This is a genomic window from Streptomyces sp. NPDC053474 (assembly GCF_044544845.1).
Classification (GTDB): Bacteria; Actinomycetota; Actinomycetes; order Streptomycetales; family Streptomycetaceae; genus Streptomyces.
This window is the reverse complement of the sequence record NZ_JBITXV010000009.1, coordinates 340570-396445: the sequence shown is the minus strand read 5'-3', so window position 1 is coordinate 396445 and position 55876 is coordinate 340570. Positions and strand designations below refer to the sequence as shown.

Annotated in this window: 53 protein-coding genes and 4 pseudogenes (1 of these 57 cut by a window edge); 38 read left to right on the top strand and 19 right to left on the bottom strand. The window is 71.4% G+C overall.

Annotated features, from left to right (window positions below):
* Positions 1-763 precede the first annotated feature (763 nt).
* Entirely contained in the window at positions 764-958 is a 195-nt protein-coding gene (locus tag ACIG3E_RS23460; protein ID WP_399619616.1) for a hypothetical protein, read from the bottom strand.
* Between the two features lie 113 nt (positions 959-1071).
* Positions 1072-1236, bottom strand: a complete 165-nt coding sequence (locus ACIG3E_RS23455) for a hypothetical protein (protein WP_399619613.1) — start codon at positions 1234-1236, stop codon at positions 1072-1074.
* A gap of 917 nt (positions 1237-2153) precedes the next feature.
* Here ACIG3E_RS23455 and ACIG3E_RS23450 point away from each other — a divergent pair.
* The 25 genes and pseudogenes from ACIG3E_RS23450 to ACIG3E_RS23330 all read left to right on the top strand — a co-directional run bounded on the left by ACIG3E_RS23450 (position 2154) and on the right by ACIG3E_RS23330 (position 29158).
* Positions 2154-2294, top strand: a complete 141-nt coding sequence (locus ACIG3E_RS23450) for a hypothetical protein (protein ID WP_399619611.1) — start codon at positions 2154-2156, stop codon at positions 2292-2294.
* 672 nt (positions 2295-2966) lie between these two features.
* A complete protein-coding gene (locus ACIG3E_RS23445; RefSeq protein ID WP_399619608.1) occupies positions 2967-4034 on the top strand; it encodes a conjugal transfer protein in 1068 nt (355 codons plus the stop codon).
* Between the two features lie 13 nt (positions 4035-4047).
* Complete coding sequence (locus tag ACIG3E_RS23440) at positions 4048-4392, top strand: hypothetical protein (RefSeq protein WP_399619605.1); 345 nt, start codon at positions 4048-4050, stop codon at positions 4390-4392.
* The gene (locus tag ACIG3E_RS23435; RefSeq protein WP_399619602.1) at positions 4389-4949 is read left to right on the top strand and encodes a hypothetical protein; all 561 of its coding nucleotides are present in this window, start codon (positions 4389-4391) and stop codon (positions 4947-4949) included. The genes ACIG3E_RS23440 and ACIG3E_RS23435 overlap by 4 nt, the downstream gene beginning before the upstream one ends.
* 3 nt (positions 4950-4952) lie before the next feature.
* Positions 4953-7556, top strand: coding sequence for an ATP-binding protein (locus tag ACIG3E_RS23430; protein ID WP_399619599.1), 2604 nt, complete (start codon positions 4953-4955; stop codon positions 7554-7556).
* A complete protein-coding gene (locus tag ACIG3E_RS23425) occupies positions 7556-10120 on the top strand; it encodes a hypothetical protein (protein ID WP_399619596.1) in 2565 nt (854 codons plus the stop codon). Before ACIG3E_RS23430 ends, ACIG3E_RS23425 begins: the two co-directional genes overlap by 1 nt.
* Positions 10117-11256 (top strand): M23 family metallopeptidase, encoded by a 1140-nt coding sequence (locus ACIG3E_RS23420; RefSeq protein ID WP_399619593.1) that lies wholly within the window; start codon positions 10117-10119, stop codon positions 11254-11256. Before ACIG3E_RS23425 ends, ACIG3E_RS23420 begins: the two co-directional genes overlap by 4 nt.
* 231 nt (positions 11257-11487) lie before the next feature.
* On the top strand, positions 11488-12357 hold the full coding sequence (locus ACIG3E_RS23415; protein WP_399619590.1) for an IS5 family transposase: 870 nt from the start codon (positions 11488-11490) through the stop codon (positions 12355-12357).
* A gap of 91 nt (positions 12358-12448) precedes the next feature.
* A pseudogene (locus ACIG3E_RS23410) lies at positions 12449-13172 on the top strand (DNA-methyltransferase).
* 110 nt (positions 13173-13282) lie between these two features.
* Positions 13283-13630 (top strand): hypothetical protein, encoded by a 348-nt coding sequence (locus ACIG3E_RS23405; protein WP_399619588.1) that lies wholly within the window; start codon positions 13283-13285, stop codon positions 13628-13630.
* Entirely contained in the window at positions 13630-14163 is a 534-nt protein-coding gene (locus ACIG3E_RS23400; protein WP_399619585.1) for a hypothetical protein, read from the top strand. The genes ACIG3E_RS23405 and ACIG3E_RS23400 overlap by 1 nt, the downstream gene beginning before the upstream one ends.
* Complete coding sequence (locus ACIG3E_RS23395) at positions 14163-16439, top strand: hypothetical protein (RefSeq protein ID WP_399619583.1); 2277 nt, start codon at positions 14163-14165, stop codon at positions 16437-16439. The genes ACIG3E_RS23400 and ACIG3E_RS23395 overlap by 1 nt, the downstream gene beginning before the upstream one ends.
* A complete protein-coding gene (locus tag ACIG3E_RS23390; protein ID WP_399619580.1) occupies positions 16439-17407 on the top strand; it encodes a replication-relaxation family protein in 969 nt (322 codons plus the stop codon). Before ACIG3E_RS23395 ends, ACIG3E_RS23390 begins: the two co-directional genes overlap by 1 nt.
* 272 nt (positions 17408-17679) lie before the next feature.
* Entirely contained in the window at positions 17680-18252 is a 573-nt protein-coding gene (locus tag ACIG3E_RS23385; protein ID WP_399619578.1) for a hypothetical protein, read from the top strand.
* Positions 18246-19157, top strand: a complete 912-nt coding sequence (locus ACIG3E_RS23380; RefSeq protein ID WP_399619575.1) for an ATP/GTP-binding protein — start codon at positions 18246-18248, stop codon at positions 19155-19157. Before ACIG3E_RS23385 ends, ACIG3E_RS23380 begins: the two co-directional genes overlap by 7 nt.
* Before the next feature lie 78 nt (positions 19158-19235).
* Positions 19236-19883, top strand: coding sequence for an SAF domain-containing protein (locus ACIG3E_RS23375; protein WP_399619573.1), 648 nt, complete (start codon positions 19236-19238; stop codon positions 19881-19883).
* Complete coding sequence (locus tag ACIG3E_RS23370; RefSeq protein WP_399619571.1) at positions 19883-20773, top strand: hypothetical protein; 891 nt, start codon at positions 19883-19885, stop codon at positions 20771-20773. Before ACIG3E_RS23375 ends, ACIG3E_RS23370 begins: the two co-directional genes overlap by 1 nt.
* Positions 20766-22349, top strand: coding sequence for a CpaF family protein (locus tag ACIG3E_RS23365; RefSeq protein ID WP_399619569.1), 1584 nt, complete (start codon positions 20766-20768; stop codon positions 22347-22349). The genes ACIG3E_RS23370 and ACIG3E_RS23365 overlap by 8 nt, the downstream gene beginning before the upstream one ends.
* On the top strand, positions 22346-23266 hold the full coding sequence (locus ACIG3E_RS23360; protein WP_399619567.1) for a type II secretion system F family protein: 921 nt from the start codon (positions 22346-22348) through the stop codon (positions 23264-23266). The genes ACIG3E_RS23365 and ACIG3E_RS23360 overlap by 4 nt, the downstream gene beginning before the upstream one ends.
* Complete coding sequence (locus tag ACIG3E_RS23355) at positions 23263-24159, top strand: type II secretion system F family protein (RefSeq protein ID WP_399619565.1); 897 nt, start codon at positions 23263-23265, stop codon at positions 24157-24159. The genes ACIG3E_RS23360 and ACIG3E_RS23355 overlap by 4 nt, the downstream gene beginning before the upstream one ends.
* 41 nt (positions 24160-24200) lie before the next feature.
* Positions 24201-24389, top strand: a complete 189-nt coding sequence (locus ACIG3E_RS23350; protein ID WP_399619562.1) for a hypothetical protein — start codon at positions 24201-24203, stop codon at positions 24387-24389.
* Positions 24390-24436: 47 nt separating this feature from the next.
* The gene (locus ACIG3E_RS23345; RefSeq protein WP_399619560.1) at positions 24437-24838 is read left to right on the top strand and encodes a TadE/TadG family type IV pilus assembly protein; all 402 of its coding nucleotides are present in this window, start codon (positions 24437-24439) and stop codon (positions 24836-24838) included.
* On the top strand, positions 24835-25281 hold the full coding sequence (locus ACIG3E_RS23340; protein ID WP_399619557.1) for a TadE/TadG family type IV pilus assembly protein: 447 nt from the start codon (positions 24835-24837) through the stop codon (positions 25279-25281). Before ACIG3E_RS23345 ends, ACIG3E_RS23340 begins: the two co-directional genes overlap by 4 nt.
* Positions 25281-25727: a TadE/TadG family type IV pilus assembly protein gene (locus ACIG3E_RS23335; protein ID WP_399619554.1), complete on the top strand. Its 447-nt coding sequence runs from the start codon at positions 25281-25283 to the stop codon at positions 25725-25727. The genes ACIG3E_RS23340 and ACIG3E_RS23335 overlap by 1 nt, the downstream gene beginning before the upstream one ends.
* 2 nt (positions 25728-25729) lie before the next feature.
* Entirely contained in the window at positions 25730-29158 is a 3429-nt protein-coding gene (locus ACIG3E_RS23330) for a hypothetical protein (protein WP_399619551.1), read from the top strand.
* A 614-nt stretch (positions 29159-29772) separates the two neighbouring features.
* Here ACIG3E_RS23330 and ACIG3E_RS23325 read toward each other — a convergent pair.
* Positions 29773-29910 carry a hypothetical protein gene (locus tag ACIG3E_RS23325; RefSeq protein ID WP_399619549.1) on the bottom strand — a complete coding sequence of 46 codons (138 nt, stop codon included), beginning with the start codon at positions 29908-29910 and terminating at the stop codon, positions 29773-29775.
* Between the two features lie 85 nt (positions 29911-29995).
* Here ACIG3E_RS23325 and ACIG3E_RS23320 point away from each other — a divergent pair.
* A pseudogene (locus tag ACIG3E_RS23320) lies at positions 29996-30267 on the top strand (transposase); the annotation flags it as partial.
* 23 nt (positions 30268-30290) lie between these two features.
* Here the strand turns inward: ACIG3E_RS23320 and ACIG3E_RS23315 are convergent.
* The 3 genes from ACIG3E_RS23315 to ACIG3E_RS23305 form a co-directional block, all read right to left on the bottom strand.
* Positions 30291-32183: an ATP-binding cassette domain-containing protein gene (locus ACIG3E_RS23315; protein WP_399619547.1), complete on the bottom strand. Its 1893-nt coding sequence runs from the start codon at positions 32181-32183 to the stop codon at positions 30291-30293.
* A gap of 67 nt (positions 32184-32250) precedes the next feature.
* Positions 32251-33831: an asparagine synthase-related protein gene (locus tag ACIG3E_RS23310; protein ID WP_399619545.1), complete on the bottom strand. Its 1581-nt coding sequence runs from the start codon at positions 33829-33831 to the stop codon at positions 32251-32253.
* Positions 33832-33930: 99 nt separating this feature from the next.
* Complete coding sequence (locus ACIG3E_RS23305) at positions 33931-34059, bottom strand: hypothetical protein (protein ID WP_399619543.1); 129 nt, start codon at positions 34057-34059, stop codon at positions 33931-33933.
* Positions 34060-34200: 141 nt separating this feature from the next.
* On the opposite strand from ACIG3E_RS23305, the gene ACIG3E_RS23300 reads away from it, so the two are divergent.
* Positions 34201-35586, top strand: coding sequence for a hypothetical protein (locus ACIG3E_RS23300; RefSeq protein WP_399619541.1), 1386 nt, complete (start codon positions 34201-34203; stop codon positions 35584-35586).
* A gap of 363 nt (positions 35587-35949) precedes the next feature.
* Here ACIG3E_RS23300 and ACIG3E_RS23295 read toward each other — a convergent pair whose 3' ends face one another.
* From ACIG3E_RS23295 to ACIG3E_RS23275, 5 genes are all read right to left on the bottom strand, one after another.
* Positions 35950-36828, bottom strand: coding sequence for an endonuclease/exonuclease/phosphatase family protein (locus ACIG3E_RS23295; RefSeq protein ID WP_399619539.1), 879 nt, complete (start codon positions 36826-36828; stop codon positions 35950-35952).
* Positions 36829-36985: 157 nt separating this feature from the next.
* Positions 36986-37597 (bottom strand): hypothetical protein, encoded by a 612-nt coding sequence (locus tag ACIG3E_RS23290; protein WP_399619536.1) that lies wholly within the window; start codon positions 37595-37597, stop codon positions 36986-36988.
* Positions 37598-37640: 43 nt separating this feature from the next.
* A complete protein-coding gene (locus ACIG3E_RS23285; protein ID WP_399619533.1) occupies positions 37641-38054 on the bottom strand; it encodes a hypothetical protein in 414 nt (137 codons plus the stop codon).
* On the bottom strand, positions 38051-38341 hold the full coding sequence (locus ACIG3E_RS23280) for a hypothetical protein (RefSeq protein ID WP_399619530.1): 291 nt from the start codon (positions 38339-38341) through the stop codon (positions 38051-38053). The genes ACIG3E_RS23285 and ACIG3E_RS23280 overlap by 4 nt, the downstream gene beginning before the upstream one ends.
* Positions 38342-38520: 179 nt before the next feature.
* The gene (locus ACIG3E_RS23275) at positions 38521-38940 is read right to left on the bottom strand and encodes an ATP-binding protein (RefSeq protein WP_399619527.1); all 420 of its coding nucleotides are present in this window, start codon (positions 38938-38940) and stop codon (positions 38521-38523) included.
* Between the two features lie 289 nt (positions 38941-39229).
* Between ACIG3E_RS23275 and ACIG3E_RS23270 the strand changes: the two genes are divergently transcribed.
* Positions 39230-40129 (top strand): helix-turn-helix domain-containing protein, encoded by a 900-nt coding sequence (locus ACIG3E_RS23270; protein ID WP_399619524.1) that lies wholly within the window; start codon positions 39230-39232, stop codon positions 40127-40129.
* Complete coding sequence (locus ACIG3E_RS23265) at positions 40129-40338, top strand: DUF397 domain-containing protein (protein ID WP_399619522.1); 210 nt, start codon at positions 40129-40131, stop codon at positions 40336-40338. The genes ACIG3E_RS23270 and ACIG3E_RS23265 overlap by 1 nt, the downstream gene beginning before the upstream one ends.
* A 77-nt stretch (positions 40339-40415) precedes the next feature.
* On the opposite strand, the gene ACIG3E_RS23260 is transcribed toward ACIG3E_RS23265, so the two are convergent.
* From ACIG3E_RS23260 to ACIG3E_RS23250, 3 genes are all read right to left on the bottom strand, one after another.
* Positions 40416-40646: a hypothetical protein gene (locus ACIG3E_RS23260; RefSeq protein ID WP_399619520.1), complete on the bottom strand. Its 231-nt coding sequence runs from the start codon at positions 40644-40646 to the stop codon at positions 40416-40418.
* Between the two features lie 655 nt (positions 40647-41301).
* Positions 41302-42486 carry a M20 family metallopeptidase gene (locus ACIG3E_RS23255; protein ID WP_399619518.1) on the bottom strand — a complete coding sequence of 395 codons (1185 nt, stop codon included), beginning with the start codon at positions 42484-42486 and terminating at the stop codon, positions 41302-41304.
* Positions 42487-42504: 18 nt separating this feature from the next.
* Positions 42505-43275 carry a helix-turn-helix domain-containing protein gene (locus ACIG3E_RS23250; RefSeq protein WP_399619516.1) on the bottom strand — a complete coding sequence of 257 codons (771 nt, stop codon included), beginning with the start codon at positions 43273-43275 and terminating at the stop codon, positions 42505-42507.
* Between the two features lie 173 nt (positions 43276-43448).
* On the opposite strand from ACIG3E_RS23250, the gene ACIG3E_RS23245 reads away from it, so the two are divergent.
* Complete coding sequence (locus ACIG3E_RS23245) at positions 43449-44291, top strand: DUF4158 domain-containing protein (RefSeq protein ID WP_399619513.1); 843 nt, start codon at positions 43449-43451, stop codon at positions 44289-44291.
* On the opposite strand, the gene nadC is transcribed toward ACIG3E_RS23245, so the two are convergent.
* Positions 44215-45168, bottom strand: a complete 954-nt coding sequence (nadC, locus tag ACIG3E_RS23240; protein ID WP_399619866.1) for a carboxylating nicotinate-nucleotide diphosphorylase — start codon at positions 45166-45168, stop codon at positions 44215-44217. The genes ACIG3E_RS23245 and nadC overlap by 77 nt on opposite strands.
* A 210-nt stretch (positions 45169-45378) precedes the next feature.
* Positions 45379-45585, bottom strand: a pseudogene (locus tag ACIG3E_RS23235) (carboxymuconolactone decarboxylase family protein); the annotation flags it as partial.
* A 283-nt stretch (positions 45586-45868) separates the two neighbouring features.
* Here ACIG3E_RS23235 and ACIG3E_RS23230 point away from each other — a divergent pair.
* Positions 45869-46165, top strand: a complete 297-nt coding sequence (locus ACIG3E_RS23230) for a winged helix-turn-helix transcriptional regulator (RefSeq protein WP_399619511.1) — start codon at positions 45869-45871, stop codon at positions 46163-46165.
* 776 nt (positions 46166-46941) lie between these two features.
* Here ACIG3E_RS23230 and ACIG3E_RS23225 read toward each other — a convergent pair.
* Positions 46942-47232, bottom strand: a complete 291-nt coding sequence (locus ACIG3E_RS23225) for a DUF6087 family protein (protein ID WP_399619509.1) — start codon at positions 47230-47232, stop codon at positions 46942-46944.
* Positions 47233-47499: 267 nt separating this feature from the next.
* Here ACIG3E_RS23225 and ACIG3E_RS23220 point away from each other — a divergent pair, with 267 nt between their 5' ends.
* Genes ACIG3E_RS23220 through tgmC form a run of 3 tightly spaced genes read left to right on the top strand, consistent with a single transcriptional unit; the run spans position 47500 to position 49935 of the window.
* Positions 47500-47739, top strand: a complete 240-nt coding sequence (locus ACIG3E_RS23220) for a putative ATP-grasp-modified RiPP (RefSeq protein ID WP_399619863.1) — start codon at positions 47500-47502, stop codon at positions 47737-47739.
* A gap of 4 nt (positions 47740-47743) precedes the next feature.
* Complete coding sequence (gene tgmB, locus ACIG3E_RS23215; RefSeq protein ID WP_399619506.1) at positions 47744-48730, top strand: ATP-grasp ribosomal peptide maturase; 987 nt, start codon at positions 47744-47746, stop codon at positions 48728-48730.
* Positions 48727-49935: an ATP-grasp peptide maturase system methyltransferase gene (gene tgmC, locus ACIG3E_RS23210; RefSeq protein WP_399619503.1), complete on the top strand. Its 1209-nt coding sequence runs from the start codon at positions 48727-48729 to the stop codon at positions 49933-49935. The genes tgmB and tgmC overlap by 4 nt, the downstream gene beginning before the upstream one ends.
* 57 nt (positions 49936-49992) lie before the next feature.
* Here the strand turns inward: tgmC and ACIG3E_RS23205 are convergent.
* Positions 49993-50193, bottom strand: a pseudogene (locus ACIG3E_RS23205) (MFS transporter); the annotation flags it as partial.
* 333 nt (positions 50194-50526) lie between these two features.
* Positions 50527-51246, bottom strand: a complete 720-nt coding sequence (locus ACIG3E_RS23200) for a hypothetical protein (protein WP_399619501.1) — start codon at positions 51244-51246, stop codon at positions 50527-50529.
* A gap of 267 nt (positions 51247-51513) precedes the next feature.
* On the opposite strand from ACIG3E_RS23200, the gene ACIG3E_RS23195 reads away from it, so the two are divergent.
* The 4 genes from ACIG3E_RS23195 to ACIG3E_RS23180 all read left to right on the top strand — a co-directional run.
* Positions 51514-52671, top strand: a complete 1158-nt coding sequence (locus ACIG3E_RS23195) for a serine/threonine-protein kinase (protein WP_399619499.1) — start codon at positions 51514-51516, stop codon at positions 52669-52671.
* The gene (locus ACIG3E_RS23190) at positions 52626-53075 is read left to right on the top strand and encodes a PQQ-binding-like beta-propeller repeat protein (protein WP_399619498.1); all 450 of its coding nucleotides are present in this window, start codon (positions 52626-52628) and stop codon (positions 53073-53075) included. Before ACIG3E_RS23195 ends, ACIG3E_RS23190 begins: the two co-directional genes overlap by 46 nt.
* A 552-nt stretch (positions 53076-53627) precedes the next feature.
* Positions 53628-55619 (top strand): hypothetical protein, encoded by a 1992-nt coding sequence (locus tag ACIG3E_RS23185; RefSeq protein WP_399619496.1) that lies wholly within the window; start codon positions 53628-53630, stop codon positions 55617-55619.
* Positions 55616-55876: the 5' portion of a hypothetical protein gene (locus ACIG3E_RS23180; RefSeq protein ID WP_399619493.1), read on the top strand. Its footprint extends 1887 nt past the window's final position; 261 of the gene's 2148 nt are visible here — the first part of the coding sequence; it begins with the start codon at positions 55616-55618; its stop codon lies beyond the right edge, outside the window. Before ACIG3E_RS23185 ends, ACIG3E_RS23180 begins: the two co-directional genes overlap by 4 nt.

Below are 55876 nucleotides of genomic sequence, written 5' to 3'. Positions count from 1 at the left end.
GTTGGCCGACGCTTCCGGCCCGGGGACGGCCGACGGCTGCGTCGTGCGATGCAGCGAGCCTGGACCCGCCGCCTGGAGCCGCCGGTGCCGCCAGCACCAGGCGCCGCCTCCGTGGACGAGCTGATGGACCAGCTGCGCAGCCGGTCCGTCCCAGCCGACCCGGTGGAAGCAGAAGCCCGGCAGGTGATCCACATGGCAAGCGTGTGGGCCGCGCAGCAGGGGACAGCCGCACCCCAGACAGAAACACCGCAGCAGGCCGACACTCCCCCCGTTCAGGCGGAACAGGAGCCGGACGTCACCAGGAAAGTGGCCAAGCGGTGGCAGCGCGGACGGGACTTCTTTGGGATCTTCGTGCTCTGCCTGACCATCCCCTTGTGTCTAGTGACGGCCGTGGAGCTGGCCCCCGAGCCTGTGCTGGTCACCGCCGTTGCCTCCGGCGCCGGAAGTGCCCTAGCGGGCACGTACGGGCTGCATCTCCACTGGCGCAGGCAGCAGAGGCGGGCGGGGCGGCTACGGGTTTCCAGCCGTCTGGAGAGCATCCGTCGCCGCCGACGCGACAGCCCTACACAGCCACCGGTCAACACGGCTAACGGACCGACAAGCGCGGCGGAGAGGTGAACGGCGCGCGGGCCGTCCGCCACTACCCGGGGCCACCGTGCCCGGGCCTGAGCGGAAAAGGGCCCGGCGCGTCCGGTCCCTTCCCCTCCGGCCTGCCCCGCCGCCTGACGTGCGCGCCGCATGGCCCGCGTTCTGCCCGGAGGCATCAGCAGGCCGCGGCGAGTTCTTCGATCCGGTCGGCGAGGAGCTGGTCGGGGTGGTGCAGGACGGCTCCGTCGACTTCGTCGGCCTTCAGGCGGTCGACCGCTTCGCGCAGGGCTTTGCCCGCGGGCCGGGCTGATCCAATCAGACAAAACAGATGTATCGCCGAGGTGTTGCGCGAGTCCGCGCGCGCGGGCACGCGTACGGGTAGGTCCCCGGGGGCGCGCGAGCCGCCCTTGCCCTTCGCACACCTCCCGGGGCCCGGGGAGGGCCCGCGCCCTGAGAGGAGGGGGGCCAGGTATCAGGAGGCCCTCAGACCGGCTCGATCGGCCGCGCGCCGGCGAGGTCGTCGAGCCGCTCGTACAGAGCGCGGACCAAGCGGGCCTTGTGCTGGACGCCGTGCAGGCTCGCCGAGCCCTGGCCGTCCGTCGGCCTCGCCCAGGACGACCTCGGCGAGCAGGCGCCGGGTGTCGTCATCGGGCAGCCAGTCCGCGTGCGCGCGCACGTCGGCGGCGACGGCATGTCCGGCCCCCGAGAGCAGCAGGCCCGCCTGCTGGCAGTCGCCAGCCGGGCCGCACCGGTTTCGCGTGTCCGACCAGCAGGGGTGCGGGGAGGGTGCGTCACGGCCCCGCTCAAGGTCATCCCGACGAGAGAGGGCCCCGAACCCCTGAACCGGGCCCGGCTCGGGAAGACGCAGGTCGCCAACCGTGCGCGGCTTGCCCGACATGCTGTATCGCGCGAGGCTGCGCCCCACGCTCCTGCGCCAGCGGTCCTGTCAGGTTGCCCGGCACCCACGTGGTCTGGGGAAAGCGGAGGTGACTCGCCCCAAGTCCCCTGTGGTTCCACAAAGTCGCAGGTCACCGAAATCTCAACGGGCGTGGATTCGGTGGCACGGTATGGAGCCGCGGGACGACTTGCGCCGTTAGGGACCGTCGGCCGCATCCTCACATCCCGCACACGCCCCTCCCGTGTGCCCTGCCAGAAGCGAGGTCACCCATGGATCCCCAACTCGACGCCCGCACGGTCCTGCTGCTGCGCCTCCGGGTGAGGGTGCCGCCTGGGCAGGGGGACCGGCCGGGACGGCCTCTTGCGGCCCTTGGGATGGCGTGGTGCACGGTATGGCCGACGCGCCCGTAGTCGGCGGAGCGGAGCGGATGCAAGCGGCCGCGAGAATCCACCCCGGTCGCTTCCGGGGGCGGCTGACGGCGCATCAAGGCCGCTGTTGCGGAAATTCGCGAGATCTCGCACCGCGTGCGGACAGCACGGCACTCTTCCTTCTGCCCGGGAGGCGCCCCCGGGCCAAGGGCTGTTGACGGGCTAACCCCCGCCCGGCCCACGGTTTCCCCTCGCCTCGCGTGGCTCCGTCACGCCCAACCCAAGGATTTGTCACGCCCATGTCTGATTCCCTGCTCGCCTTGCTGCACGCCGCCGCCCCGGAGTTCCTCGGCAGCCTCGCGGCCGCTGCGGTCGTGGCCGGTGCCGCCCGGGCCGTGCGCAGCCTGCGCGCCCGCCGGACGCAACACCCGGACGAATGAGGCTGCTGCTCGAGTCCGGGGCAGACGCCGCAGGAGTGCCAGCGCAGCAGGTCCCCACCGGGGGCGGGCCGGTAGGTGGCGCGCATATGCCAGCCAGGCACCAGGTGCCGCACTCCGGTGCGAAGCGCGTCCTCGTCCCGGTGCGTGACTCGATCTCCAGCCCGTCAAGTGGTCCGCCGATGCACTGCGCGTCCGCCGCGCCACGGGGGCGGCTCCTGGCGCTCGCGGCCGGGACGGACCGTGTCCTGCCGGGGCGTGGCGTGCCGGCGCCACACCCCGGCAGGGCCGTCCCCAGTCTCTGGAGCGGGCTGGGCATCTGGTGGTGTCCCCCACGAAGTCGACCGAGCCGGGGTGTCACGTTCTGACGCCTGGGGCTCCCTGCGATGGGTGTGCGGCTGAGCGGCCGTCGTGTGTCGAGCGCAGGAGGTCTGTCGCCATGGCTGAGGAACTCGGGTGCCCAGGGGAGGTGTCCGCAGATGAGGCGGTGCTACTCAGGGCGTGGCAGCGGCTTCAGAAGCTGACCGTGATGCTGGAGGTCACGCCCTTCACGCGGCGCACCACGCAGGCCCTGCTCCGGTACGTGCACGAGGACGCCGAGCCGGCACGCGCCGCTTTCACTCGCTGGTCCGCTCGGCCCGACGGCGGGGGCCCGACGGCGGGCCGGGCGCGCGCATGATGCGGCGCGGCAGGCACTCCGCGGACCTCAAGGCGGCGGAGGTGGTGGAAGCGGCCGTTCAGGAACCGGTGGAGCAGGGCGGTTGGTGGACGGGGTCGTCGACCGGGGCTGCCGCGCTCGCCGTGACCGCGGTGCGGCGTACGGCGTGGGCGCTGCTGGTGGCTGGTCCGCTGCTGGGCGGGTGGGCGCTGGTGACGCAGCCGGAGGCATCGGCGCGGCCGCAGGCCGTCGTGCGGCAGGCCAGCGGGGACCAGGCCGGTCCGGCCGGATTCGCCGAGATGTACGTGGCCGCCTATCTCCGTGCGGGCGAAGGCTCACAGGACGAACTCGCGGTGTTCTACCCGGGCGCGGGGGACCTGGAACTGGCCGGGAAGCCGGGAGCGGTGCAGGTCGGCCAGGTCGCGGCCGTGCGCGTGAAAGAGGTCGCAGCCCAACGCTATTGGTCCATCACCGTGGCCGCCCGCGTCCTCGATCCGCCCGGCGCCAAGGCAGTCAAGGCCGACCAGGACTCCGGAGATCGGAGCGCCTCCGGGGTCCGGGTGCGCTACTTCCAGGTGCCCCTCAAGGCCGCGCAGGTCGGCGGGACGCTGGTGGCGGCCACGCTGCCCGCCGAGGTGAGCATGCCCGCGGCGCAGGACGAGGCGGTACTGGCGTACGGGCCGGTGCGCAGCGCGCAGGCCTCCGACCCGGCCGTGGACACCCTGACGGCCTTCTTCGGCGCCTACCTGGCCGGGCACGGCGAGCTGGCCCGCTACGTCTCCCCCGGAACGCGCCTGGCGGCCGTGCGCCCGGCGCCGTACGAGTCGGTGACGGTCGATCAGCTGCGGGTGGCCGGGGCCAGCGCGGACGACGGCCAGGTCGGTCCGCCCTCGGGGCGTGAGCGCCTGCGCCTGGTCGTGCAGGTGCGCGGTGAACGCGCCGACGGCGTGGCCCAGCCGCTGGCGTACGCGCTCACCCTCGCCGGGCGGGATGGCCGCTGGGAGGTCGCCGCACTGGACGCCACCCCCGCCCTCAACATCACCGGCCCGCCTTCCTCATCTGCCGCATCCCCGCCCACGCACTAGAAGGACTCAACCTATGCACACGCACCAGCCCCTGGCCGCGGCCGGGATCATCGACGACTTCGCCGGTCTGGGGGGCGACATCAAGACCCTGCTGGCCTCGGTCGTGCTCGGCATCATGTACCTCTGCCTGGTCATCATGACCGGCTTCACCAGCCGCTCCTTCCTCAAGACCCTCGTCGCCGCGGTCGGCGGCGGCATCGTCTTGGGCGTGGTCGCCTCCCAGACCGTGCTGAGCAGCAAGACCAGCGAGGAACTGAAGAAGAACCACACGGTGGGCGCGCCCGCGCCCGCGGCCGTCGTCCGCCTCAGCGACCTGCCCAAGCACGAAACCCTCATCAGCGTCGGGCGGCCGCAGTGAGCAGCGCGGACACCGAGGCGGAGGCGGTGGGGCGCTGCTACACCAAAGCCCGCCGTCACCGGCATGTGATCGGCCAGTGGGACGGCCACCGGCTGTGGGGCGGCCCCTACAGCGTCCCGCAGTTCGTCGTGATGGCCGTGGTCCTCGGCCTGATGGTGCTGCTGCGGGACCTGTGGGCGCGCTTCGGCCTCTTCAACATCGTGCCGCTGGTCGCCGTCCCGTACGCCTCCTCGTTCCTGGTGCGCGTGCTGCACATCGACGGCCGTAACCCGTTCTCGGCGGCGTTCAGCGCGGCCGGGCTCGCGGTCGCCGGAAGCCACGGTCGCCTGGGTGGGCGCCCGGTGCGCGCGCCAAGAGCGCAGCTGCTGCTCGGCGTCACCACCCTCACCCACCACACCTCGGGGCCTCCCGCCGCGCTGGCGGAGACGCCGGTGCCCGCCGCGGTGCCGTCGCGCCCGCAGGCCTATCCGGACAGGTCGGTCACCGTCGCGTACGCGCTGCTGCACACCCGCATGCGGCAGACCGAGAAGGACGCGGAACTCGGGAAGGTGGGCTGAACGATGCGGATGCCCATCAGGCACGTGGCCGGGAACATCGTCTGGACGGTCCACGGCAGTGTGTGGGCGATCTGGCGGGTGCAGGGCGTCGATCAGATCCACGCCAGCCACAGCGCCCGGCAGCGGCGGCTGCGCGCACTCGAAGCACTGGTGAAGAAGCTGCTCGGGGAGTCCATGTGGCTCTCGCTGTGCCCGCAGGTCGATCCGCGCGCGGTGGTGCGGCGGATGACCGACGGCATCAACCTGGCGGCCTCGCCCCGCTACGCCGAGGTCGCCCACCGGGTCCTGGACTCGCTGGAGCACCTGGAGCTGACCGGGCGTACGGACTGGCTCGCCGTCCCGCTGCCCCATGCCACCCGCAGGCAGCAGCTGCGCGAGGTGGTGGGCGCGGCCCGGGCGGAACTCGCCGGGCAGCTGGGCCTGCTGCCCTCCCCGATCACCGCTCGCGAGCAGGAGCGGCGGCTGGCGCAGGCCGCGCAGATGGCCGCCGCCTGGCCGGGCACGGTCGGCCTGCGCCCGGCGAGCGAGGCGGAGATCTTGTGGATCTACGGGCACTCCGCGCGGCGCGGTGTCACGGAACCTCTGCTGCCGCAGCCGGACGCGCCGCGCGGGGTGCGCGGCCGCGGCCGCACGGTGGCCGCGCTCGGCGAGGCGGTCCTGGCCGAAGGCGCCGTAGAGGACGAGGAGGAGGTGGCCGAGGCAAAGCGGGGAGTGGGGCTGTTCTCCCGCCGCTGGCTTCAGGTGGCCACCGAACACGGCACCTCCTACCAGGCGTTCCTGGCGCTGTCGGAGATGCCGGAGGCGTTCCGCTTCCCCGGCTCGGAGTACCTCGCCTCGCTGGACACCTTCGCCTTCCCAGTGGACTGGGTGATGCGGCTGAAGGTCACCCAGGGGGCGACGGCGGAGGCCAAGACCCGGCGCCAGGCCCGCGAGCTGGCCTCGCAGCCCGAGGAATACGCGCAGGACCCGGCCGGGCCCCCGGCCAGCATCGATAAGGCCGCCACCGGGATGGCCGAGTACCGCGAACGGCTGACGTCCTCCGCCAGCGAGGTCGAAGTCCAGGCCATGGGCGCCTTCTGCGTCTGGGGGGCAACGCCGCAGCAGGCCGAGGAGCGGGCCGCCACCCTGGCCGCCGACTTCGGCTCCGACGAGTACACCCTGGCCCGCCCCCTCGGCGAGCAGGAGCGCCTCTTCTACGGGATGCTGCCCGGCGCCCGCACCCCGCAAGTGATGACCCAGTACGCGCAGTACCTGCTCGCCCGCGACTTCTGCATGGCCGGACCGTTCGCCGCGACCGAACTCGGCGACGAGCGGGGCCCGCTGTATGGGTGGCAGCTGTCCGGCGGCGGGGCCCGCCCGGTGCTGGTCGACTTCTCCCGCGGCCCGAAGAAGAAGACCTCCGCCTCGGCCGCGTTCATCGGCGAGCTCGGCGGCGGCAAGAGCTTCGCGATGAAAGCAGCCGTCTACTGGACCCTGGCCGCGGGCCGCAAGCAGGGCGTACCGGGCAGCCGGGGCCGAGCCGTGATCGTGGACCGCACGCCGCAGCAGGAGTGGCTGCGCTTCGCCACGGCCTGCCCCGGCCGCACCGAGATGATCGTCTGCGACAAGGACGCCGCAGTGTCCCTGGACCCGCTGCGTGTGTTCACCCAGCAGCGCGGCCCCGTGCCGCTGGACCTGGCGCAGGCGCAGCGGCTGTGTGAGTCGTTCCTCGGGATGCTGCTGGGCATCCGGCCGATGGACGATCTGGGTGATGCTCTGTCGGAGGCCCTCGCCGACGTCCTGGCCGCCCCGGCGCCGAGCATGCGCGCGCTGCAGGACCATCTCGCCGAGCACGCGGCCGCCGGAGAGGCCGCGCACGCCACGCTTGCCCGCAAGCTCGCCATGCACGCCCGCCGTGACCTCGCGCGCGCCGTGTTCGATCCCGCGTTGCCGGTGCTGGACACCGACGCCAACTCCGTCGTCTTCTCCGTTGCCCAGCTGGCCCTGCCCAAGCGGTGGGAGCTTCAGCCGGGGCACTTCGAGCGGCTGGCGCCGGAGAAGGTCTTCGGCCGCGCCGCCCTGTACCTGATCGCCACGCTCTGTCGGCACATCGCCTTCGACCCGCGGGCCCGGGGCGAGTTCTGCCAGGTGGTGTGGGACGAGTGCTGGTGGCTCACCTCCTCCCCTGAAGGCCTCGACCTGCTCCTGGAACTGGTGCGCGATGGCCGCAAGCACGATGCGGGCGTGCTCGCCGGAAGCCACGACGCGGACGACATCGGCCCGGACAACGACACCGGCCGGATCGTGCGCGGCCTCTTCCCGCGCCGTCACCTGTTCCGGCAGACCGACAAGCAACTGGCCCGCCGCGGCCTGACCTTCCTCGATCTCGACCCGGACGACGCCGAGCTCCTCGAACTGGTCACCACCGGCCTGTCCCCCCTGAACGAGTCCGACGACATCCAGGCGCTGCGCGCGGGCGAGTGCCTCAAGCGCGACCTGTTCGGCCGCATCGGCTCCATGCGCGTCCAGATCCCCCTCGACCCGCAGATCGCCGAGGTCATCCACTCCGACCCCGACCGCAACACCCCCAAGACCCGCGAGACGGAGACGCAAGGGGCGGGTGTGTGATGCGCGCTGGTGGGTGGGGACGGTACGAGAACGCGCGCCGCTGCCTGACCTGGGGGCTGCTGCTCGTGGTCACGGCCGGTATCACCATGCTGCTGCTCGCCGGGCGGTCCGCCGCCGATCCCGGCCCCACCCCCGCCCCGTCACCCTCCCCGTCGATCCCCAAGTACGAGCCGGGCCTGGAGCCGACCGCCCCCGGCCTGCTGCCGCCCGAATCCGTCAACCCCACCACCCCTCCGCCCGCGAAGGACAAGAACGACACCCGCGACGGCGGCAAGAACCGGTCCCACAAGGACAAGAACGCCAAGAAGCAGACGGCCAAGCAGAAGAAGGCCGCCAAGCAGAAGAAGATGCGCCGCGCGCTGGAGAAGGCCGTGAGCGCCTACAAGAAGAAGCACGGCGACGGCGGCGTGCTGTCCGCGTTCGAGGTCACCGACAAGAACGGGGTGCCGATCTCGGCCTACCGGATCTCCTCCGACGACGGCGGCATCACCGACGTCATCGGCAAGCTGCAGGCCGCGGCCACCCAGGGCATGTTCGAAGTCACCAAGTGGCTGGTCGCGATCGGCTGCTGGCTGATCTCCTGGGCCCTGTCGTGGTCGCTGGCCGCTGTCCTCCTCAAGCCCGCGCTGAGGGTGTCCGACTCCCTCTACACCGGCGCCGTCGTCCAGCTCGGAGTGCCCGGCCTGCTGCTCGCCTTCTCCGGCACGGTGGCCGTCTGGCACATCTTCTTCGGCAACCGCTCGCGCGGCTGGGGCGAGATCGCCGCCTCCACCCTGATCTCCGCGCTCGCCGTCTCCGCCCTCGCCGCCCCGCCCCAACTGCTGCTCTCCTCCCAGGACGGCGCGGTCGGCAAGGCCCGCGACCTGGGCATCGCCGTGTTCGCCATCGTCCGCGGCAACGAAGACGCCCTGCCCAAGACCGGCCAGATCAGCCACGACACGGCCAAGGAACTCACCCGGCCGATCACCGACGAGATCGTTGAGGCGTTCGTCGTCCGCCCCGCGATCCTGCTCTCCTACAACCAGAGCCTCGACGACAAGTGCACCGACCTCTACCGCAAGTCCCGCATCCAGCAGGCCCTGTTCAACGACAAGGTCGACGGCGTCAAGAAGGCCGTCAAGAAGGCGCCCTCGCGCTTCAACCTGGTCCCCGTCCCGAACTTCGTCACGGACATCACCGACGCCATCACCGACAAGGCCGTCGACTTCGTCACCAACGACGTCCTGGGCCTCAACCCCGGAGAGAACTTCGAAAAGGCCTGCATCAAGGACGCGGGCAGCGCCAAGCGCGTCAGCTGGGGAAAGGCCGGGGGCGCCTGCTTCGTCACCCTCGCCGCGCTCCTGGTCTTCCTGCTCCTGGCCGTCACCGCCTTCGGCTACCTCGTCACCCAGCTGCGCCTGGTCATCGAGGCGATCCTGGCCCGGGTGGCCCTGGCCGCAGGCATCATGCCCGGCCCCGGCCGCGCCTGGCTGTGGGAACGCGCGGTGACCATCCTGCGCCTGCTGGGCCTGCTCGTGGCGCTCGTGGTCGCCCTCGCCATCACCATCACCCTCGTCACCACCCTGCTCGACGACGGCGTGGAGATCCCCGGCGGGCTGACCGTCCGGTTCGTCGTCGTCGACGTCGTGACCATCGCCGCCTTCTGCTACCGCAAGCGGATCGCCGCCAGATCCCGCACCTGGGCTGCCCAGACCCGCAGCCGCCTCGGCAGCTCCCGCTTCGGCGGCCGCGCCCCCACCCAGATGGACCCCCAGGTCCGCCACAAGCGGTCCGTCGCCGCCAGCCTGGCCACCACCGCGCTCCTGGCAGCCGCCACCGGCGGCGCAGCCGCAGGCGGCAGCAGAATGCTCGCCCTCGGCGGCCGCTCCTCCGGAACCCTCGCCACCCGGCTCGGCGCCCGCGCCGCCGCCCGCGGCACCGGCGCCGCGCTGCGCGGCGGCGGACGGCTCATCCAGACCGGCGGGAAAGCCGCCGTGGGCGCGGGCAAGGCCTCAGCCAAGTACACCGTGGGCGCACCCGTGTATCTGCCCCAGGCCGCCCGCGCCACCGCCGCCGCGCTCAAGGCCGCCCCGGGCAACACCGCGCGCTCCGCCGCCCAGCTGCGCCAACGCCTCACCCGGCCGGTCATCCAGCGCCTGCCCCAGGCCCGCCACTTCGGACAGACGTACTGGAACAACATCGGCGGCCGCTGGACCCGCAACCGCATCCGCATGCACCGCGGCCTGCCCCCGATCCCCCGCCCCACCGCGCCGCCACCCGCCAGCAACCGCCCGGTACGGCCCGCGCCCGCCCGCCGCCCGGCCCCCGCACCCACCCCCACACCCGCACCGGCTCCCGCGCAGGCGGCGCGGCCGCCGCGGCGTGCACCCGTGCGGATGCCGCAGCCCGCCAACTCCGCCCGCCAGGCCGCCCTCCAGCAGCAGCTGTACCGGCGGCGTCTGCAGCAGACCCCCGCGAACCCGCCCCGCCAGCAGCCCACACCGCCGTCACCAGCCCCGCGCCGTCCCGCCAGCCAGCGCCTGCCCCACCGGCCGCGCACTCCCGGGCAGGGGGGCCAGCCGTGACGGCCAGCGCCAGGAAGTGGTGGTGGGCGGCCGCCGCACTCAGCCCTGTCCTCGCCGCGATAGCCGCCGGAGGCGTCTTCCTCACCTTCGCCAGCGCCCTCGCCTCCCATGCCGGATCCAAGCCGCCGCAATCAGCCCTCGCACCGCCCGCGCAGGGCGCACCGGCGAAGGTGGCCGGAATCCCGAAGGTGATGCTGTCCGCCTACACCACCGCCGCCGGGAAGATCACGAAGCTGCGGCCGAAATGCAAAGGCATGCGCTGGTCCGTGCTCGCCGGGATCGGGAAAGTCGAATCGGGCCACGCAGGGGGCCGCTCCCTCGCCGCATCCGGCGACATCACCCCGCGGATCATCGGCGTCCGGCTCGATGGCAGCGGCGTCGGCGGCAACACCACCGCCTTCACCGACACCGATCACGGCAAATGGGACGGCGACACCGCCTACGACCGGGCCGTCGGCCCCATGCAGTTCCTGCCCTCCACCTGGGGCGGCTCCACCGGCCAGGACGGCAACGGCGACGGAGCCAAAGACCCGCACAACGCCTACGACGCCGCAGCCGGTGCCGCCGTCTACCTGTGCGGGACCGGAACCTCGGACCTGAGCGACGAGACACAGCTGCGCCGCGCGATCCTGCGCTACAACCACGCTGGCTGGTACGCCGACAAGGTCCTGGGCTTCGTCAGGCAGTACGACCAGGCTGGGCCTACCCTCGGCAACGCCTCCAAGGACTATGTGAAACCGGTCAACGGGCCGCTCAGCACCGGCTACCGCGCCCCCGGATCCAGCTGGTCATCCGGCTACCACACCGGCACCGACTTCGCCGTGCCCACCGGCACCCCGGTCCGCTCGATCGCGGCGGGCACCGTGGTCTCCGCCGGATGGGCGGGCGCCTACGGCAGCCAGGTCGTCATCCGCCACGCCGACGGCCGCTACTCCCAGTACGCCCACCTGACCTCGCTCGGCGTCACCGCCAAGGACACGGTCACCGCCGGGCAGAAGATCGGCCGGTCCGGAGACACCGGCAACGCCCACGGACCCCACCTGCACTTCGAGATCCGCACCACCGCCGCCTACGGCTCCGACATCAACCCCCTCACCTACCTACGCCAACACGGTGTCACAGCCCTGGGCTCCTAAGAGGTCGTTTTCCTCTTTAGTGCGGTGGTATCAGCTAGTTTGCGCAGGGTGGTGGTGTGGTGCTGGTGTCGCTGGCGGGCTGATTGCGCATGCTGGGACAGACGGTGTGGCGCATGGGGCAGGAGTCAGCATGCGCCTGTCTCATCCCAGGACACCCTGGTCCGTCCCGCGCTTCAGCACGGCAGGACGCGCGCCTGGGCGCACGCCCCTCTGCAGCGGTGTGCCCAGGTCATGACGGAACGTCGCGCGTACCCGAGCGATCTGTCCGATGCCCGCTGGGAGTTGATCGAGCCGGTGCTGTCCGCCTGGCGATACGAGCGCCACGGCCGGGCCCTGGGCTTTGGTCGACCCGCCCAGCACGACCTGCGCGAGATCATGAACGCGATCCTGTACGTCGACCGCACCGGCTGCCAGTGGGCCTATCTCCCGCACGATTTCCCGCCCCATCAGACGGTGTACGGCTACTTCGCCAAATGGCAGAAGGACGGCATCTTCGCCCAGCTCAACGGCCTGCTCCGGGAACTGGTCCGACAACAGGAAGGGCGGAACGCGGAGCCGTCGGCCTGCGTGATCGACGCGCAGAGCGTCAAGACCTCCACCAGCGTCCCCGCCCGGAGCCAGGGCATCGACGCGGGCAAGAAGATCGTGGGACGCAAGCGCAGCATCCTCACCGACACCCTGGGCCTACTGCTGGCCGTGCTGGTCACCGCGGCCGGCGTCCAGGACTCCACCGCCGGCCGCGAGCTCCTCGACCAGGCCGCCACTAACCACCCCACCCTGCGCAAGGTCTGGGTCGACGGCGGCTACCGCAAGCACTTCATCGATCACGCCGCCAGGCTCGGCGTCGACCTCGAAATCGTCCAACGCCTCCCCGGGACCAGGGGGTTCACTCCGATCCCTAAGCGGTGGACGGTCGAGCGCACCTACGGCTGGCTGATGCTCCACCGCCGCCTGGCCCGCGACTACGAAACCCACCCCCACCGTTCCGAAGCCATGATCCACATCGCTATGACCGACCTCATGGCCCGCCGCCTCACCGGCGAGAACACCATCTCCTGGCACGACCCGACACGAGCACATCAAAGCCGCATCCCGGGATGAAACAACAGGATGAAACGACCTCTAAGCCGTCCCGCTCTCTCGCCCCGACTCGCTCGCTCTCTGCGCACGCGACCCGCGAAAGGCCACCAACATGCCCGCTTGGACACTGCACCATGGCGACGCCCTTGCCGTCCTGCCCTCTGGACGCTCTCGTCGACGCCGTCATCTGTGACCCGCCCTACAACTCCGGCGGCCGTACCCCCGCCGCGCGCCGCACGCAGAGCGCCCGCGACAAGTACGTCAGCAGCGGTGCCCAGCACACCCTGGCCGACTTCCCCGGTGACAACCGCGACCAGCGCGGCTACCTCGCCTGGCTCAGCCTGCTACTGGCCAGCAGCCTCCGCGCCACCCGCCCCGGCGGCTCCGCCCTGGTCTTCACCGACTGGGCCCAACTTCCCATCACCTCCGACGCGCTGCAGGCAGCAGGCTGGACGTGGCGCGGCATCATCCCCTGGCACAAACCCATTTCCCGGCCCGTCAAGGACGGCTTCCGCCGTGCTTGTGAGTACGCCTTGTGGGCCTCGCACGGCGAGCCCCTACGCCACAGCCCCACTCTGTACCTGCCCGGCTGGCTCAACGGATCACAGCCCCGTGGAGCCGAACGCCAGCACATCACCCAAAAGCCCGTCAGCATCCTGAGCGAACTCGTCAAGATCGCACCCCCCGGCGGGACAGTCCTTGACCCCTGTGCGGGCTCCGGCTCCACAGGAGTCGCCGCCCTCGCCGAGGGCCGCAGATTCATCGGCATCGAGATCACCGAACACTACGCAGCCATCGCACGCGACCGCCTGGCCAACTCCTCGAAGGCCGCGTGACTGACGTGCATCGAGTGCGATTCTGCTCCGCCTGTCACGTTTCCCTGGTCCCGGCTCCTTGCGGAGGTGAGTGGGCGGCGTACGGCCGCCCCGAACCCTGAGGAGCGCGCATGCGGCTGGGGCACAAGAGCGAGCGGAGTCGTCGCGACGCCGCGGTCGACGTCGTCGTCAGCCTGTGCGGCTGGCTGGCCGGTGCTGTGTGGACCCTCGGCTGCGCGCGCGGCTGGTGGTGGGGCGGTGACCTGCGCCACCTGCCGCTCATAGGAGACAGCGCGGCGCGCGCGGCCGCCGAGCGGCGTGGCTGGCCGTGGGTACCGGGCCTGGTCATGCTCGTTGGCGCACTGCTGATACACCGCGGCTGGTGCGCAGGTGTCCACCGTGCTCGCGGCGTCCCTTCCTCGTCCTCCCGGCGCAGAGGCCGGTGCACTCGCCGCTTTCCGGTGTCGGGGGCGCGCTGATGAGGGACGTACTGGCTGCCGTGCTGTCCGGCATGCTGCCGCCGCTGCCCGGTGGTACCGGGGCGCTGCTGCGGCGGATCGCCTGGGGGACGGCGGTGATGGCGGCCGTGGTGGCGCCGTTCGGAGTGTGGGCGCGGGCGTGGTGGCGGATGCGGGCGCGGCGGGCGCTGCGTGGGCGTGCGGTCGTGGACTTGGTGCCCACCGCGGCGTACGACCCGTCGCCGGAGGAGTGCGCGCGGCAGGCCGCGCACCTGACTCAGGCGTCGCGGTCCTTGGATTGGCTGCCTCGGCGGGCGGCCGGGGTGCGTATCCGCCACTACTGCGTCGGCGGGGAGCTGGCGTGCTCGCTGGAGGGGCCGCCGCGCTCGGCGGCCCTGGTCAGGATGCCGTCGTTCGCCCATGTCGACGTCATCGAGCGCACCGGCACCCCGCACGGCGGTGAGCGCATCCATTTCGACGGCGCCCCTCCCCTGCCAGGCACCGGGCGGTCGCCTGCCGCAGACCATGACGAGGACGCGGAGGGCTGCTCCTGATGGTCCCCCTGGACAAGAAGCCCCAGCCCGCCAGCCCGGCGGAGACCAGACAGGCCTGTGGCGGCGGGGAACGGTATGTGGCGCGCGCCGAGCTCGTGCTCGCCCGGCCCGACCACCGCCGACTGAACGTCGCGAGTATGGATCCTGATCCGCTGCGGCTGCTGGCCGTGGCGTGCGCCCACGTGGACAGTGCGCGCGGTGAACAGGCCGAGCTGATCGTGGACCTGGTGCCCGTGGCGGGATGGCGGGTGGCCCGCTGGCGGCGTCGGCTGATGCGCCGGGCACAGGCACGGGGCCCTTCCGCGTACGGGCAGCGCCTGGTCGACGGTGCTTCGGGTGCCGGTCGGGGCGCGCGATGGTGGCAGGTCCTGGTGGAGGGGCTCAACGGCGGCCGCCCGGCCGGGACCGGAGGCGGGCGGCTGCCACGGCAGTCGGATCTGGCCGACGGCGTGGGCAAGTTCGTGCCGGGCGCGGACACGCAGGTGTTCGCGGTGCAGGTCCTGGTACGGGTCACGGCCCGGCACCCGGCCCGCGCACAGGCCCGGTTGCACCAGGTGATGACGGTCCTGGACGCCTGGCGGGGAGAGAACTGGTGGCGCCCGGTGGGACCGCGCCGCACCAACTGGCGGCCCTACAGCAGCGTGTGGTGGCGTCGGCGGAGTTTCGAGCGCCGGTACGCCACCGGCGAGTTCGCGCCGTCGCGTCGGCAGTGGGTCACGGCGCAGGAGGTCGCGGCGCTGCTGAAGCCCGCCTCGAAGCGCTGCGTGGCGCCGAACGTGGTGCGCATCGGCGGAGTGGTGCCGCCCGCTCCGGCAGCGTTGCCGACCTGGCGCGGGCAGCGCGGGGTAGTGCCGCTGGGACGGGTCACCGGGGTCGACGGCCGGACCCGGCTGGGCTGCGTGCCGCAGCAGAATGTGCTGTTCGGCGCGTCGCTCGGCAAGTCGGGGTTCGGCAAGTCCGAGCTGGCGCTGCTGCAGGCGCTCGCCCTGGGCTACGGCGGGTTCGGCGCCTGGTTCCTGGACCCGCACGGCGCGGCCGTCCACAAGGCCCTGCCCTACCTGACGCATCCGGCGGTCATCGACCGGGTCGTCCTTATCGACCTGAGCGTCAAGGACCCGGCGGCACGGATCGCCGCGTGGAATCCGCTGTCGATGGAGGACCGGGCGGCCTGGCAGGTCCAGGACGTCGTCGGCGCCGTCGTCGGCGGCCTGGCCTCCGCGCAGGGCTGGGGCGACGGCGCGCCCCGCGCGCGGGCGATCCTCTCCCATGCCGCGCAGGTCCTGGCCCACCTCTCGCTGCGGATGTGCGAACTGGGGCGCCCCGACCTGCAGCCCACGATTTTCACGATCCCGCGCCTGCTCAATGACGAGATGTGGCGCCAGAGCGTCCTTGCGCTGCTGCCGCCGCGGCTGTCGGTGTTCTGGCGCACGACGTTTCCCCGGTACGAGGGCTCGGCGGTACCGGTGGTCACCCAGACCATCGAGCAGCTGGCCACCAGCGACTCGCTGCGCGCCTTCCTCGGCCAGCCGCGTTCGAGCTACTGCGTGCGGCGGGCGATGGACGAGAGCAAGATCGTGCTGTTGCGCTGCTCCGGTACCGGCTCCGGCGACCAGATCATCACCAGCCTGCTGCTGTTCGACCTGTTCCTGGCCGGGCATTCCCGCGAAGGTCTTGATCCGAGCCTGCTGCGGACCCTGTTCGCGTTCTGCGACGAACTGCGCGCCATCGACGGCGCCGCCCGCGGCTACATCGCCGCGATCCTCGAGCAGCTGCGCAAGTACGAGGTGCGGCTGATGGCGATGACCCAGATGGCGATGCGCCTGTCGGATGAGACCCGGCTCGCGCTGATGCAGAACCAGTCGCTGCTGTCCGCCACGGCCGCCGACTCCGACGAGTGCGCGTTCGTCGCCAAGCGCATGCCCCAGCTCGCGCCGGACGTCCTTGAGCACCAGCCGCGCTTCCACTACGTCATGTCCACCATGCTCGGCGGTCGGCGCACCACGCCGTTCCGCGTCGCCGGTCTGGCCATCGACGAGGTCCTCGCCGACTACCACCACCCCGAGCGGCTCCCGCTGCTCGAGGAGGCCCTCGACCGCAACCTCGGTCGGCATCCCGTCGGCGACGTCCTGGCCCGCCTGGACGGCAGCGACGACGGACGCATCCCGGCCCACGACGACCTCATCCTCGAACGCCTCACCACCCGCCACCCCGCCCCCGCACTCGGCAGCCCCAATTCCGGGGCGCGCGGGAGCGAGAACATCACGGAGATCGCCTAATGACCATCACCGCACCGGCCCCGCACAGCGACGGTCCGCGCGTCCGCGGCCTGTCCCGGCTCGGGCAGCAGCTCCTGCCCGTCCTCTACCAGCACCGCCTTGTCTCCACCAGCCAGCTGCGCCGCCTGCTCACCCCGCACGCCGCCAGCGTCGCCTACGTGCGCCGCCAGCTGGCCGACCTGCGCCGGGCGGGCCTGGCCGCGGCCACCGTGCGCCGTGACGGACGTATGGGCCGCGGTGAACACCTGTGGTACATCACCGCCCGCGGCGCGGACATCGTCGAATACGACCGGCAGATCACCACCCGCGCCTACCGCATCAGCCCCGAAGCAGCCGCCTCCCAGCTCCAGGAACACACCCTCGCCGTCGTGGAGAGCGGACTCGCCTTCACCACCTGGGCCCGCGCCCTCGGCGACGAGTGCGGCCCACTGGACTGGGAGCCCGAACTCGCCCACCGTGTCCGGGACGGCGATTCCCGCCTCGGCGACGAGGCTTTCGTCATCCCCGACGCCGTCCTGCGCTACACCCGCACTACCCCCTCCGGACGCCGCCAGCTGCTGACGTACTTCATCGAGGTCGACCGGGCCACCATGCAGGCCGCCCGGCTCGGCGCCAAACTCACCGCCTACGCCCGCTACGCCTCCTACATTCCCCACCCCGCCCCCGGCCGCCCCGGCCCGCACCGCAGCAGGGAAGCCTGGCGCGAGCGCTACCCCGCCTTCCCCCGCCTGCTCATCGTCCTCACCGGAGCCTCCCCGAACGCCCTGGCCCGGCGGATCGACGACCTGCGCGCCCTGGCCGACGCCAACGAACTGCTGCACCGCAGCCCGCTGACCGCGGGCGTCACCACCCTCACACTCCTGCGCGACCGCGGGCCGTTCGAGCCGATCGTGACCCCGCTGCTAGGCGACCCGGCCCCGCGCGACATCCTGCTCGCCCCTCACCCGGTGGGAGACCGGATCCCGTGACGGCATGTGAGTACACGGGGCTACTTGTCGACTCTCATACCCCTTTCTGACCGGGTTCGTCCACAGGTGCGATCAATAACTTCACAGCTCTCATTGGAAGTTGGCTGGCATATGCGTAACCTCGTGGCTACCCAAAGCGCATCAGTACTGCTCGGCAGCCCCAGGCGAGCGGGCGTGGACGAACGCTCCGCCCTGGCCGCCGTCCCTCCACGTGCCGACCGGGAGACAACGTGACACCCCAAGCCCACCAGAGCACCGTTCGCCTCCGTAACGTGGCCGCTGCTGCCAGCGTTCTGGTGGCGCTCGGCGCACTGACCGCCTGCGACAGCTCGGACGACGGAAGCGATGACGCCGCGAAGCCCTCCCAGAAACCCTCGCAGACGGCCCCGTCCTCGACGCCCTCCGCGTCTCCGTCCCCCCAGAGCAACGAGGGCCAGGCCGAGGACCAACTGCTCGCCGCCTACCGCGCCTACTGGAGCGAGAAGGCCACCGCCTACGCCAAGGGCACCATGGCGGACACCCGGCTGAAGTCCTACGCCAAGGGCAACGCGCTGGGTCAGGCCATAGCCGATCTGCGCAACCTCAAAACGGCAGGCCAGCTAACCACGGGAGAGCCCGTCCTCAAGCCCAGGGTGAGCAGCCTCGACCTGAAGAAGAAGGTGCCGCTGGCCCGCATCACGGACTGCGTGGATGTCGAGCCGTGGAAGGCGATCGACCGCAAGACCCGCGCGGAGGTGCAGCTACCCAAGGAACGCCGCTTGAAGTACGTGAGCCACGTGACCGCCGAGCGCTGGGGGAAGCAGTGGGTGATCTTGGAAGTCAAGCCGGAAAACCGGGCATGCTGAGGCAGGCCCTCACTGCCGTCACCAGCGCCATCGTGCTGACCGGCACACTCCAGACCTCCCCGGCCACCGCGGATCCCGACCCCAAGCCGACGGCCGGAGTCGGCGCGTGCGCCCTGCTCGACATGTGCATCAACGCCGGGGTCGGAGCGAGCCCGGGCGGCAGCGGCAAGAGCGGCGGCCACACAGGCGGGTCCCGCAAGAGCGGAGGAAAGAAGGGCGCACCCGCAGGGGCGGGTCCGTGCATCGTCGTCAAGATGGACCCGCAGCCGCCCGCCAGCAGCTCGGTGTGGGACGGCCACGCCCCCGGCAAAGGCGCGATCTACACACGGATGTGCCCGGTAGCCGCCGCCGGAGCCGGTGCCGCAGGCGGCCTGCTGGGGGCGCCCCAGACCTTCTGGGCACCCGCGGCCCCGGTCGCCACCGTCGACCCCGCCCAGCTCGCCCAGGAAGCCCTGGACAAGATGACGCTGCGCGGCCCGGACATCGGCATCACCCCCAAGCCGGGCGGCAAGGGCGTGGTCGGCATGCCGGTATGGATGTGGACCACGAAGTCGGCCGAGACCTACGGCCCCAACCGCGCCTCGGCCTCCGCCGGAGGCATCACGGTCACCGCGACCGCCCGTGTGAAACGCATCGTGTGGTCCATGGGCGACGGCACCTCGGTCACCTGCACCACGGCCGGGACCCCCTACAAGAGGTCATACGGCAAGAAGGACTCCCCGGACTGCGGCCACCACTACAGCACGCCGTCCTCCCTCGAGCCCGGCGGCCGCTTCCACGTGACCGCGACCTCGACCTGGCAGGTCGACTGGGAGGTCGACGGAGGCGGCGAGAGCGGCGAGCTGAGCGCGACCCGCGCCAGCGACGTCGACATCACCGTCGCCGAGGTCCAGATCCTCAACTAACCCCCGCAGCACACCAGCACAGCGAGAGGCACGCCCGTCATGGAAACCCCAGCAGCCCCTCCCGTACCGCGTCCCGCCATGCGCGCGGATCTGCCGCCGACCACGACACCGCCGGTCAGGAAGGACCGCCGGTGGTGGGCCGTGGCGTTGTGCGTGGTGCTGGCCGTGGTGTGCGCGCTGGGTGCGGCCGCCGCAGTCACCTCGGCGGGCGACCGGTCCAAGGTGCTGGCCGTGGCCCGCGACGTGCCCGCGGGCCAGGCCCTCAAGCCCGCGGACATCACCGTCGCGGAGGTCTCCTCCGATGCCGCCCTGTCACCGATTCCCGCCCGCGACAAGGCCAGCGTGATCGGCAAGCGGGCGGCCACGGATCTGCGCCGGGGCGGGCTGCTGGTCTCCGCCCACCTGACCGCGGGCAGCGGCCTGGGAGACGACAAGCAGCAAGTCGGCGTCCAGATCAAGCGCGGGCAGGCACCGGACGGCACACTCGCCCCCGGTGACAAGGTCCTGGCGGTGACCACCCCTGCCCAAGGTGACGAGAGTGACGACAAGAAGTCCTCCGGCTCCGCACCGTCCACCGTGGAGGCGCGCGTGGTGTCGGTGTCCCGGCCCGACGCCAGCGGCACCGTCGTCGTCAACCTCGCCGTAGCGACCACGGACGGCCCCCTGCTGGCCACCCACGCGGCCGCAGGCCGGATCGCCCTGGTCCGCGAGCCCCGGAGCAACTGATGCCCGTCACCGTCCTGGCCAGCGCCGCCTCCGCTGGCGTCACCGCCAGCTCGCTCGCGCTCACCCTGGCCTCGCCGCGCCCCAGCGTGCTGGCCGAATGCGACCCCAAGGGCGGCACGCTGCGCGCGGGGTTCCTGGATGAGCAGTTCACGGCCGGGGTGGGCCTGCACCACCTGGCCGCCGCCGCCCGTGTCGGCAGCGAGGCCCTCGCGCACGCCGTCGCCGCCCACTTGTGGTCCGTCGACGAGGCCGGGCACCGCCGGGTGCTGCCCGGCCTGACCGACCCGGCCCAGGCCGCCGCGCTGGAACGCACCTGGCCCGCCCTCAGCGACATCTTCCACATCCTCGCCCACGAGGCCGGGCACGACGTCTTCATTGACGCCGGGCGCCTGGCCTTCACCGCAGGCCGCCTGCACGCCACCCTGACCCCAGCCCCGCTGATCCACCACGCCGACCTGGTGCTCCTGGTCGTCCGCAACACCAAGGCCTCCCTGGCACTGGCCTCCCACCTCGTCGACCCGCTGCGCGCCGAACTCGAGGACAGCGGCAGCGGCGCGGGCGCCCTGGGCCTGCTGGTCATCGAACGCGAGGCCGCCCGCGGCGGCCGCGGCTACACCACCCACCAGATCGCCGACGCTCTGAAGACGCCCGTGCTGGCCGCCCTGCCGTGGGACGCCCCGGTGGCCGACTACCTCATCGAGGGCGGCAGTCCGCCGCGCGGCTACGCCCGCAGCGACCTGCTGCGCCACGCCCGCACCGCCGCCGAGCAGCTCGCCGCGCACGCTCAGCGTCACCGGATCCAGCAGCAGTTCCCCGCACCGCGCCCGCAGACGGCCGGGGTCCTGCAACGGCTGCAGAACAGGGCAGCAGCAGGAGGACGCCGTGGCTGACACCCCACACCAGCCCGCGAACGGCAGCCCGGCCCCGTTGGGCGGCGCCGAGCTCGCCGCGCTGCTGAAGAACGGGATGGCCCGCCGCCCCGCCGCACCGCACACCGTCCCGCCGCCCGCCGCGGCCAACGGCGCCGCACCGGCCCGGACCAGGGCCGAAGCGGGCGCGGTGCCGCTGCTTGCCGGTCTACCCGGCCACCTGCCGGTGGCCTGGGAAGTCATCGAGGCCCTGCAGGCCGACGTCTCCGCCGAGGTGAGCAGTCGCGACCCGCAGCGCACCCTAGAGGAAGCCGACCGGCGCGCCCTGGCCCGCACCCTGACCACCGACGCGGTCGCCGGGTGGGCGGCCAAGTACGCACAGGGCAACACCCCGCTGACCGAGGACGAAGAGGCCCGCGTCGCGAGCGCGGTGTTCGATGCGATGTACCGCGGCGGGCGCCTGCAGGCACTGCTGGACGAGGACGGCGTCGAAGACGTCATGGTGGACGGGCTGCGCGCGCACGTGGAGTACTTCGACCGCCCCCGCCGCACCATCGACAAGGTTGCTGACTCCCACGACGAGCTGATCGCCTGGGTCAACCGCATGGCCGCCCTGTCGGGGCACGGCGAACGCGCCCTCACCCAGGCCACCCCCATGATCGGCTTCCGCCTGCCCGACGGCTCCCGCGTCACCGCCTCCCTGCTCACCAGCCGCCCCTCGGTGGTCATCCGCAAGCACCGCATCCGCGACACCGGCCTGGCCGAACTCGTGCAGTGGCAGGCCCTCAACCCGCTGCTCGAGCGCTTCCTGACCACGTGCGTGCACGCCCGCCTGAACATCCTGGTCGTCGGCGACATGGGCGCGGGCAAAACCACCCTGCTGCGGGCCATGGGACGCGAGATCCCGGCAGCCGAGCGACTGGTCACCCTCGAATCCGACCGCGAGCTCTACCTGGACGAGCCCGGCCCCAAGCCCGGCCCGGTCACCTTCGCCTTCGAAGCGAGGCAGTCCAACGGCGAAGTCCGCGGCGGCACGGCGGCCGGACAGATCACCATCAGCGACATGTTCGCCACCGCACTGCGCTACAACGCCACCCGCGTCATCGTCGGCGAGGTCCGCTCGATGGAGATCCTGCCGATGCTGCAGGCCATGTCCGCCGGCGGCTCCGGCTCGATGTGCACCATCCACGTCCGCCGCCCCCACGCGATCATCAGCCGCCTGGTGCAACTGTGCACCGAAGCCGGCATGACCACCGACGCCACCCACCATTTGATCGCCTCCGCGATCGACGTCGTCGTCTACCTCACCTACCGCGACGAGACCGGAATCGGCGGCCGCAAGCACCGCTTCGTCTCCCACGTCTACGAAGTCCACGACGTCGTCGGCGAAGCCGGGCGGCCGACCGTCACCACCCTCTTCGCCCCCCACTCCGCCCACGGCGAGCCGCGCGCGGTGTTTCAGAACATGCCCAGCTTCATCGACGAGTTGGAGCTCACCGGCCTGTTCGCCCGCCAGTGGCTCACCGACAACCCCACCGGCGCCTGGGGACCCCCGCTGCAACTGCGCACTGCCGCCCTGCAGGGGGTGGGGGCATGACCGCCGCCCAGTACTCCCTGCTCGCCGCATGCTGCGCCCTAGCCACGGTCCTCGCCCTGGCCGCTGCGGCCCGGGAACTACGCGGCCGCGCACCGGATCCGGTCAAGCCCCCTTCACGCCTGGCCGAGCGTGTACGGCGGGCCAGGGCAGGCCTGCCCGAGGGATGGCGGCGCCGCTGGCGCCACCTGGTCACCGCCGCCGCCGTCGTGACCCTGGCGGTGTGGGCGTACACCGGCTGGCCCGTCCAGGGCCTGCTCGCCGGGGCCGGTGTGCTCGGCCTGCCCTTCGTGCTGCACCCCGGAGTGGCGGCGCAGGCCCGCATCGCCCGCCTGGAGGCCCTGGGCCAGTGGCTCAACCACCTGGCCGGTGTGCACACCGCGGGCATCTCCCTGACACAGACCATCCAGTCCTCCGCCAAGGCCGCCCCCGCCCCGATCGCCGCGCACGTGCGCGCGCTCGCCGAGCGGCTGCGCGCGGGCATGGACGCCGACCTGGCGCTGCGGCTGTTCGCCGACGAACTCGCCGACGGCGTCAGCGACCACGTCGTCCTGCTCTTCCAGTCCCACGCCGTCTACAAAGGCCCGGGCCTGGCCGATGCCCTGGAGGCCCTCGCCGTCACCATCCACCAGCAGGCCGCCGATGCCCGCGACGTGGAAGCCGACCGCGCCGCGGTCCGCAAGGCCTCCCGCCAGGTCTCCGTCGTCATCACCCTGGTAGTGACCGGCTGCATGCTCAACCCCGGCTGGTCCGGCTGGTACGGCTCCGCCCTGGGCCAGATCGTCCTGACCGCGCTCGGCGCAGGCTTCGCGTGGACGCTGCTGTGGCTGCGCCGCATCGCCCGCACCCAGCCCGACCCCCGGCTCCTGGACCCACTGCCCGCCCACCTCACCACCACCTCGAGCGAGGTGCCGCGATGATCCCCCTGACCGCCGTGCTGCCCGCGGCCGCCTGCGGCGTCCTGATCGGCTTGGCGGTGCGCGCCGCCGTGCCCGCCAAGCCCGACCTGGCCAGCGCGCTGGAGCGCCTCAACGCCCGCAACTACCCCGCCGCCCTGACCGGAGCAGTCCCCGCGAGCGCGGCGGGCACGCTCGCCGAGAAACTCGGCGCCCGCCTCCTGGCCGACTTCGGGCTGCGCATCCGCCTGCCCCACAAGGACCTGAACCTGCTGCGGATCTCCCCGGCCGAACACCTCGGCCGACGCACGCTCTTCACTCTGTTCGGGCTCCTCGCACCACAACTGCTCCAGGCGATGCTCGCCCTGGCCGGGGCCGCCCTCTCGTTCGCGATCCCCACCGGCCTGTCGCTGCTGTTGGGCGTGGTGTTCTGGTTCAGCCCCGGCCGGGACGTCAAACGCGACGCCGCCGCGGCCCGCCTGGTGGTCCGCCACGCCGCCGCCTCCTACCTCGAGCGCGTCGCCCTGGCCCGCATCGCCAACAGCGGCGCTGGCCAGGCTCTCACCGATACCGCCGACGTCGGCGACGGCTGGATCTTCGAACGCATGCGGGCCGTCTTCGACCAGGCCGAACTCGCTGGCGTTACCCCCTGGGACGCCCTGCGTCAGCTCGGCGAGGAACTCACCATCCCCGAGCTGACCCGGCCCGCCGACACCCTGGCCCTGGCCGGAGAAGGTGCCGCCGTCTACACCACCCTGCAAGCCCAGGCCCGCCAGCTGCGCATCGCCCTGCTCAGCGACGCCAAAGCCCAGGCCAACGAAGCCTCCGCCTCCATGGTGCTGCCCGTGACCTTCGGCGTGATCCTCATGCTGACCTTCGTGATGATCCCCGTCGTGGCCACCATCCTCGCCAGCTGACCCACAAGAACAGACAAGTAACAAGCAAGGAGAGACTGCTGATGGACATCCAACTGCTCACCGTGTGGATCCGCGGCCGTTACGCGCAGCTGCGCGCCGCCCGCGACGCCGGTGCCACCAGCACCGAACTCGCCGTCATCGCCGGAGCCCTCCTCATTGCCGCGGGCCTGCTCGTGGCCGCGCTGAAGACCAAGCTCGCCGAGAAGATCGGCATCATCGAGGGCGCCTGAGCCCCGGAGGCCGAAGCATGCCCATGGGGCGAAGGAGGCAGACGACGATGCGGCGCCTGAAGGCCGCGGCCGCGCGCATACGGGACGACCGCGGTGTGGGCAGCGTGGAGCTGGCGACCTTGGCCGTGGTCGTGCTGCTGCTCGCCTTCACCATCATCCAGGTCGGTTTCTACTACCACGCGCGCAAGGTCGCTCAGAGCGCGGCCCGGCACGGCGTGGATGCCGGCCGCCAGCTCGGCGCCACCAGCGGCGACGGCGTCGTCCAGGCTCAGCAGTACCTGGCCCGCCACGGCAACTCCGTGCGCGGACCCGCCGTTTCCGCCTCCGGCAGCACCGCCACCCAGATCCGCATCACCGTCACCGGCTCCGTCGCCACCCTCGTGCCCGGCCTGGAGCTGACCGTCACCCAGCACGCCGACGGGCCCATCGAACGCTGGACCGCTCCATGAGCCGCTACCTGACGCACCTGATGTCCCCCGGCGGTGACCGCGGCAGCTACGCGATGGAGACCGCCGTCCTGGCCCCGGTCCTCATCGCCCTGCTCGGCCTGATGGTCGCCTTCGGCAGGGTCACGGATGCCGAAGCGGCCGTCGACGGCGCCGCCCACGCCGCCGCCCGCGCGGCCTCCCTGGAACGCGACGCCGCATCCGCGCAGTCCCAAGCCCAGGCGGCTGCCGACCGCAGCCTGTCGGGAGAGGGCATCACCTGCGGCACTTCCCAGATCTCGGTGGACACCTCCGGCTACGCCACCGCCGTCGGCCAGGCCGCCACGGTCACCGCCACGGTCTCGTGCACCGCGCCGCTGTCCGACATCGCCCTGCCCGGCCTGCCCGGTGCCAAGACCCTCACCGCCACCTTCACCAGCCCCATCGACACCTACCGGGCCCGCTGATGACCTCCACCGCCTGGATCCGCCACCGCCGCGCCGCCCTCACCGACGACCGGGGCAGCATGTCGCTGTTCTTCGCCCTGACCGGCCTGGCGATCCTCATGGTGATGGGCCTGCTCGTCGACGGCGGCGGTGCCCTGAATGCCTCCAACCGCGCCACCTCCCTCGCGCAGGAGGCCGCCCGCACCGCCGGTCAGCAAATTGACCCCGGTCAGGCCATCGAAGGCACCGCGATCACTATCGACCCCGGCGCAGCTCAAAGCGCCGCCCAGGACTACCTGGCCGCCCGCGGCGTCGACGGCACCGTGACCATCTCCGAGGGCGGAACGACCATGACTGTCACCGTCCACGACACCTACAGCACCCACTTCGCACAGCTTGTCGGCAAGGGCACCATCACCGTGACCGGCACCGCGACCGCCCACCTGAAGACCCAGCCGGGAGACTGAGCATGGCCCACCGCACCTCCTCCCCGCTGCGCACCCTGGCTGCCGTGCTGCGCGCCCTGCTCGGCCTGGCCGTCCTGGTCGCCGCCGTCGCCGCAGCACCGTGGCTGCTGCTGAAGTTCGGCGTCCTGGAAGTACCTGGCGGGCTGGAGGCGCTGACCCAGCCCGATGACGGACGTCTGTTCCTCACCGTTCTCACCGGGATCGGCTGGGCTGCCTGGGCCGCCTTCACCGCCGCCGCGCTCATCGAGACGGCCGCCCTGATCCGCCGCCGTTCCGCTCCACGCATCAAGGGCCTCAGCGGCATGCAGTCCCTTACCTCCGCCCTGATCGGCGGCATCGTGCTCCTGGCCCCCACCGCAGCCTCAGCCGCACCGTCCGCGGCGGCGGTCGCCGTTGCCACTGCGGACCCGGGCCCCGCCAGCAGCGTGCCCGCAGCCCCGGCCGCCGACGCTGGCCAGGACGACCACGGCAGGCAGTGGCCGCGGCACACGGTGACCGGGGCGACCGAGTCCCCGGCAGGGCTGGCGGAGAAGTACCTCGGCAACTGGCAGCGCTGGAAGGACATCGCCGCCCTTAACCCCGACGTCCCCGCCCTGGCCGCCGGGGACAGCTATCTGCCGAAGGGCACCGTCCTCAAGCTCCCAGCCGATGCCCGCACACGGCCCCACTCCGACTCCGCCACCGACACAGGCGCCGAGCCGCAACTGGCCACCTCCAAGCAGCCAGCCGGAAAGACCGGTCACGAGCACATCGTCACCCCGCACGAAACGCTCTCGGACATCGCCGAAGACGAGTACGGAGACGCTTCGCTGTATCCGACGCTGTTCGAGGCGAACAAGGGCGAGCGCCAGCCGCAGGGACACCGCTTCACCAGCCCGGATCTCATCTACCCCGGCCAGAAGATTACCGTCCCAGACCGTGACGGCGCCCCCCGCGACGACTCCGAGGCTGACCGGGTTCCGGACGAGCCCTCACAGGCCAGCCCGCCGCGCGCCAACCCCGACGCCGCGCCCGGCGGCGACGCAGCCACGCCTTCCCGCCCGGCTCCGTCCAAGGCCCCCAAGGCCGATACGGAGCCGACGACGCCGAACACACCGGACGCGTCGGCGGCCCCGGGCCGCAGCGCCGCTCCCCCTGCCGGGAGCAGCCAGAGCCCGTCATCGCCGTCCGCACGCCCGACACCGGACAAGACCGAACGCGCGGCAGGCGCGACGAGCACGGACTCGTCCCCTGTCGCCGCCGTCCTGGCCATCGCGGGCTCCGGATTCCTCGCGGCCGCAGTCGTGGCGATGCTCACGCGGCGCCGCATCATGCAGCACCGTCGCCGCCGCCATGGCCGCAAGATCGCCATGCCCACGGGACGTGCCGCCGCCACCGAGCAACTGCTGCGCAGCGTCGATGCCGGGGCCGAGCTGATCTGGCTGGACACCGCGCTGCGCACCCTCGCCGGAAACCTGGCGGCCAACCAGCGGGCACTGCCGCCGCTCGCGGCCGTCCAGCTCGGCGCCGAGGGCCTCCTGCTGCACCTCGCCCCCACCACCGGCAACAACCCTGCTCCCGCTCCCGCGCCGTTCACCGCACGCGGCGACGGCCTGTGGTGGTGCCCGGCCGACAGCGACCAGCTGGCCGACGATGAGCAGCTGCGCGAGCTCGATGCGCCCTATCCGGCACTGGTGCAGATCGGCGAAGACGCGGGCGGCTCCATGGTCCTGGTCGACCTCGAGCAGTACGGCGCCCTCCACCTGACCGGCGAACACCGCCTCCAGGCACTGCACATGCTCGTCCTGTCGCTGGCCCTGCCCCCCGCTGGCGGGCAGATCGAGATCGCCGTAGCAGGCGAGGACACCGCCCCGGGACTGTCCGTCCTGGACGACCGCCGCGTCACCCCCTACCCCGGCCTGGCCGAGGCGACCGAGGCCGCCCGGGCTCATCACCTCGAGCAGCAGCAGGCCCTCACCACCGGCGCGAGCACCGACCTGGCACACGCCCGCCCGGACGAGGAGTTCGGCGAGCTGTGGCCACTGATCGTACTGGCCGACCTCGACACCTGCCCCGGCGCGCACGCGCTCACCGACCTCACCGAACTGGTGACGCAGACACCACGGTCGGCCACCGCTGTCATCACCAGCAGCTCCGCCCCCACCCCGGCCCCTGGCGCCCCGGTATGGGTGATCGACACCGGGGCGCCGTCGCTGCCCGTACCCGGCACCCAGCTGGAGTGCACCCTCGCTCTGTGCCCCGATGACGTGTACACCGACATCCTGGACCAGGCGCTGACCGCCGACTCCCCCACCGACCTGCCCCGGCCAACTGCCCCGCCCCAGAAGCCGAAGACACTCGTGCCCGCGCCGCAGACGCCTCCGGCCGAGCCCACAGCAGTACCGGAGACAGGGCCCTCCAGCACGGCCGGGCTCCTGGCCCACCTGGCCGACCTCACCGACGACTCCACCCCCTCCACCCCACCCGAGACGGAAGGTGCTCCCCCGGCAGAGGCCAGCGCCGAGCCGGGCAGTCAGAGCGGCCCGAGCGACTCCCCTAGCCACATCGCGCTGCCATCCGCCATCACCCCCACACGGATCAGCGCCCGCCTCCCCGCAGAAGCCTCCGAACCTGCTGCGGCGCCCTCCCGTCTCCCGGGCCCCGGGGCTGTCCCGCCCCGCGAGCAGGACGCCGTCGAACTGCCTTCAGGGCAGCCAATGGTGCGGATCCTGGGTCCGGTCGTTCTGACCGGAGCGCGCGGCCACCTCACGTCCAACCGCGCCACCATGGCCCTGGAACTCGCCACCTGGCTGGTCCTGCACCCCGGGGCCGACCGGTACGGCATCGACGGCGTCATCGCCCCCGACGGTCGTGTCACCCGCGACACCCGCAACAGCCGGATCAGCGACGTCCGGCGCTGGCTCGGCCGCAACGACGACGGCGACCACTACTTCCCGCAGATCAGCACCCAGCCCGACAAGCGCTACCGCCTCGTCGGCGTGGAATGCGACTGGGACCACTTCCAGTACCTGTACACCGCCGCCCAGAACACCCCGAGCGAGCACGGCGAGCAGTTCCTGCGCCGAGCCCTGCATCTCGTCCGTGGCCGCCCCTTCGCGCAGATCCCGACCCGACGCTACAGCTGGGCCGAGCCCCTCACCAACGACATCATCGAGCTGGTCACCGACGCCGCCCACGAGCTCGCTGACCGCTGTCTCCGCCGAAGCGACGGACGCGGTGCGCTCTGGGCCGCAAGCCGCGGCCTGGACGTCGCACGCGAACGAGAAGACCTGTGGCGCCTCAAGATCCGCGCACTCGATCTCCTCGGCAACAGCGACGACCTCGAACAGGCCATCCGCCAGCTGGAACAGCTCCTGGTGGACCTGGACATCCTCATGGAGAACAAGACAGCGGAGATGCTCAGCAGCCTGCGGACATCCACTCGCCGCTGACTCACAGCCCTGTGGGGCACAGCTCGCAGCACCCGCAAGCGCGGCTCCACCCCAAGCTCTCGCGGTGCCAAAAATAGACCCGGCCAGCTCGTACCGATCGCTGCTGGCTCGGCCGGTGATGCGCGCTGACCCAATAACTGGCCCCAAGTGGAAAATGGCACGTCAGCACACAGCACAGCCGCCGGTGCCCTATCGGGCGATGGCATGAGCTGCGGCCGGTATACACCAACGGACGATCGACCGCTCGGGGCCGGACGTTGATCAGGTAGAGGAGCCATAGTGCTGCGTTCCCGTTTGGGCGGGCAGATGTGCTGGTAGCGGGGCAGGTGCGGGTGCTCGAAGCCGAGGCTGAAGGTAGCGTTGCCCGTGACGGCCCTACACGGGCGGGCGGGACACTCCCGACACGTACGCCTTGAGGCCGTAGCGCGTGAACTTCCCGCCGGGCAGTATCTTCGCCCCGGCGGGCGGCGTGCCGGCACCTTCCGCTTGGGGCGCACGCTCTGGTCCCCGCCGATCAAGTGCCGGTTGTCGATCGCCGCCTCGCAGTCATCGGTGCGCATCTCCTTGTAGGGGCGGCGGCAGGCACGGCAGTAGGTTTCCAGCTCGTCGGTGCGCTACTGACTCTGCGTACGGAACGAGCCGCGAAAGTCGGCGAGGCGCGCCACGGACTCCTCGACGACGATCTCGGCAGCCACAACCCAGGTGTGCGGGTGCTTGACCATGGTGGCACGGAACGCGGACTCATTGATCACGTGCTGATCTCCCATGAAGAACCGGGCCCGCTCGAAGGCCTTCTTAGACGTTGGCCTATGTGGTGGGGCGGAGTAGTACTGCGCCATGGGGCAGGGGGCATGGAGTTGGATTGTTCCGGACGGGCTTGGGAGATCGCGAAGCCGTTGCTCCCGCCGTCGAGGGTGCGGCCGCAGGGCGGCGGGACGCCGGATACGCCTGATGAGACGCTGTTCGCCGCCATCATCTACGTGCTGGCCAGCGGATGCGCCTGGCGGTAGCTGCCGCCCTGCTTCGGGATCTCGAAGTCGACTGCTCATCGGCGGTTTCTGATCTGGTCCAGAGCCGGTGTCTGGGGCCGACTGCACCAGGCCGTGGTCGGTGCGTTCACTGCGCGGGTCTCTTAACGGTCTTGGGCGAGTTTGTACAGTTCGGCGAAGAGGCCGCCGAGGTCCATGAGGGTCTGGAAGTCGCCTTGTTCTCGCACGCGGCCGTGGTCGAGGACGATGATGCGGTCGGCGATGCGGGCGTTTTCCAGGTTGTGGGTGACGAACAGCGCGGCCTTGCCTTCGGCGAGCTGTTTGAACCGTCGGATGACGAGGTGCTCGGCGCGGGGGTCCATGGCGCTGGTGGGCTCATCCAGCATGAGGACGTCGGCATCGCGGTAGAAGGCGCGGGCGACGGCGATGCGCTGCCACTGTCCGCCGGAGAGGTCGGTGCCGCCCCAGTTTGAGCTGGCGACCAGGGTGTCGAGGCCGTAGGGGACCTTGTTGATGACGCTGTCCGCTCCCGCCGCGCGGGCGGCCTCCAGGAGCAAGGCGTCGTCTTCGGTGCGGGGCTGGCCAAGGTGGATGTTGGCGCGCAGGTCCATGGGCCAGCGGGTGTAGTCCTGGGGCACCAGGCCGACGCGGGCCCACACGCTGTGGGGGTCGGCGTCGGCGAGGTCGATGCTGTCCCAGGTGACGGTGCCGCTGGCCGGGAGGCGCAGGCCGGTGAGCAGCGCGGAGAGGGTGGTCTTGCCGGAGCCGTTCTCGCCGACCAGGGCGATCAGTTCGCCTTGGCGGAGGGTGAGGCTGATGCCGTCGACGGCCGGGGTGTCGGCGCCCGGGTAGGTGTAGGTGACGTCGGTCGCGGTGATCACGGTGGGCGGCTGGGCGGGGAGTTGGGTGGTGCCGCGTTCGGCGCGCAAGGTGCGGGCATGGCGCAGGAAGGACTGCCAGTCCTCCAGGTAGAGGCTGGTGCGGAAGAGGCGGGCGGCGGCCATGACCAGGGAGGTCAGGGCTGCGGTGCAGGTGCGTACGGCGATGACGGCGGTGGCGGCGACGGCCAGGTCCATGCGACCGGTGGCGGCCAGCCAGCCCAGGGCACTCCAGGTCAGGGCGAGCATGAGGCCGCTGAGGGTGGCGCCGAGGAGGGTGACGCGCAGGACCTGGGGGGCGGCGCGGCGGTGGGTGGCCTTGATCCGGTCGGTGATCTCGCGGTACCAGCAGGTGAGGAAGCCGGCCATGGTGGCGACGCGGACTTCGGCGGCGGTGCGGCGGTTGGTGGAGTAGTGGCGCAGCAGGTAGCGCAGGTGGTTGTCGGAGATGTTCTGGTAGTCGGCGCGGTGCTGGATGCGGGCGGTGGTGACCGCGGCGGCGCCCTTGGGGACGACGGCGAGCAGGAGCAGCGGCAGCAGCAGGGGGTGCAGGACGGTGAGGACGCTTGCGGCGGCGGCGAGTTGGGCGAGGGCGGAGATGACGGCCTGGGCGTCGCCGATGAGGTTCTCGGTTGCTTCCGCGCCGGTGCCCGCCGCCTGGAGGCGGTCGCTGAAGCCGGGCCGGTCGTAGGCCTCCAGTTCCACGGCCGGGGCCTCGGCGAGGATCTGGAGGTCGGCCTCGGTGGCGACTTCGGGGGCCAGACGGGTGGCGGCATAGACGGCGAGCGCATCAGCCCCGGCCCGTACGGAGGCGGCCACGGCCACGACGATCAAGGCAGGCGTGGCGGCGTGGACACGGTCGTCGACCGGCCCGGAGGCGAGCAGGTGGTTCATCGCGCTGGGCAGGGCGGCCAGGGCGGTCGCGGCGGAGGCGGCGACGGTGATCTGGCAGAGCAGCAGCCAGAGCATGGCGGGCCGGTCGGCGGCCCAGCCCAGACGGGCGGCGGCGGCCAGGGTGCGGGGCAGGCGGGCGGCCATGCGCCACCAGGACGCGGTCGCGATGTCCTCGAAGTGCGGGTCGCTCTGGTACCCGACCTGCTGGGAGGCGGCGGAAGCTGGTGGTTGGGGGGCGGGTGAGGACGGCGTCACCCGCCCCATCCTGGCGTGACCGTCGTGGTGGGCGGGTGGCTTTGGGCCGATGTCGCCCATGTGGTGCAGGCGCCGTCTACAGGGCACGCAGGGCCAGTTCGATGGCGGTGACCAGGAAGAGCCCGGTGCGGTACGGCGCGGCGTGGCCGGGACCGAGGGCAGCGCGCTCGATGGCCTCGGAGAGGGCGGCGGCATCGAGGTAGCCCTGCTCGGTGAGGTGGAGGTCCTTGCCCCAGCTGCGCAGGAGTCCGGTGGCGTGAGCGGCGACGGCCTGGTTCATGAGATGGCCGAAGTTCTCCCGCAGCACGGGGTGGACCACTTGCTCGGGCAGACCGCGCACAGCCAGGCGTTCGGTCAGCAGCCGCTTGTCCACCTTCCACTCGGTCGGCAGGCGGCGGCCGAAGCGGACCAGCTCGGGGGCGATGAAGGGGGCCAGGGTCCACAGGCCACGCCGCGCGAGGAAGGGAGTGGCGACTTCGAGGGCGACCAGCGCGGTCTCCGGCGCCACAGTCGGCGGGGCGATGCCAGTGTTCACCTCGCCGAGCAGGTCCCGCACACGCGGCCCGCACCACGATGGTGCCTGCACTCCGCGTGCGGGCCGGTCCTGGGGGCGGCGTGCGCGGGCGACTTCGTCGCCGCCGAACCCGGCCACCATCGTGGTGACGTCCCGGGCCGCGAGGGCCTGGGCGAGGGCGTCGGCGGCTTCCAGGTGCGGCTCGTCCAGCGGGCTGATGGCCTCCGGGCGGGCGCGGCGCAGGCCGCCCGGCGCGAGCGCCGGATAGTCGCCTGCGAGCACGGTGACGTCGGGTGCGAAGCCGACCTGGTCGATGACCATGCGGCGGCGCGCCTGCTGCTGCGGCCCCGCCTGCCCGCCGATCAGCATCGCGCACGGGGTGATCTCCCCAGGGTGGGCCAGTCCGAGGGAGATCGCGAGGTTGGTGGAGTCCTTACCGCCCGACAGCTGCGCCGCGGTGCGCGCGGGCGTCAGGGGGCGCTGGGCGAGGAGGTGGTCGACCAGGGCCTCGAAGGCGTCCACCAGCTCGGGGCCGTCGACGTGGTCGGCGAGACCGGAGGGCTGGGCGTGCGCGGCTGCGGGCGGGTAGTGAAGGTGCAGGCCGCGGGCGTCGGCGCGGGCGGTGGAGTTCTCCGAGAGCCGTTTGACCGTGGCGAACAGGGTCTGGTGGCCGTAGCGGGTCTGGCCGGTCAGCAGGCGCATGACTTCGAGCTCGTCCAGGCAGTCGGGCCCGAAATGGGCTTTGAGGTCCATCAGTTGCCACGAGCCAAACAGTGCCCCGTCGGCGTGGGTAAGGTAGAGCGGGCACACCCCGCCCAGGCCCGTGTGGACGCTCACCCCTCCCGGCCCGTCCTCGACCCAGACCGATTGCAGCGGCCAGGTGCCGCATTCCTCCCGCGCCCGCACGTACACGGCATCGTCCACGCGCACCGGGGAAGTGGAGCGCAGCAGCGAGGCCGCCTGCGTGCTGCGTTCCCGCACGACCATGAGCGTGCGGGTGCCGTCGCTGACGGCCCGGGACTCCAGCGCCGGGTGGTTCAGCGGGCGGACGCGGTCGCTGCCGCGCACCCAGCAGCCGTCGTTCGTGCCGCACCACCGCCAGGGTCCTTCAGTACTCCGCAGGTCGATCGTGAGCGTCAGCATCTCGGCTCTGCTTCCTCTCGTCGTGGGCGTGCCGGGGCCCGCGCGGCGCTCGGTCGGCGCGGGCCCCGGTGGTGCTGGACGGACGGTGCGGCGGAGGCGCTAGTCCTCGAACCGGCCCTGGTCGGAGGTGTCGGCCGCCTTGTCGTCGAAGCGTGCGGTGTCACTGGGGACGGACGTGGTCTCCGGCCCGGCGAACACCGACTCCCACGGACGCGTGTGGTCCTTCATCGCAGACCCCTTTCTCGTTTCGGCCAGCTCCGGTGGCGAGCGCCATCGGAATCGCCAACTAGTGCACAGCCAGCGGGAGTTGGGCGGTAGCGTGGGCGGACCGCGGGGCCGTATATCGGGTATACGAGGGGACTGGACCTCATGACCCAGCGCACTGCGAACCACCAGCTCAAAGCCCTGGTCGACGAGGCCGACATGTCGTACGAGACGCTCGCGCGCGCCGTGCGCGCGATCGCCCTGGAGGTCGGCGTCCGCCTGGGCACAAACAAGTCGGCCGTCCACCACTGGACGGCCTACGGAGCCATTCCCGACGGGCAGACGGCCACCTACCTGGCGGAGGCGCTCTCCCGCCGCCTGGGCCGTCGTCTCACCCGCGAGGACTTGGGACTGGGCGCCCCAAAAGGCGGCGAGGATGACAACATCGGACTGACGCTGGACGCCGATCCGATCGAGACACTGATCGCCCTTGGGGAGGCAGATGTGAACCGCCGCCGATTCCTCGCCGCCTCCGCCTACTCCCTGGCCACCGCCGCCCTGCCCCTTCAGTGCGTGCAGGAAGCCGCCGCCCGCACGCGCGCCGTCCTCGGCGGGGCCGTGGCCGGGCGCGCCGATGTGGACGCCGTGCGGGACATGGTCAAGCTGTTCATGGACATGGACGAGCGGCACGGCGGACAGCACGGGCGCACCGCCTTCACCCAGTACCTCGTCACCGACATCGCCGGACTGTGCCGCGGCCGCTTCGCCACCGAAGACCTCCGCGCCGAAGCCCTCTCCGTCGCCTCCGCGGGCGCGCACCTGGCCGGGTGGAAGGCCTACGACTCCGGCGAGCAGGGCCTCGCCCAGCGGTACTACCTCCAGTCCCTGCTGCTCGCCCGGAACTCCGGCGCACCGGGGCAGGATGGCTTCGTGATGCGCACCATGTCGCAGCAGGGCATGAAACTGCACCGCCCCGAGCACTGCCTCGCCCTCGCCGAGACCGGCTGGAACCAGGCCAAGGGCCGCGTCGATGCCCGCGTCGAGGCCCTGTTCGCCATCACCCACGCCCACGCCCTGGCCAAGGCCGGCCAGAGGCAACGGGCGCTGACAGACGTCGACCGCGCCCATGCCGCACTGGCCGCCGGAGACAGGGCCGGGGACGAGGTCCCGTTCTGGGCACTGGTCTGGGGCCCGCCCACGGCCACCGTCCACTCCCGGACCGCGAAGGTCTTCGAGACCCTGGGCGATCGCCGCAACGCCGCGCGCCAGTACGCCACCGCCGCCGCCAGCCGCCCCGGCACCACCTACGCGCGCATCATCGCCCTGGACCTGGTCGCACAGGCCGAACAGCAGGCCAAGCAGGGCAGCATCGAGCAGGCCTGCACCACCTGGGACCGCGCGATCGACACCATGGCCGGAGTGAAATCCGCCCGCACCCTCAAAGCCGTACGCTCCCTGCGCGCAGACCTGCGCCCCTACCGCACACGCGGCGTGCGGTGCGCGGCCGAACTCGACGAACGCGCCCGCCTCTTCCTCGCCAGCCACCGCTAACCAAGAACAGCCCAACAGGCACTGCTCAGGCCCTCGGCCGGGCACGGAGCAGCCGTACGCCGGCAGGGGGTGGCTCTAGGCGGGGCGTTTGCGGGTGGCGAGGGTGGAGGAACCAGGGGCTTGGGTGGCGCGTTGGTGGGTGGGCTGGTCGGCGGGTTCGCCACGGGATGAGGAGTTGCTGTGGACGACGGTGTGGCGGCCGGGCACGCGTGGGGCGAATCGGGCCCTCAATCGGCGGGCGAGGCGGCGGTTGGAGTGACGCATTGCGCTGTCAGCTCCTGCTGGCTGGTGGCGTGGGGGTCCCCCAGCGGCCGGTCCGACCCGGCCGCCGGGGACTTTCCGTGAGGGCCCGTGGAGGGCTGGTCAAGCGGCGGGGGGCGCCTCACGCAAGAGGCGTCGCACCCGTCCGCGGTTGAACCGGAAGATCCCAAGGGAGTGGTCCCCAACCTCGCGGGTCTCCTTGGTGTCGATGATCTCGACGTCTTCGAGCGCGGCGGCGAGTCCGCCGAAGGCGTAGCCGCGGTCGATGCGCTGCGGCCCGCCCTGGCTTGGCTTGCACTGCCCCGCGGTGGGGGCAAGGGCGTGGAGCTGGCCGAGGTGGTCGGCGGCGTAGCGGGCCAGGTCCTCGAAGCAGGCGTCGGTCAGGACGATGTCCGGGCGGATGTCGCTGTGGCGCTCGCCAGTGCTGCTGAGGTAGGTGCGGTGGACCATGTGGGCGCGGTCGGTGACCTTGTCCCAGTCAGGCAAAGGAATACCGGGTTCGGGGTTGCTGGGGTAGCTGTTGCAGTCACCCGCGATCAGGCTGACCATGCCGGGCCTGGCCAGGGTGGTCATACGGCGAGCCTCGGTCAGGCGGGTGTCGGCGTCGTGACTGCACAGGTGGAAGGACCCGAGGGAGAGCGGGCGCGGGCAGTCCTGGAAGTAGGCCACCACGTTGTTCATGGGGTGCCACCACAGGGTGTGGTGAGGGTAGACGGCGTCGACCTGGAAGAGCTTGGGGTTGACGAACAGGGCGGTCGCGTTGGGGCTTTCGGGGGTGGGCGGGGCCAGGAAGCCCCGTAAGCGGAGGATGTGCTCGGTGGCGTGCAGGCGCTGCTGACCGCGCTGGTGGCTGTAGGTCATCTCCTGGCGCAGGACGATGTCGGGCTGGTGGGCCCGCAGGATCTCGTGGGCCTGTTCCCACCGCGCGCCGTCGGGGCCGCCATCGTGTTCCAGGTTCCATTGCGCGACGGTGATGGTCATGGGGTCCCTTCTCGATTTCTCTGGTGACGGGGGCGCAAGTACGCCTCCCGCGTGCGCATACCGGACCTTGCAAAGGCCGTGGCGGGCACGGGCCGGGGCGCGGCGGGGTGCTGGGGCGGTAAGGCCGGCGTGGCCGCGGGGCGGGCCGGTAGCGGGGTCATGCCGCTGTGCGCGGCTGCCGCTCCAGGGCGCGGGCCAGGCGCCGGGCGGTCATCACGGGGATCGAGCCACACGCGAGCGCGGCGTCGGACTGGCAGCGCAGGCAGTCGGGGTGGAACTGCGGGTCCAGGAACCCGCCGTGCGTGGCCTGCTTGAAGGCCTGGCAGAGCCGCTTGATGAGGAGCTGGGCCTCAGGCCAGTAGGACAGCTCCACGTCCGGGTCCGGCTGCGGGCCACCGAGCAGGCCCACCAGGCGGTCGGCGGTGGTCAGCGGGATCTCCCCGAGCACGATCTGGCCGCGGTGCACGTACGGCTCGGGCATGTCGAGCTCGTGGGTGCAGATGGCCGCGCGCAGCCGCTCGCTGGCCCGCAGGGCGTCCTTGATGGTGCGGCGGATCATCCGGGTCAGCGCGACGGCGGTCTCCGGGCCGACCGAGCCGAGGTCGACCTGTCCGGGGTGCTCCACGCCCGGCAGCACCGAGAGGTTCAGGCCCGCGGCAGCGCAGGCGTGGTGCAGGTCGAGGGAGGCGGTTGCTGCGGCCAGGTGGTCCTCGGGCAGCGTGCGGGAGCCTAAGCGGTCGGTGAGCGAGGTGATGGTGGTGGCGTTCACGCGTTCTCCAGAGCAGTGGTGCACGGTTGAAGTGCCGGTTTGGTCAGGGGCGTTGGGTCCAGAAGACGATGGGCGGCAGCCCGGCTGGATGTGCGGCCTGCGGGCCACCCCCGAGGATCGACAGCCGCAGGACGGGGTGGATGGTCCAGGTCCAGGTCGCGGTGGTGGTGTGCAGCTCGAAGTGCAGCGGGCGGCGCCGAAGCAGGGCGCTCTGGGCGGCCTCGGCGCGCGAGAGGTTCTCCAGCCGGGCAAGAACCTCCTCCTGCCCTGCGGCAACCAGGCCAGCGGCGACGTCACTGACTCCGGCGCGTATCCAGATCATCGCCGCTTCCGGATAGGGCGCGGTGATCCCGTAGAGCAGGGGATCGCTGACCGCGTGCGGTGGTCCCTGGCGGGGGCGCTTCGGCGGGACGACATCGAGGTGGCACCAGTAGGTGCGCGACTGCGCCAGGGTCATGTCGGCCTCCCGCCGGGCACGGACTCGGCCAGGGTCGATTGGGACTCGCCGCGACTTTCCCGGCGGTCGAGGAGGTGCAGCACGAGCACGGCCAGGCGGCGCACGAATCCGGTATCTGGAGTGCGACCGCCAGCGGCGGGCTCGAAGTGGAGGTTGGAGGCGAAGTGGATCTGTAGGACCAGGTCGTCGTCCGGGTGCCGGGCCGCGTGCTGGAGCGCATCGCTCACCAGGCCCCACGCGCACTGCCGGAGCAGGCGCACCGCGGTCTCGGCCTCCTGCGGCGCCAACGGAGCGGCATCCTGGTCGAGGATCCGGTCAAGGACCTCGGGAACGTCCTCAGTGAGCTGGGATGTCCACAGCGCCGCCCGAGCCCTGTGGATGAGCTCGGCCGGTACCAGCCGAGCGGGTTCAACAGGCTGCTGCGCTAAGGCCGTTCGGAGTCGGACATGGGCCTCGGGTACGGAAGTCACGTGGCCGCCTCCTCGCGCGAGAGACGCGGCCGCAGTTCAGCCCAGACGCTCTTGCCGGTGGCCGTCGGGACCGCGCCCCACCCGTCGGCGGTCGCGGCGATCAGGAGCATCCCCCGGCCGTCCTCCGCGAGCGGGTCCGCCTCGCGCACCACGGGCATACCCTTGCAGTCGTCGCTGACCACGATCCGTACGGCCAGTGGCGACGACTCCAGCCGGAGGTCACACTCGCGCGAGCACGTATGCCGGTGGACGTTCGCTAGCAGTTCCGTCATGCACACCAGCGCCGGATCTATGACCTCGCTCCAGCCCCAGTAGCGAAGCAGCGCCGCGACGATGCGGCGCGCGCGCCCGATCTGCTCTGGGTCGGCCGTGAGTTGCTGCCGATAGTGCGTTCCTGCCCTTGCCGTGATGGCCATGGCTCCTCCAGCACACGAGCGGGTCGACGGCGCACGACGACGCCAACCAAGATCACAGAGGGTTGCCGCCCGGAACGGATACGTTCGGGCCCGAGTCAGCATGCCAGCAGAACGGCTACGATGAAAGCAGTCTCACAGAATTCTGCGAGATGACTTGTTTGACGAACTCGCGTTCTACGCAAGTGAGTTGACGAAAGCCTGCGAACGTTGCGCGTCATGGCGCAAGATGCGTTGCGGAGGGCGAACGTTCGCCGTCACACTGTCATCGATGCATGGGAGGGGCACCGGGATGAGCGAAGCATCGGAGTCGGCCACACCGACGTTCGAGGCGGCGACACCAGCACTGTGTCGGCTTCAACTGGGTAGCGAGCTGCGCCAACTGCGCACCGCTGCAGACATGAAGGCCGCTGAAGTGTGCCGCATACTCTCCTGGTCCGGCTCGAAGCTGACGCGGCTGGAGACCGCCGACAACGGAGTCGTCGAACCCGCGGACGTGATCGCGCTCTGCCAGATCTACCGCGCGACGCCCGATATGCAGAACGTCCTCACGGGCTACGCAACCGTCACCAAGACCAAGAAGGACTGGTGGCAGTCACCCGACATCCGCGATGTGATCTCCCCCGGCTTCCGTGCGTACCTGGGGCTCGAAGCCACGGCGGAGAGGGTGGAGAACTACGCCAGCGAGTACGTGCCCGGCCTCCTGCAGACCGAGGCGTACGTGCGCTCCATCCACGAGCGTCGCGGACACCCGTCCGAACTGGTCGAGCGCAGCGTCGAAGTACGCATGACGCGCCAGGAAGCCCTGCGCCGCACGGCCAACCCGCTGGAGTTCACCGCGATCATCAACGAGGCCGTGCTGCGGCGGAAGATCGGCAGCACGAAACTGATGAGAGAGCAGCTTCGGCACATGGCGGACCTCGCCGCCTCCAGTCCGCACGTCAAGATCCAGGTCGTGCCGTTCGAACTCGGCGCCCACCCAGGTATGAACGGACCCTTCACCGTCTTGAAGTTCGGTCCGCGACTCGGGATCAAGCCGATCGTCTACCTGGAGAACCTTGTCGGCGCTGGTGTCTCGCGTCGCGAGGACGACGTGAAGCGGTACGACGCAGCGTTCAGCGATCTCCAAGCACTTGCTCCGGGCTATGAGGAGTCCCTGAGCATGATTCACACCGCAAGCAAGGAGTTCTGATGCATTTCCGAGCCGATGACCTGTGCGTCGACTGGTTCACATCGAGCTACAGCAACGATCAGGGCGGCGAGTGCGTCGAAGCGGGCAGGACGTGTGACGGCTCCATGGCCGTCCGCGACTCCAAGAACCCCTGCGGGCCCGCTTTCGTCGCCACCAGCACCCCTTGGACCACGTTCGTCAACGCGCTCAAGCACAATCGTCTCGGCTGACCCACTGCGCATGAGTACCCCTTCGCCGCTGCACGGCGAAGGGGCGCTCGCGTGTCAGCTGGGACAGTTGGCGACAGCTACGCAACATCTGGCCGAGGGCCGAAGGAGCGGTGGCATCGCGGATGGCTGATCGGCCGCTCAGCAGCTTCCTCGACGCTGCGCAGGGTGCCGGTCGCCTTATCGGGGTCCTGGTGTGAGGTCCAGCCGCAGTCGCCGCCGTCGAAGACCTCGACCTGGCGCACGCCGGCCTGGCGGGCCCGGTTGAGGGTTCCGGCGTTGTAGGCGACGGCGGACTTCGTCAGCGTCACAGCCTCCGCCCAGACCCGGACCGCGACGCGGGCGCCGTTGCGGTAGACAACGTGGGTTAGCGGCTCCGCAGTCCCCCAGCACGGCCAGGCGGGCACGCGCGTCGGCCGCCTGCCACACTCTTCCGTCCCCGTCGTGCCGCACGCCGTCCAGGCCCTCGATGGGTGCTCCCCGCCTCGGCGTGCTTCTCGAACAGGTCATCCACTGCGTTGTCATCCCGCCTCCCTGGTGCCGTGTCATGGGCGCGAGGCCCGGCATGCCGGGCCCCGCAGTGAAGACCGCCGTACGGGGCGGGTCACTCGAAGTACCACTCCTTGTCGGCGTCGTTCTCCTTCTGGCTGCCCAGGGTGAGCGCGGTGACCGGGTGGGTGCTGACCGCGATGCCCGTCGTGTCCACGTTCCGCAGCAACGACCCGGTGCACGATCTGCGGGGCGAAGCTGCCGGCGGGCGGCGCCGCGAGGGCGGCGTGCGTGTCTGCGGGGGCGGTCTTCGCGGCGTTGGTGGTCTGCTCGGCCATGGCTGGGCCTCCCTTGTCGTCGGCGGATGGGGCGGTGGTGCTGCTTCCATGTCACCGCGCGTCACGTCCGGTTCCCAGAGACGGAGTTGGGGACTTACTGGGAGTGGATCTGGGAGGAATCTGGGACGCGTCTGGGACGTCAGCCCGTCTGGAGCAGGTTGAGGACGGCTCGCTGGTAGATCGCGTAGACCGTGGGGAGCTCGGCGAGGTGGGCGCGCTCGTCGATGCCGTGCAGCCCCTCGTACGGCACCCCGAAACCGGCGGTGGCCGGGATGCCTTCCCCGGCGAGCAGGTTGCCGATGTTGGAGGGCCCCGCGGTCTTCGCTGTCGCCGCGAGCCCGGCTTCGGCGGCGGCGTTCAGCAGGGCGGCGGCGGGCTGCTCATCCTCCTCCAGGCGAAACGGCGGCCAGCTCGCGACCGGCGTGATCTCACTCGGCGTCGGGGCGGGCAGCTCGGCGTCCAGTTCGGCGACGGCCTTGCGGATCAAGGTCTCGGCGTCGTGCGCGTCGAAGGCGGGGGTGGTGCGCACGTCGACGTTCAGCTCGCATCGGCCCGGACTGACGGAGAAGCCCTGACCGCCGTGGAAGGCGGTGACCGACAGCTTCGGCGGCAGTGGGAAGCCCGAGGCGCCGTCCGCACCGGGGAGTTCGGCCGCGTCCAGGAGGCGGACCAGGTGGGCGGCGCGGGAGATGGCGTTGACCGTGCTGCGGGCCGATCCGGAGTGCCCGGAGGGCGCGTGTACGGCGAGGGTGGCCCGCCACAGGCCGCGGCCGCCGACCACGACCTCCTCCAGACCCGGGTAGCCGATCATCACCCCCGCCGGGCGGGGTGCGGTCTCATCGGCGAGGTAGGCGCGGGCGCCGCCGAAGGTGCCGGTGTGCTCATCCACGTCCAGGAGCACGGCAATCCCGCCGTGCAGCACCTCGGCGTGGGGCATGAGGTCGGCGGCGAGGTGGCAGAACATCGCGGCGGCGAGCTTGGAGTCCGCGGCCCCCCGTCCCCGCAGCCATCCGTCCACGACGTCCCCGCTGGTCGGCGGGAACGACCAGGCGGTCTCGTCGCCGAAGGCGGCTGTGTCCACGCACGCGTCCAGGGCCCACCACTTGCCTAGCTTGCCCCCGGGGATCTCCACCAGCAGCCCCACCGGCTCGCCTGCCGCGCCATCGAGGCGCCGGTGCGGCAGGCCGTGGGCGGCAAGCCAGCCTTCCAGCACGCCCAGGACGGGCTCGTAGTCGTCGATGCCGGCCCGGCTCGGGCGGCGGATCAGCTCCCGGGCGAGCTCCACCACGGACGCCGTACGGGCCTGCTGGGACTTCTCGCTCACGTCGCTCCCCACCCCGTGTCAGTTGTGCCGTACCGGCAGCGCGCGCACGGCCGCGACCGTCTCCACGGGCCGTGCCGAGGCACACGCCTCCCGTCCATGGTGGACCAGCCCCACCGCCGCCTCGCGGCCGAGCAGCACGCCGCAGTCGAAGCCGTCCGCGCCGTGGAAGGAGGGCAGCGGCACCACCGCGGCCGTCTCGGAGGCGACGAAGAACCGCTCCAGCGCCTGTTCGGGCTCCACGATCCCGACGTGCATCGTCTTGACCCCGTGGCGCCGGGCGGACGGGTCGCGCAGTTCCAAGAGCCGCACTAGGTGGTCGGCGAGTGCCCGGTGCCGCGGCGGCCCGTAGAGCACCCGGTAGTGGACGAGGTCGGGGTGCTGGGCCACGGCCGTCTCGATCGCTGCCAGGTATGCCTTCTCCCGGCTCCGGCTGCCGGTGACCACCAGCTGTTCACGCGCGTCGGCGACGACGGAGACCATCGCCTCGATCAGATCGGTCCAGCGGGTGAGGACCTGGACCACCACCGCCGTGCCGGAGGTCTCCAGCGTGCTGGTGGCCGCCCCGTCCTGATGGGCGAACAGCACCTCGGACCGCTCCCGGTACAGCTCGCACAGACCCGCCCGGTTCCGCTTGCCCGTACGGCGCCGCCCGGACTCGAACGCGCTGAGCAGACTCGCGTCCGCGGCCAGGCCCGTGATCGCGTTCAAGGCGTCGGCGGCCTCCTCCAGCGTCATGTTCCGCGCCAGCCGGGCCCGTTTGAGCGCCGAATCCCCACTGCCTGCCGCCATCGCGGACACCCCGCCCTCCCCTGCACCGGCGTGTGCCCGAAGTCTTCCCCGGCAGGCGGGGGTTCAGCGCCGCAGGTATCCGGGCTGCTGTTTCCGCTGCTGGGCCGACTCGTGGGGCTGAAGGAGTGAATACATGCCATGGCCCGGCGGGAACGGGCGGATGAGCACAGGGGGTGTCCGTGGTGGGTCGGGGTCTGGGGCTGGACCAAGTCGTCGAGCACTTCACCCTGGACACGGGCGAGCTGGCCCTGTTGCGGAACAAGACCGGGGCACGTCGCCTGGGCTTCACCGCGATGCTCAAGTTCCTGCTGTTCAAGGGCCGTTGCCCCCGCGGCCGGTTCGAGCTGGCAGACGACGCGGTCGACCACCTGGCCCGGCAGGCGAAAGTCCCAGCCGGTCACCTCGGCTTCTACGACTTCACCGACCGCACCGCCAAGGCCCACCGTGGCGTCGCCCCGGTCCGTACACCGCGCCCGGTCAGGTGGCCGGTGATGATGCGCGGTGGTGTGTCGACCAGGCCCGCTACGGCCTGGGTGGGGTGCTGGCCGCGTTGCCCAAGGCTCGCTATGTCAATCACCCGTGGCGGATTCGCGACGCGGAGCACAAGCCCGCGCAGCTTGCCGTGGCCGCGCGGTGCGGGCTGCGCGTGCCGCGCACGACGATCACCAGCGATGCCGCGTCTGCCAGGCGTATGGCTGGCGAGCACGGGCCGGTGGTTTACAAGCCGCTGTGGAACACCAGTTACGCGACGTCGGACGGGCTGGCCCGTTCGATCTGGGTCGCCGAAGTCACGCCCGGCGAGATCGGGGACGCGGTTGCGGCGGCTCACCTCTTCCAGTGCCTCGTGGACAAGGTCGCCGATCTGCGGGTCACGGCCGTCGGCGAGCGGCTGTGGGCGGTGCGCATCGACGGCTCCCTGGGGCTGGACTGGCGCCGCCATTACGCTTCCCTCTGCGCTGCCGGCGTTTGCGCGCGCAGGTCGAGGCCGATGTCCAGGATCGGGGCGGAGTGTGTGAGGGCCCCGACGGACAGGAAGTTCACGCCGGTCTCGGCGTATGCGCGGGCGGTGGCCAGGGTGAGCTGCCCGGAGGATTCCAGGAGGGCCCGGCCGGCGACGACGGCGACCGCCTCGGCGGTCTCGTCGGGCGTGAAGTTGTCCAGCAGGATCAGGTCCGCACCCGCGGCCAGCGCCTCCCGTACCTGGTGCAGGGTGTCGGCCTCGACCTCGACCGGCACGTCCGGGAACTGTGCGCGGACCCGCGTGAACGCCCGGGTGACGCCACCGGCCGCGATCACGTGGTTGTCCTTGACCAGGGCGGCGTCCGAGAGCGACATCCGGTAGGTGGCGCCGCCTCCGCAGCGCACCGCGTACCTCTCCAGCGACCGCAGGCCCGGCGTGGTCTTGCGGGTGTCGCGCACCTGTGCCCTGGTGCCCTCGATCGCCAGCACCCACCTATGGGTCGCGGTGGCGATGCCGGACAGCCGGCACAGCAGGTTCAACGCGCTGCGCTCGGCGGTCAGCAGGTTGCGGGTGCGGGCGGTGACCGTGAGCAGCCGCTGGCCGGCGGCCACCGGCTCGCCGTCGGCCACGTGCCGCTCGACCGCGAAGTCGTCGCCGCACACCACCGACAGGACCGCCTCGGCCACGAGTAGCCCGGCCACCACACCGGCCTCGCGGGCGGTGAAGTCGCCCGTCGCGCGGGCGCCCTGGGGCACGGTGGCCACCGTGGTCACGTCGGCGCCCTGGTCGAGGTCCTCCTCGATGGCCCGGTGCGCGACGTCCTCGACCACCACGGGATCCAGCCCGGCAGCGGCCAGCAGCTCGGCCAGCTCCGGGTCCAGGCCGCGCTCCAGCGGGTCGAGCCCGTCGTCGTCGCCGTCGTGCAGTGCCAGGTCGGCGAAGCGTGGCGCGCCGGGCTCGTGCGGCAGGCGCGCGGCGCGCGCGGCGAAGCTGATGGCGTGGTACCACCCGCACAGCAGGAGCAGGTCGAGCAGCTGGAGCTCGTCGAAGAGCGACGCGAGCCGTGTCCACAGCGCGTCATCGATGTCGGAACGTTCGTGCAGCGCGTCGACAGCGAGGATGAGCAGCCGTTCCCTCTCGGATGTCCAGCACGCGTCAGCGGGGCCGCCGTGCACCAGGGATGCCGCCTGCTCGCGGGTGAGTTGGATCCGCTCGGCGAACGTCGTCATGTGCACGCCCCACTCGTACTCGCAGCCGCACAGCGCGCACGTCCGGTCGATGACGATCTCGCGTTCCCGCCTGGTCAGGGTCAGTTGTCTGCCCAACTCGTAACGGCCCCATTCGTGCATGGCGTCGGCCATGGGGAGGTTTCTGGCGAACATCCGGAACAGCCCGATCGGCGGGGCCTGCCCGGGCATCATGCGCGCGAGCAGCGCGCGGGCCTGGTCGGTGTACGGCGGGTCCAGCAGGGCTATCCGTGACATCGGCTCTCCCGTCGAGTTCGTTTCGAAAAAAGAAACGCCGCCGAGTGGATGCTAGTGTTTCGAATAACGAAACGCAAGGACTGGGAGGGACATGCCGACACCGCACCCAGGAACACCGGTTCGTGGATCGACGACCGGCCGTCCCCTCATGGCCGCGATGGACCTGTTCGGCCGCCGGTGGGCGCTGCGCATTCTCTGGGAACTGCGTGGAGGCCCGCTCGGCGCCCGCGCGCTCCTTGCCCGGTGCGAAGGACTGTCGTCCAGCGTCCTCTACCAGCGGCTCCGTGAACTCGCATCGAGCGGGATCATCTCCTCCTCGGCCGATGGCTACGAGCTCACTCAGCTGGGGACAGCACTCGGGCACGCCCTGCGTCCGCTCGACGAATGGGCGATCACCTGGGCGCAGGAGCAAGAACTCAACGATCAGGAGCCCACGCAGACGTGAAGGTCACACCCGACCAGGCGGCGCGGCGATCCGACGGCCACCGACCCGGCCGACACGGGCTCACGCGGCCTGCGAAAACCCCCGGGCCCATGGCGGCGCCCTTAACGAAGGTCGCGATGACGTAGCGGCCGAAGGGATCATCCAGCTTCGGCTCGCTGCCGGACGCCAGGCCGAAGGGCTGCCACCAAACCCCCCTGGACGCGCTCCGGGCCACCATCCCCACGAGAGGCCGCTCCGGCACCCTGGACTTGATCTCCTGCTCCAAGCGCCTCGCCGCAGGCCGCTGGCAACTCATTGCCCCTATGCCCCGCATCTCGGGCGATACCCCCTCTACAGGTGGAGACACCGCAACGCCGACGATGCCACGCGCCGTCGACGCCTCCTCACCTCCAGACCGCGCTCGCCCCTTCCGAAGCTCCAGGCGCTACCCGGCCTGAGCCTGCTACGAGCCCACCACCCAGGGGCACGGCGCCGACGTACTCGAAGTGCTGCACGGCGACCACCTCTGCCTGGGCACCCACCACAGCGCATTCTCCGCGAAGGACAGCTCGTCTCGTAGGCGAAGGAGCTGATCGCTCAGGTCACCCGCGCACAGTTCGCCGGGCCCTCTGCGCAGGGGCCGTGACCATCCCACGCCCTGAGCCCACCCGCGGCACCATGAGCAGGAACCGCCGCTGGGCGTCGAGTGGCCGCCTGAGCTGAGGCGGATCACGCGGAAAGCCGCCGATGTCCGGTACCGCGGCCGCTCGGCCGTGAGCTCGAGGACCTGAAGGCTGTTATGCGGCGGAGTCGTCTTCGGGCGCCCGTGCGCTCGCCCAGTCCTGGGCCGTGGCGAGGTCCGGGGCGGCGCCGACCACGACGTAGGTGAAGTCGTTCCACTCCTCCAGGACGCGCGGTTGGTCGGGCCGCAGGTGTGCGGCGCCGCCGCGGGCGGGCCGGTGGCGCCGGTAGATGTCCATGGGCGGTCGGCGCCGCTTGCGGTAGGCGGCCAGCGGGTCGGCGGCGTCCACGCGCGGTACGGCGCGGAAGGGCTGGTTCGGGGGCCCGGGTCGGCGGTGCTTGCCCATACGGCGATGGTCTCAGAGGGGCCGGGCGGACAGGCGGCGAACTCCGCCCGCGTTGGCCGGGGCCGCTGGCCGTCAGCACCGCCCCCCGCTCCCCGCCGCCTCACGCAGCGTGGTATTCCAGCCGCGATTCGTGGCTTTGCCTGTACTGGTCAGGGCCTGCGGTGCGGGCTGATCCTTTCCCTCGCGGGAGCTGACCGGCTTCCGCTGAAGTGGTGTGCGGAGAAGGGTGAGCACATGGCGGAACCAACCTCCCAGGGGCCGTGGGTGATGCGTCTGGTGACCGACCGGCTGCCCGTCGGCCCGCCCTCGTACGCGCAGGTGGTGCTGGATGAGGTGACGCAGACCGCCCGCTACACCGATGGCGCCGGGCGGGCGGTCGAGATGGGCAAGCACGGGACGAACAAGACGGTCGGGACCGCCTCGATGTCCGGCGGGGGCGGCGGAGACGGAGAGGAGCCGAAGCCGCAGGTCCAAGACGATGTGACGACCGACTACGAGCCGGACTAGCCCGGTGGCCGCCACCGTTTTGGTGCTCACCGCGCTGGAAGACGTCACCGCGGACTGGGTCATCGCAGCGCTGAACGAGCGCGGCGTGCCCGTGGTCCGTGCCGACCCCGCCGACATCGGACCCGAGCTGTCCTTCGGCTTCCGCCTCGGGGCGCAGGGCTCTGGCTGGCAGGGCCGGCTGCGCACCCCGAGCAGGGAGCTGGACCTGGAGCGGGTGGGGGCGGTGTACTACCGGCGCCCCACGCCCTATGCCGACCGGTTCCGGCAGTTGCCGCCGCGGCAGCGGGCCTTCGCCGCGGCCGAGGCCCGGCACGGGCTCGGCGGCGTCCTCAACTGCCTGAACGGTGCCGCCTACGTCAACCACCCGGCTGCTGTGATGCGGGCCGACTTCAAGCCCGCTCAGCTCCAGCTCGCCTCCCGGCTCGGCCTGGGCATCCCGGCGACGCTGGTCACCAACGACGTCGCCGCGGCCCGCGCGTTCGCCGCCGAGCACCCGCGCGTGATCTGCAAGACGTTCCGCGGCCTGCCCCCGGGCGAGGACGGGCACACCGGAGCGATCTGGGCCCAGCGGGTGGACCCCGCGACGTTCGATGAGACGCTCGCGGTGACCGCCCACCTGTTCCAGGCGGAGATCGACAAGTGCAGTGACGTGCGGGGGACCGTGGTCGGCCATCAGGTGTTCGCCCACCGCATTCAGACGCCCGACGGTACTGTGGACTGGCGCCGCGGCGACTGGCGCGAGCTCACCTACACTCCCGTCACCGTGCCCATGCCCGTGAAGACCCGGCTGCACCGGTACCTGGCGCACTTCCATCTGGTCTTCGCCTGCTTCGACCTCGCCCTGACCGGGGACGCTGACGATCCGGCGTCCTGGGTGTTCATCGAGGCCAATCCGAACGGGCAGTGGGGCTTCGTACCAGATGCACCCGCCATCACCGAGGCGTTCGCCGACATCCTGCAAGGCCCAGGGCAAGGAGGCAGCCAGTCATGACGACGCCCGCCGACAGTGACACCGAAGCTGCCCGGCTGCGCGAGACGATGGCCACGGCCCTTGCCGAGGACGGCGTCCTGGCCGATCCCGGATGGCGCCAGGCGGTGGCCACAGTGCCCCGGCACCGCTTCGTGCCCGGCTTCTTCCTGCCCCGCGACAAACCCGACGGCCAGGGGCTGACAGTGTGGGAGCCCGTCACCGCCGAGTCCGACCACGACCGGTGGCTGGCCGCCACCTACTCCAACACCACCCTCATCACCCAGTTCGACGGCGACGACGTCGACTGGACGAACCCGGCCGTGCGGCACGGCGGATCCCCGACCTCGTCGTCGACGCTGCCCTCGCTCGTGCTGCGGATGTGGGCCGACGCCGACGTACGCGAGGGACACACAGTGCTGGAGATCGGCACCGGGACCGGCTACTCCACCGCACTGGCCTGCCAGCGCCTCGGCTCCGGCGGCCTCACCTCGATCGAGATCGACGACCGGCGGCTCCAGACGGCCGCGGGCGCGCTGTCCGGCTGCGGATACGCCCCGACCCTGGCAGTGGCCGACAGACTGTACGGGTACTGGCCCGAGGCACCCTTCGACCGGATCGTCGCCGCCTGCTCCTTCCGCGCCGTCCCCCCAGCCCTGACCGCACAGACCCGGCCCGGCGGGAAAATCCTGCTCACCCTGTCCGGCTGGCTCTACGGCTACGCCCGCGTCCTGCTGACCGTCGCCGCGGACGGCACCGCCCAAGGACCGCTGCTGGGCGGCACCATCTCCTTCATGTCCGCACGCACCCACGCCGCCCCCGCCTTCGGCAACCCCGCCCACTGGGCCGCCGAGCTGCCCGAGACGGCCCGCCGGGCCCGGCACGGCCCGCAATGGCTGAGCGCCGCCACCGAGGAAGCCTTCCACCTGCGCTTCCTCGCCCAAAGCACCATCCCCAACACACAGATGACCTACGTGGGCAAGACGCTCCACCTGGTCGACGTCGTCACCGGCTCCGCCGCCACCCTCACCCCCCACGAGAACGACGACGGCGGATGGACCGTGCGCGAGAGCGGCCCCGTCAGGCTGTGGGAACGCATCGAGCACCTCCTCGACACCTACCAGGCGGCCGGGCGGCCCGGGCCCGAAACCTTCACCCTCCGCGTCCACGAGGGCGGGCAGCACCTGCAGCACCCACACCTGCCCCCTCTGCCCCTGCCCCAGCCCTGAACCAGCTCACGCACCCCAGCCCTACCCGCCCAGGCCCAAAATGCCGCCACATGCTGATCAGTCCTTGCTCTCCCCGGCAGCGGCTTCTGCACCGTGCCGTGTCAGGTCAGCTGTCGAGGGACCGAGTTCGTCGGCAACACGGGCCCTCCGGGTGGGAGAAAACGTCAGCACGAGTGCCTGGACGAATGCTCCGGACAGACCGATCCACAAGGCGAAGCGATAGCTGACCTGGTCGGCAAGTACTCCGCCAAGTGGTGAAAGCGGCGCGCGTCTCCGAGGTTGGAGTGCGCCGCTTCCACTCCCGGAAATCATCACTCTTTCGTGTTACCTGCACATACGTGGTCCCGTGGAGAGCAGGCGTCGGGTGACGGGCCGTTCGCCGGCGCCGTGCCCCGCCCCCGGGGGGCACATCCCGCAGCGGTCCGGACCAGCCAATCCGACTGCTCAGGAGGGTTCGCGTGACCACCGACGTGCAGGAGAGCTTCAACCGCCGGATCGACGCAGTGCTGCGGTCCAGGCATGCAACTCACCTATCACTCACCAGAATTCACCCCAGAAGTTAGCAAGAGTCGGCAAAACACCCTCTAAGGGTTAGATCGTCCGTGGCCCCACTGACACCTCGCTGCCGTCCTCCACGACATTCACTGCGCCCACCGGACCACTCCGAAAGAGGCCGCACCGCTGGAAATCCGCGCTGAGCGCGTGCAGTTCAGCGCGACGGGCGAGCATAAGTTCCTCCGGCTGCCGCAGGGCGGTGTCCAGGAGCCAGACCCCTCGGCGGAACCGCTGGAAGCCGATGCTCTCCCACAGCGCGGCGATCTTCTTCTTCGCCTGACGGCGGTACGCCTCGGTGACCTGCTCGCGGTCCTCGGGATACTCGCCCATGGCCGGGTACGCCGCCACCGCACAACAGCCCCCGGACAGGCGGCGGATCGCCTCAGCCGCCAGGATCGGCCCCAGTCCGAAGCCCCTCCATGCCCTGTCGAGATGGACGCGGTCGAGGATCAGCAGATCACCGACGGGGTGGGTGACGGCCTTCTCGAACGCGGCACTGTAGCCCGCGCGTCCGGACCGACCGAGAACGGCTGAGGCGATGACCTCGAGATCACCGGACTCGGCATCCGCCGCCTCCCACCCACTGTCACCGGTGTCATCACGCAGCCGCCACAGGATCACATGCCCGACCTCGATGCCCGCAGCGGGAGCACGGCTTTCCTCGCCCTCCTCGTCCTCCCACTCCTCGTCACCCGCCAGCCCATAGGTGACCTTGACGTACCAGGACTCCAGAGTGTCCTCGAAGTCGTACGGCACCGCGGGATGCCCGTGACCGTAGTGCAGATACAACCGGGAGGGATCACCCGGGAGTTCATCGACTGGCCGCCTGGACCTTGCTGACGTCATGACTCAGAGACTAGAAGCAAGCACTGACATCCCACCGGGAAACGTTATGTCCAGCACCCTGCCAGACCCTCTTCCTGATCATGGATACGCAGAGAGATCGACCTCCTTGCGCAAGGCCAGCCAATCAACTGGTCACTAGGTCAGCAGCTCAACGCGTCGCTCATGTAGTGATCCTTCATGGATTTGTCACACGAACCATCGCGTTCACCTATGAAACGCACCGGGATCATGGAGGCGGTGGGCATAATGGGCGCCTGCGCCGCGGTCGCAGAGCAGGGCAAGGCAGGGGGGCGCGGGGTGGCATCGTTTCAGGCCCTGGAGCCAGAAGACCCGCGGCGGGTGGGGCGTTATCGCGTCGTGGCACGCCTTGGTGTCGGCGGTATGGGGCAGGTGTATCTGGCGCGCTCGCCCGGGGGCGCACCGCGCGCGGTGAAGGTGGTCCGCCCTGACCTGGCTCGCGACGGTGACTTCCGGCGCCGCTTCGCTCGTGAGGTCACCGCTGCCCGGCGGGTCAACGGGGCCTTCACTGCCTGCGTGGTCGACGCCGGCCCGGACGGTTCGCCGCCCTGGCTGGCCACCGTCTACATCCCCGGCCTCTCGCTGGGCGAGGCGATCGCCGCACATGGCCCCTGGCCGTCCCGGTCGGTCCTGGCCCTGGACGCCGCACTGACCGAGGCCCTGGAGGCCATCCACGCTGCCAGAGTCGTCCACCGCGACCTCAAGCCCTCCAACGTGCTCTTGGCCGCCGACGGCCCCCGCGTGATCGACTTCGGCATCGCGGTCGCCAGCGAGGCCAGTGCGCTGCCCCATACCGGCATGACGATCGGCACTCCCGGCTTCATGTCCCCCGAGCAGCTCACCGGCCGTCCCGTGGGGTCCGCCAGCGACGTCTTCGCCCTCGGCGCCATCCTGGCCTACACCGCCACCGGCGCCGGCCCCTTCGGCACCGGTGCTCCACACGCCCTGCACTTCCGCACCGTCTACGAACACCCCGACCTGGGCACCCTCGCGCCGGTGCTGCGCCCCCTGGTGGCCGCCTGCCTGGCCAAGCAGCCCGACCAACGCCCCACCGTGCCCGCCCTGCTCGACCAGCTGAGCACCGCACACGACGCACACGGGCAGACGAGCGCCGCCCCACTGCTCCACGCCCAGCCCGGCTGGATGCCCGGCCCGATCGCCCACCTCATCCAGGCACAAACCTCAACCCCCTGCCCAGCACCCCACCGCCGACGCAGCCGCAAACAACCTCCACGCCGCGCCAGGCAGCCCAGTCCGACACCGACACTCCGGTGCCTGTCCCGTCACAGAAACCTCTCACCCCCGCTGCCGAACTAATCCCCTCAGCCCCAACCGCACCTCCCACTGCCACAGCGGCTCCCGAAGCACACCAGGAACCCACCCAGACCAGCGAACAACCCGCCCCCGAGACCGGCGAATCCGGTCCACGAAGCCGTGCCGCAGACCTCTCTTCACCGCCACACGGCCATATCCTCACCCCTCGGCCCTCTCTATCCCGGCGCCGCGCCCTGCTCGCCCTAACGGGCACCACTCTCACCGCCGCAACTGCCCTCACCACCTGGAAGCTCCTGGACGACGGACCCACCGGCCCCGGCGAACAACTCTGGGCCCTCCCCACCGGCGGCTGGGTGGAATCGTCGCCGACGGTGGCCGACGGCGTGGTCTACGTCGGCAGCGGCGACAACCTGAACGACAACAACCTGTACGCGGTGCAGACATGAGAGCAGATGCCACAGCGGCAGGCAGGTCCGATTCGGCATCTCGACATCAGGCACAGGTTCTGCGCGTTCAGAACGAGTGGGATTGCCAGACGCCCCTGGTCACCGCCGCCGGAGGAGAGCGGCACATCGTCCACGGCACCAACTCTTGTGCGGACACAAGCACCACGCTGTACCTGACCACGGGCAGGCTCCCCGCCAAGGGCCTGACCTGCCGAGTGTCCGCCGAGCCGTAGGCGTCCCGCCTGTCTGCTGGCGGAACCCCTCGAACTACTGGCGGGTATCGCGATTAACGATGAGAGCTCCGGACGGGCCGCGGAATCGAACCCCTTGCGGTCAACGGTGCGTACCGCACCTGGGACAACACCCAAGCTCTGACGCCCCGTTCACGTCTCCCGGCACCACCATATTCCCCTAAGAGGCCTTTCATATCATTTCACCGGGTACCAGATGTCAGTGCACTGTATATTGAGAAATAGCCCTTAAATTTCTGCAAGCCCGACTTGCGGAAATCGGAGCAGCTGATCCCGTGGCGGGGATGAAGGTGTGGTGGACGTGAGCGACGAGTTCGTCGACCCGCCGGACGGGCTGCGGTTCCGCGACGTCTTCCGGGCCCGCTTTCGTCGGCCGGACCCCCAACCGGTGCCCCTGCGCCCGCGGATCGTGCCGAAGGACCTGCTTCCCACCTGGGCCGGGCCGAAGATCAAGCCGTGGGACCCGGACCTGCGGTTCGAACCGTTCCCCTACCTGCGCCGGGCCGAGCTGACGGTGCCGGTCGCGCCGAACGCGGCCCCCACCGATACCGACGTCTTCGAGACCTCGGACGGCTTGATCAAGTTGGCCCTGCCCGGCTACGTGCTGGTCTACGACCGGGTCGGCGAGGCCGACGAACCCCGGATCACCATCACCGACCGCGAGGGCGTGAACACCCTCCTCGTGACCTTGATGACCATTCCGCCCGCGGCGGGACCGGACATCGGCACGCTGTCGCACTCCATCGTCGTCGCGCTCACCTACCTGCTGCCGGTGACCGGAGGCGGCGGCGAGATGACGCACGAGCTGGAGTTCACCAAGGTCACCTGGGACGGCCCGCGTGTGGTCGCCGAGATGCCCCTCTCCACGCCGGGACTGCGCGAACAGCTCCTGGCCGCGATGTCGTCGCCGCGGTACCACGTGAACCTGGTGGTGATCCGCAGGATCGCCGTGGGCGTCCCCACCGACTACCGGTTCGAACAGACCGGCGAGATCGGCTACGTGGAGCAGGTCCTGCGGTTCGACTACGTCTCACCGCCGACGCCCCTGGTCCTTTCCACCGCCCAGCTGGAACGGCTCGGCGGCGCGGCGGGCCCGGTGTCCCCGATGCGGCGGCTGCGGATCTCCTTCAACGGGCGCGGACACTCCTACTGGCAGGACCCGGTTCGCCCCGAGCAGTTCTTCTTCGTGCCCGACCGGTTCCTGCTGGCCCGGACCCCCACCGGGCCCGCGCTGCGGGTGCGTGCCGCCGACGCCGAGAGCGAGGAGGACATCCGGATCACGGCCGAGTTCTTCGCCCGCGCCGTGACCGACCCGCGTCGGCTGCAGCAGGCCCGTCCGACCCTGGAGGAGCGGGCCAGGACCGACGGGGCGACCGTCCCGGTCCGCTTGGAGGTGCTGCCGGAGGCACAGCCGGTACTCCGGCTCGCCCTGCCCGAGGGCGGCGCCGCGCCCTCGGCCCTGACGTACCGGCCCGGCGCGCTGATCGACCTGGAGCTGGGGGTGACGCACGCCGAGACGCTGAAGTACGACGACTTCCGGCTCGTCTACGAAGCGCTGCTCGGCTCCTCACTCAGCCTGCTGCGCGGCGAGGTGCGGATCGGAGCGGGCGGCGACCAGCCCGAGGACATTCCGCTGGAACTCCGCCTGGAGAACATGGTGGGCGACGCCCTCACCCTCACCCTGGCCGATGTGCGGCCGGACCGGATCACCGGCACCCTCGCGAACGACACCGAGAGCCCGGCCCGCATCGACCGGCTCGGCGTGAGCGCCGTACTCGGTGAGAGGGAGGTACCCCTGCGCGTCGACGGGTTGGCGGCAGGCCGCAGGCTGGCCGCGGACGAGCGGGCGGAGATCGTTCTGGTGCCCGGCGAGACGCTGCCCGCGGGCGGACCCGACCGGCTCGTCCTCGACCAGAGCGGTGTGGTGACCGAGCCCGACCGGCAAGCCGTGTGGGACAGGGTCTTCGACCACACGGCCAACCCGCAGCTCACCCGGAAGATCCAGGTGGAGGCGGTGGCGTCGATGTTCACCGCCCCGGACCGGCCCGCGGACCGGGTGGTCGCGTTCGTCGTGATGGTGGAGAACGGCGGCACGGTACGGCTGACCGAGGCGGAGCTGTCGGCGGCGACCACCGTGCGCACCCCGATCCAGCCGCTGCTCACCGGTGTACCGGTGCCGCCGCTGCGCTACCGGACCGAGACCTGGTGGCAGAGCGGCGGCGTCGGGGAGAGCGTGTGGAGACAGACGTCCGCGACCATCCTCGTGCCGGTGCGGACGGTGCCGGCGTCATGACGCAACTCACCGGCCTCCCGGATCTCGGCCGCCCGCTCGACACGCTGCCGGGCGCCGCCTACCAGGCACGTGACCGTCTCGGCCTCGGAGTGCTCCTGCCCTCCGTGCTCACCCTGGAACCACTGCCGGAGGGCGGCGTCGCTCTCCTCGTCACCCTCTTGCGCGAAGGGCTCAAGGCCAGCGGCCGGATCGAGGCGGGGTTCGCTGTCGGGACCCCCTTGACCGAAGCCGGTGAAGCCGCCGCCACCAACGGAACC

Excerpts from the sequence above, each read along its gene's own strand:
- ACIG3E_RS23390 (WP_399619580.1), top strand. The coding sequence starts at position 16,439 with ATGACCATCACCGCACCGGCCCCGCACAGCGACGGTCCGCGCGTCCGC.
- ACIG3E_RS23455 (WP_399619613.1), bottom strand. The coding sequence starts at position 1,236 with ATGACGACACCCGGCGCCTGCTCGCCGAGGTCGTCCTGGGCGAGGCCG.
- ACIG3E_RS23300 (WP_399619541.1), top strand. The coding sequence starts at position 34,201 with ATGACCCAGCGCACTGCGAACCACCAGCTCAAAGCCCTGGTCGACGAG.
- ACIG3E_RS23375 (WP_399619573.1), top strand. The coding sequence starts at position 19,236 with ATGCGCGCGGATCTGCCGCCGACCACGACACCGCCGGTCAGGAAGGAC.
- ACIG3E_RS23430 (WP_399619599.1), top strand. The coding sequence starts at position 4,953 with ATGCGGATGCCCATCAGGCACGTGGCCGGGAACATCGTCTGGACGGTC.
- ACIG3E_RS23405 (WP_399619588.1), top strand. The coding sequence starts at position 13,283 with ATGCGGCTGGGGCACAAGAGCGAGCGGAGTCGTCGCGACGCCGCGGTC.
- ACIG3E_RS23425 (WP_399619596.1), top strand. The coding sequence starts at position 7,556 with ATGCGCGCTGGTGGGTGGGGACGGTACGAGAACGCGCGCCGCTGCCTG.
- ACIG3E_RS23315 (WP_399619547.1), bottom strand. The coding sequence starts at position 32,183 with ATGGGGCGGGTGACGCCGTCCTCACCCGCCCCCCAACCACCAGCTTCC.
- ACIG3E_RS23230 (WP_399619511.1), top strand. The coding sequence starts at position 45,869 with ATGGCCGCGATGGACCTGTTCGGCCGCCGGTGGGCGCTGCGCATTCTC.
- ACIG3E_RS23330 (WP_399619551.1), top strand. The coding sequence starts at position 25,730 with ATGGCCCACCGCACCTCCTCCCCGCTGCGCACCCTGGCTGCCGTGCTG.
- ACIG3E_RS23265 (WP_399619522.1), top strand. The coding sequence starts at position 40,129 with ATGCATTTCCGAGCCGATGACCTGTGCGTCGACTGGTTCACATCGAGC.
- ACIG3E_RS23340 (WP_399619557.1), top strand. The coding sequence starts at position 24,835 with ATGAGCCGCTACCTGACGCACCTGATGTCCCCCGGCGGTGACCGCGGC.
- ACIG3E_RS23305 (WP_399619543.1), bottom strand. The coding sequence starts at position 34,059 with ATGAAGGACCACACGCGTCCGTGGGAGTCGGTGTTCGCCGGGCCGGAG.
- ACIG3E_RS23350 (WP_399619562.1), top strand. The coding sequence starts at position 24,201 with ATGGACATCCAACTGCTCACCGTGTGGATCCGCGGCCGTTACGCGCAG.
- ACIG3E_RS23225 (WP_399619509.1), bottom strand. The coding sequence starts at position 47,232 with ATGGGCAAGCACCGCCGACCCGGGCCCCCGAACCAGCCCTTCCGCGCC.
- tgmC (WP_399619503.1), top strand. The coding sequence starts at position 48,727 with ATGACGACGCCCGCCGACAGTGACACCGAAGCTGCCCGGCTGCGCGAG.
- ACIG3E_RS23335 (WP_399619554.1), top strand. The coding sequence starts at position 25,281 with ATGACCTCCACCGCCTGGATCCGCCACCGCCGCGCCGCCCTCACCGAC.
- ACIG3E_RS23415 (WP_399619590.1), top strand. The coding sequence starts at position 11,488 with ATGACGGAACGTCGCGCGTACCCGAGCGATCTGTCCGATGCCCGCTGG.
- ACIG3E_RS23275 (WP_399619527.1), bottom strand. The coding sequence starts at position 38,940 with ATGGCCATCACGGCAAGGGCAGGAACGCACTATCGGCAGCAACTCACG.
- ACIG3E_RS23370 (WP_399619571.1), top strand. The coding sequence starts at position 19,883 with ATGCCCGTCACCGTCCTGGCCAGCGCCGCCTCCGCTGGCGTCACCGCC.
- ACIG3E_RS23345 (WP_399619560.1), top strand. The coding sequence starts at position 24,437 with ATGCGGCGCCTGAAGGCCGCGGCCGCGCGCATACGGGACGACCGCGGT.
- ACIG3E_RS23360 (WP_399619567.1), top strand. The coding sequence starts at position 22,346 with ATGACCGCCGCCCAGTACTCCCTGCTCGCCGCATGCTGCGCCCTAGCC.
- ACIG3E_RS23295 (WP_399619539.1), bottom strand. The coding sequence starts at position 36,828 with ATGACCATCACCGTCGCGCAATGGAACCTGGAACACGATGGCGGCCCC.
- ACIG3E_RS23220 (WP_399619863.1), top strand. The coding sequence starts at position 47,500 with ATGCGTCTGGTGACCGACCGGCTGCCCGTCGGCCCGCCCTCGTACGCG.
- ACIG3E_RS23440 (WP_399619605.1), top strand. The coding sequence starts at position 4,048 with ATGCACACGCACCAGCCCCTGGCCGCGGCCGGGATCATCGACGACTTC.
- ACIG3E_RS23195 (WP_399619499.1), top strand. The coding sequence starts at position 51,514 with ATGGATTTGTCACACGAACCATCGCGTTCACCTATGAAACGCACCGGG.
- ACIG3E_RS23310 (WP_399619545.1), bottom strand. The coding sequence starts at position 33,831 with ATGCTGACGCTCACGATCGACCTGCGGAGTACTGAAGGACCCTGGCGG.
- ACIG3E_RS23380 (WP_399619575.1), top strand. The coding sequence starts at position 18,246 with ATGCTGAGGCAGGCCCTCACTGCCGTCACCAGCGCCATCGTGCTGACC.
- ACIG3E_RS23270 (WP_399619524.1), top strand. The coding sequence starts at position 39,230 with ATGAGCGAAGCATCGGAGTCGGCCACACCGACGTTCGAGGCGGCGACA.
- ACIG3E_RS23400 (WP_399619585.1), top strand. The coding sequence starts at position 13,630 with ATGAGGGACGTACTGGCTGCCGTGCTGTCCGGCATGCTGCCGCCGCTG.
- ACIG3E_RS23250 (WP_399619516.1), bottom strand. The coding sequence starts at position 43,275 with ATGGCGGCAGGCAGTGGGGATTCGGCGCTCAAACGGGCCCGGCTGGCG.
- ACIG3E_RS23450 (WP_399619611.1), top strand. The coding sequence starts at position 2,154 with ATGTCTGATTCCCTGCTCGCCTTGCTGCACGCCGCCGCCCCGGAGTTC.
- ACIG3E_RS23445 (WP_399619608.1), top strand. The coding sequence starts at position 2,967 with ATGATGCGGCGCGGCAGGCACTCCGCGGACCTCAAGGCGGCGGAGGTG.
- ACIG3E_RS23355 (WP_399619565.1), top strand. The coding sequence starts at position 23,263 with ATGATCCCCCTGACCGCCGTGCTGCCCGCGGCCGCCTGCGGCGTCCTG.
- ACIG3E_RS23395 (WP_399619583.1), top strand. The coding sequence starts at position 14,163 with ATGGTCCCCCTGGACAAGAAGCCCCAGCCCGCCAGCCCGGCGGAGACC.
- ACIG3E_RS23285 (WP_399619533.1), bottom strand. The coding sequence starts at position 38,054 with ATGACCCTGGCGCAGTCGCGCACCTACTGGTGCCACCTCGATGTCGTC.